Origin of the sequence: Alteribacillus iranensis, assembly GCF_900113025.1 — a bacterium.
Classification (GTDB): domain Bacteria; phylum Bacillota; class Bacilli; order Bacillales; family Marinococcaceae; genus Alteribacillus_A; species Alteribacillus_A iranensis.
The window spans coordinates 1-53,864 of record NZ_FONT01000011.1 but is presented as its reverse complement, the minus strand read 5'-3'; the positions used below and the strand labels follow the sequence as shown (position 1 = coordinate 53,864).

Genomic DNA, 53,864 nt, shown 5'->3' with positions numbered 1-53,864 from the left:
AACAAGTCCCCACTTTTACAAAAGAATCATGCGATTCTTTTGATTATCCGGTATTAGCCCCGGTTTCCCGGGGTTATCCCAGTCTCTAAGGCAGGTTGCCCACGTGTTACTCACCCGTCCGCCGCTCGTTCCACAGGCGTCACCCCGAAGGGATCTGCCTGTTTCCCGCGCTCGACTTGCATGTATTAGGCACGCCGCCAGCGTTCGTCCTGAGCCAGGATCAAACTCTCCATAAAATTGGATTATTTGATACAAGCTGTAAAGCGATTGCTCGCTTTGTTCTTTTATAAAGAAATTAACAGACGCTTGACTTTCATTCAATTTTCAAAGGACAATTTCCGTGTCGCTTAATGGCGACTTTTTAATAATAACACCGTCACCATTTGGTGTCAACACTTTTTTAAGTTGTTTTTTCAACTCAATTGTCGTCGTGTTTTTGACGACGGATAATAATATATCACCTGCCCAAGATTTATGCAACCCTTTTTCAAAAAAATATGGGCGAGTTTTTTCTAGATAGATGATATGAACCATGAACTAATATTTTCGACACACGACTTCTGCACACTTTCACCGACTATATGACTTGACTTTTATTTATTGCACAATAACCCAATAACACAATCGTCCTGACTTCCTCACACTGGAGGCGTTAACTTTGCCGTGCTATACATAATGTTATTACCTTGTAGACTTTTGTAGTGTCTAGTGTCTGAACGCTGCTGCTGCGAAACCCGAAAACATTCAAAGACTTTAAAATGGGACTCGATTTCCCGAGCCCCATTTCAGTCGCCATTTTTATGACTAGATGAGAAAGTGTATTATCCTAGTCATTTGTTTGCTTACGCATTTGTGGGAATAAGAGAACATCTCTAATTGAAGGAGAATTAGTTAATAGCATAACAAGACGGTCGATTCCAATGCCCAATCCACCTGTTGGCGGCAGTCCATACTCCATAGCCTCCAGGTAATCTGTATCCATCATGTGTGCTTCCTCGTCTCCTTGCTCTCTTTCAGCCACTTGAGCTTCAAACCGTTGCCGTTGGTCGATAGGATCATTCAGCTCCGTAAAGGCGTTAGCATGCTCTCTTCCTACAATGAACAACTCGAATCTATCCGTAAAACGAGGATCGTCTTCGTTTTTCTTTGCGAGTGGAGAAATAGCCGTTGGATGACCATATACGAATGTTGGCTGTATCAATTTTTCTTCAACAAAGTGCTCAAAAAATTCATTAATGATGTGACCGGCAGTCATGCTAGCCTTGACAGGCACATTATGCTTTTTCGCCAATTCATGCGCTTCTTCATCTGTCATCTCAACCCAAAAATCAACACCTGTTTCTTCCTTAATGGCATCTACCATGTGAACACGACGCCATGCCGGAGTTAAATCTATCTCATACTCGTCATACGTGATTTTAGCAGTCCCTAGTACTTCCTTTGCGATATGAGCGATTAAATTCTCCGTAAGGTCCATAATATCTTTGTAGTCAGCATATGCTTCGTATAGTTCCATCATCGTAAACTCAGGGTTATGACGTGTAGAAATACCTTCATTTCTAAATACCCGGCCAATTTCATACACTTTCTCCAGCCCGCCGACAATTAATCGCTTTAAATGAAGTTCAATGGCAATTCGCATATATAACTCCATATCTAGCGCATTGTGATGAGTAATGAAAGGTCGTGCTGCTGCTCCTCCCGGTATAGAATGAAGCATAGGTGTTTCTACTTCTAAGAACCCGTTATGATCAAGGTATCGTCTCATAGACTGTAATATTTTACTGCGTATGACAAACGTTTCACGTACTTCAGGATTGACCACTAAATCTAAGTAACGCTGACGGTACCGTTGTTCAATATCTTTTAATCCATGAAACTTATCCGGTAACGGACGAAGCGATTTAGAAAGAAGTTGAAACGTTGAAGCTTTCACCGACAGCTCTCCCACTTTTGTTTTAAATGCTGTCCCAACAACTCCAACAAAATCACCAATATCCGTATTTTGGAATAACTCATAAGCCTCTTCGCCCACTTGGTCTTTTCTTACGTAAATCTGCAACTGTCCAGTTAAATCTTGAATATGGGCAAACCCTGCTTTTCCTTTTCCACGCTTTGTCATTACCCGCCCAGCGAGAGATACAGTATTTTCTTGTTGTTCCAGTTCTTCTTTGCTGTATGAATCAAATTCTTCTGTCATCGAAGAGGCTGTGTGCGTTCGGTCAAAGCGTTGACCGAAAGGGTCTTTCCCTTCTTCTTGGAGCGACTGCATCTTCTCCCGGCGCACTTGCATTTGATCATTATATTCTTGTTCTTGACTCACAACGTCAACTCCTTCATTATCTGTAGTTTTATACATATTCCTTTCAGAATACTATGTAAAGGGACTGTCTCTTTCTGATAGAAAGAGGCAGCCCCGTTGCCTTCTGCCTAAACAGCCGATGCTTTTGCTGTTTCTTGTTGTTCTAGAGAATCTACAAAATCATATAACGCGGCAGCGACGTCGTCCCGTTTATGGAGCTGATTGATTTGATTACGAACTTTGCTGTTTCCACGCATGCCTTTTAAATACCAGGCTGCGTGTTTTCGCATTTCCCTCACAGCTACTTGTTCACCTTTTAAGTGTATTAACCGATCCATGTGAATCATGCATACGTCCATTTTTTCACGAGGAGAAGGTTCGTTAGTAAGTGTACCACTTTCAAGGTATTGAATGGTTCGATAAAGCATCCAAGGATTACCTAATGCAGCTCGGCCAATCATGACCCCGTCCACTCCTGTTTGATCAAGCATAGCTTTTGCATCTTGCGGGGTTTTTACATCTCCATTCCCAATCACAGGAATGTTTACAGACTCTTTTACTTCTTTCAGGATATCCCAATTTGCAGTTCCTTCATACATTTGAACCCGAGTACGTCCATGGACGGAAACCGCCTGGCCTCCAGCAGCTTCGATAGCTTGAGCATTCTCTACTGCCAGAATGTTATCTTCATCCCAGCCCATTCTCATTTTTACAGTAACTGGTTTGTCGACCGATTCTACCGCTACTTTTACCATCTCGTAAATTTTATCTGGGTTTAGCAGCCATTTTGCACCAGCATCACACTTTGTGATTTTGGGAACCGGACATCCCATATTAATATCTATAATATCAGCGTTTGTCTGTTGATCAACCACTCTTGCCGCTTCTGCCATTGTCTCCTTATCCCCACCAAAAATTTGTAAACTTAATGGCTTTTCACGCTCATCGACATACAGCATTTTTAAAGACTTCTCATTTTTATTCAGAATGGCTTTATCACTAACCATTTCTGCGCACACTAAACCAGTCCCAAACTCTTTTGCAATTAAGCGAAAAGCAGGGTTACATACTCCTGCCATCGGAGCAAGAACTACTTGGTTTTTCATCTCTATGTCGCCTATTTTAAGCATGTATTCCACCTCCTGCTTCATTTCTTCTATTTTTAAGGGTTCCTGATCCATAGTACCCCCACTGTATAATCCCGCTGCTGCTATTATTGAACTCTCCTGTGTGTCCTGCCAATTTCCGTATCTGCCGGCCAAGTGTATTTCTTCCATAACCGGACTCCATCCTTTTCACTTATGGGTAAGCTGGCGGCTAACTCACGGATCGTTTTATTATCCATTGGATAAGTGACATTAGAAGCAATCTCGCATAGTGGCACCATGACAAAAGCACGCTCACACATCCTTGGATGTGGAATAGATAAATCAGTCATTCTAATATTTTCATCATTGAAGAGTAAAATGTCAAGATCTATCGTGCGAGGTCCCCAGCGTCGGTCTCTTATTCGATTTAAATTTCTCTCAATACGTTGCGTGGTCTGTAATAAAATTTGCGGCGTTAAGGAAGTGGAAATCTCAATGACCATATTTAAAAATTCTGGTTGATCGGTCACTCCTACCGGCCTAGTTTCATAAATAGAGGAGACTTGACTGATTTTGATTGACTCTCTGGATGCTAAGTGCTCAATTGCCTGATGCAAATATCTTTCTCTGTCTCCTACGTTAGAACCTAGACTTAAAAATACTCTTTTCATGTTCGTTTCCTCGTCATTTCTATGGCTACGGCATCGTAATGGCCGTTAATAGGAGGGTTAGGCTTAGTTACTTTGACGGTCACTTCTTCCACAATGGAATGCTCTGCCAATATGGCCTGTGCGATTTTCTCTGTAATGGTTTCTACTAAATTGTAAGTGGTCCCTTCTACCATTTCTTTTACTAGTTCGTAGGCATCTCCATAGTTTACACTTTGCATTAAATCGTCTTTCAAAGCTGCCTCTTTTAAATCTGCCGTCATGGTAAGGTCAACAATAAAATGCTGTCCTAATTTATTCTCTTCTTCATAAACACCATGATACCCGTAAAAAGACATTCCGTTTAAATGTATTTTATCCAACGGTATTCACCGTCCCTTTCCCAAGCATCGCATCCATCATTTTGACAGTTCGGCTCATTTCCTTCACGTCATGCACTCTCACTATGTCACAGCCTCTTTCAATCCCTAAACTGACAGTGGCTCCTGTTCCCTCGACGCGATCGTGAGGCGGAAGTTGTAACGTTTCAGCGATTAGCGATTTACGCGACGTACCTAAGAGGACAGGATATCCAAGTGAAGTAAACTCTTCTAGTCGTCTCATCACTTCCAAATTCTGTTCATAAGTCTTTGCAAAACCAATTCCCGGATCCAAAATAATTCGATCATCTTTTACACCGGCACGGTGACATATCTCTATGCTCTCTTCCACATCTCTCAAGATGTCCGACATAATATCCGTATAATTCATATTATCCCGGTTGTGCATAAGAATAATGGGGGCTTCATATTCCGCCGCTACATAGGCCATATCAGGGTCAGCTTTCGCCCCCCAAATATCATTGATTATAGTGGCACCAGCTTCTAGCGCTTGACGAGCCGTCTCTGCTTTATACGTGTCAATGGAAAGGGGGACATCCACCTCTCTCGACACAGCTCTTATTGCCGGAGTCACTCTGTTTACCTCTTCTTCCGTATCCACTTTAACATAACCAGGCCGTGTTGATTCGCCGCCGATATCAATTATCTCTGCTCCTTCATGAATCATTTCGATAGCCCGCTCAACTGCTTTATCTTCCGTATTCCAACGCCCTCCATCTGAAAATGAATCAGGAGTGACGTTTAAAATCCCCATCACGTAAGTCTTTCGAGAAAAATCCAGCGTCCATGGCCCGACTTTCAATTCCTTTTTCATTACTCACTCTTCCCTTCTTCCGTATAGTTCCCCATTATATTTCATTCATTTTATTAAAGATATCCTCCGATTTCCATAGGTGATGGCAGTATTGTCGATATTTGTCTAAGAGAACGTCTGTAAGGGAGTCTTTCCCCTTCTCAAATTGTTTGTCATTGATCGCTGTTAAGCTGACGATCTCTTGTATTGAGTTTGTGACAAAAGCTTCGTCTGCTTCCATTAAATGTTGGAGGGGGAACTTGCCAACACGTACATGAAACGACAATTTTTTTGCTAATTGTATAATAAAAGACCGTGTGATACCGGGCAGAATGCCAGTCTGGAGCGAAGGGGTATAGATCGTATGATTCTTCACCCAAAAAACGTTTGACACAGTGCCTTCCGCAATATGACCGCACTCCGTCAAAAAAATCCCTTCTACACCTTCTTCTCCTCTCAATTCCCATTTTCCTAACATGCTATTTAAAAAATGGTGTGACTTTAACCGTTCCGATGTCTCGGGAGTATTTCTTCTCACCTCTAGTATGCGGCCTTGTTTTTGGTTCTTTCCTGTTTTACTAGCATAGTCAAGTGGTTTCATATAGATAATTTCAGTAGGTTCTTGATAAGGATCAACAGCCAAACCTAGTTCACCTTTTCCTGCGGCTATGTTATAACGGACATAGGCATTTTTCCACTGATTTGCCTCCAGCAACTTTTTAAGATTTTGAAATACTTCTTCTCGGTTGTATCTCCAAGAAATGTTCATCTCTTGAAGGCCCCGTTCCAGTCGTTCAAAATGATCATCAAGTAAAAATGGATGCCCATCGTAGATTCGAAACGTCTCAAAGAGCCCCAGACCATACATAAATCCATGCTCAAATACAGAAAGACGAGCATCGCTCGCCTTTTTTATTTCATCATTTATATATACGTACATGTTCTTATACCCCTTGCTTTACGCGGTAGGAATTTATAAAGTTTTGAAGGAGTTGTTTTCCATCCGCTGTCATAATCGACTCTGGGTGAAATTGCACACCCTCCACCTGTAATGTTCGGTGGCGAATTCCCATTATTTCTCCTTCTTCCGTCCAGGAAGAAATTTCAAAGCAATCTGGCAGAGATTCCTTTTCCACAATGAGGGAATGGTACCGAGTGGCTAGAAACGGATCTGACAGTTGATGGTACACGGTCAATCCATCGTGAAAGATTTCAGATGTTTTTCCGTGCATGAGTTCTTCCGCCCGGATCACTCTTCCGCCAAATACTTGAGCAATCGTTTGATGCCCAAGACATACCCCAAAGATAGGTATTTTTCCCGCAAAATAACGGACAGCCTCTAGACTTATCCCTGCGTCATCCGGCGTGCAAGGGCCTGGAGAAATCATCAGGTAATCCGGAGCTAATTCCTCTATCTCTTGAATCGTTATTTTATCATTCCTCTTCACTACCAGTTCTTCACCGAGTTCTCCCAAGTATTGAACGAGATTGTACGTAAACGAATCGTAATTATCAATCATTAAAATCATCAATAACTTCCTCCTCTTCTCAGCTCATCGTAGAGAGTCCAAAGCGCTTCTTTCTTTCACTCTCGCTTTCATCTCTCTTTCACTCAACTCTTTTGCTTTCCATAAGGCTTTTGCTTTTTTTAAAGACTCCTCAAATTCAGCTTCCGGACGAGAATCAATAACAATCCCTGCCCCTGCCTGGACGTAAGCATGACTCCCTTTCACAACCATCGTTCGTATAACGATATTTAATTCCGTATCCTGATTATAACCAATCCAACCGATGGATCCAGTGTAAATTCCTCTTCGGACGGTTTCCAATTCTTCGATAATTTCCATCGTTCGAATCTTAGGAGCCCCCGTTATGGTACCTCCAGGAAAAGCTGCTTTAATCATACCATAAACATCAGTTTTAGCGGAAAGTTTTCCTGTAATGTGAGACACAATATGCATGACATGAGAGTACCTCTCTACTGTCATAAAGTCATCTACCTTCACCGATCCATATTCACAAACTTTTCCCAAATCATTGCGTTCAAGGTCAACAAGCATGGCATGTTCCGCTCGTTCTTTCTCATTAAGAAGCATGTCTCGTTCATATTCTCTATCTTCGTCCTCTGATTCTCCGCGAGGGCGCGTACCAGCTATCGGACGTGTAGAGATGTCACAGCCCCTCTTTTTTATTAATAACTCCGGCGAACCATTCACAATTTGTAAATCTGGAGTATGAAAATATCCCATATACGGAGAGGGATTGATTTCTCTAAGCTTCTCATAAATATGAAGGGGAGGCGTTTTTACGGTCTGTTCTTCCCTTACAGAAATATTTACCTGGAATGTATCTCCTGCACGAATATAATCTTGAATGCGGAAAACAGCAGCTTTAAATGAATCCTTCGTAAAAGTCAGCTTTCTGTTAGAAGAAAGCTTAGGATGAGGGGGGTGCCAATTTTCGAAATGATTGTCCCACGATACCTTCCTAGCATGTTCCCACTGCGTTATGTAATGATTTATCTGCTTATCGGCCTCTTCCTCAGTGGTGTGGATGCCGATGACCCATAGCTTTTTCTCCTCGTGGTCATAAACAAATACATGTTGAAACGCCAGAAAGTATATATCGTCTGTCTCCAAGTCATCGTCTGTGGAAGGCACTATGGCCTCTATATGTTTGTGATAATCATAACTAATGTATCCTAATATGCCTCCCTGAAAATCAGGGAAGGATGGATTTCTCTCCACTTCGTATGGCGATAACCACTTCTTCATTTCCTCCAAAGGATCTCCTCTACGCGTTTCCGTTTGTTTTTGCGTTTGTATCGTAAGTACCTTCTCTTTACCGCGAATGACGGCGAAAGGATGAAAAGCCGCAATGCTGTATCTTCCACGGTTACCACTTTCGAGCAACACATGATAGGTCCTATCGCTACTTAATCCGCAATATGCCGAAAAAAATTGATTTTCGGGAAAAGGAACAGAACGACCAAACGTTTTATAAGAACCACCAGAACGATCCGGTATAGACGCTAAATCTTCTTTCATGATACGACCTCCGCGTTTAGTAATGCTTTCATCCTAGCATATTTCAACAGAAAGTATCAGCACTTTCAGTCATTTTAACGTTGGGAGGATGTTTATCTAGAAATATTCTCTGATCGGTTAATGGGTAAGACGATCAGAAAAAAAAGCATAGCATTCGATTGTCAGCTGCAATAGCTGTAGCTAGGCATCACTCCATGAATCTTATACTTTCTTCCTTATCTTAGAACATTAAAATAGCCCAAGCAGAAAAATCTATCTGCTCAGGCTGGATTCCTTTTTATTCATTGTCTTCTTCAAATTGATAAAGTGGAGTACTGAGGTAACGCTCCCCGTTACTTGGCAGCACCGCAACTACTTTTTTCCCTTTTCCAAGTTTCTTTGCTTCTTCCAATGCCACATATATAGCTGCTCCAGAAGAAATACCTCCAAGAATTCCTTCTTCTTTTGCCGCTCTTCTCGCATATTCAAACGACTGCTCTGTCGTTACTTTGGCGATTTCATCATAGCTGTCCGTATCTAGAATTTCTGGAACGAAGCCGGCTCCAATTCCTTGAATTTTATGCGGCCCTTTATTTCCACCGCTCAAAACTGGAGAATCCTCCGGTTCAATGGCAATCACTTTCAAGTCTGGATAATGCTCTTTCAGCAAATTGCCGGCCCCTGTAATGGTACCGCCCGTACCGATGCCTGAAATGAACGCATCGATTTGTCCGTCTACTTGCTCTAACAATTCACGTCCTGTTGTTTCGCGATGAATATCAGGGTTTGCTGGATTTTCAAATTGCTGCGGCATGAAATAGTCTTTTTCTTTGACTAGTTCATTAGCCTTTTTGATAGCCCCGCCCATCCCATCAGGACCTGGGGTAAGGATTAACTCGGCTCCATACGCACGAAGTAAATTACGACGTTCTAAACTCATCGTTTCAGGCATAACAAGAATCGCTTTATACCCTTTTGCTGCCGCTACCATTGCAAGACCAATACCTGTGTTACCGCTTGTCGGTTCAATGATCGTATCACCAGGCTTTAAGTTTCCGTCTCTTTCTGCTGCTTCTACCATTGCAAGCGCAATACGATCTTTCACACTGCTGCCTGGATTCATAAATTCTAGTTTCAAATAAACATCTGCATCATTTTCTCCAGTTAATCTGTTAAGTTTCACTAAAGGTGTATTTCCAATAAGTTCCGTAATATTATTTCCGACTTTCATGGTAACATTGCCTCCTTAAAAGACCAAGTAAGTTTATTGGTTTTTAATAATTTTATAGTAGCAAGCTTTTTTAATACTGTCAACTAAAAACTCTGACACTTCCTATCCATTCTCTATTTGTTGTGCCTTTTCTTTCAAACGCTCTAAATCTTCTGCGTTAAATTGGTATATTTCATTACAGAAATGACACTGGGTTTCTGCTCCTCCATCTTCTACGATCATATCCTGAAGCTCCTCGGAACCAAGTGAAATTAAAGCATTAGAAATTCTTTCTTCGGAACAATGACATGAAAAAGCAACAGGAAATTTATCAATAAATTTGATCTCTTCTCCAAATATAACTTGAAGCATTTCCTCTGGTGTCTTCCCTTTTTCAATCAGCTTAGAAACAGGAGGCATATTTTCAATTTGGTTTTCTAATTGATTCACTAGTTCATCATCCGCACCCGGGAGAAGTTGTATAATAAAACCTCCGGCTGCTTTTATCGTATTGTCCGGGTTCACCAACACTCCGAGACCGACAGAAGACGGAACCTGCTCAGAAGTCACGAAGTAATACGTAAAATCCTCGCCAAGTTCTCCGGAAATAATAGGCACACTTCCTGTGAAGTGCTCTTTCAATCCGAGGTCTTTTACGACAGAAAGTGCCCCGTTTGTTCCTACTGCCCGGGCTACATCTAATTTTCCATGCTGATTCAGATCAAAGTGAACTTGCATGTTGTGGGCGTACCCTCTCGTATTCCCACTGGAATTCGTATCCACAATAATGGGACCCATCGGGCCGCCTCCTTCAATTTTTATGGTTAACTTGTCATCTCCTTTTAGCATAGACCCCATCATCGAGCCCGCTGTCATAGCTCTTCCTAAAGCAGCAGCAGCAGTTGGCCATGCCTGATGGCGATGTACCGCTTCATCTATCATATTCGTTGTCTGAACAGCATACGCTCTAACTTTATCTTCATAAGCTAGCGCTTTTACTAAATAATCACTCATATACATTTCGTCCTTTCTTTTTTTAAGACATATTTTTTTGATAAATGTAATGAAGGCCTTTTAACGTTAAGTGAGGGTCCACCCGGTCCACAGAGTTTGCGGCTTCTGCCACTACATCAGAATATCTCCCTGTTGCCACGACTGTTGGGTTACTCTTCACTTCATGTTTTAAACGATATAAAACTCCTTCGACTTGACCAATGAATCCATAAAATAAACCGGACTGTAAGGCATCTACTGTATTTTTTCCAATCATGCGTTTCGGTTTGCTCATTTCCACAAGAGGTAGTTTTGATGCCTCTTTATACAAAGCGTCTGCAGAGACACCGGGACCTGGAGCAATAACCCCTCCCATATATAGACATTTTTCATCAATATAACAAAATGTCGTAGCGGTACCGACACTTACAATAATTAATGGGACACTATATTCCTCGATTGCTGCTACGGCATTTACGATTCGATCAGAACCGACTTCCTTTGGATTATCAGAACGAATGTTTAACCCTGTTTTCACCCCAGGTCCTACCGTTATCGGGGTAACATCAAAATATTTCTTTCCCATCTTTTCTAATACGGGCTGCAAAGGAGGGACAACACAGGAAATGATTATACCTGTCACCGATGTCGTGTCTATTTGTATGCTCCTTAGCAGCTCCCGCAGCTGCAAACCATATTCATCTTCCGTTTTTCTATTATTTGTTGACAAACACCAATGCACCTTTAGTTCATTATCAGAAAATAAGCCTATGTCCAGGTTTGTATTTCCCACATCTATCGCTATTAACATACGTTTCCCTCTTTTTTTGTTATACATGCTTCTTCCTTTTTTGCACAGGACAGAAAAGGGATGCCGACATAAACCGGCACCCCAAACATCCCACGTCCTCTAAGAAAAGGCAGCCACAAGGGGCTCTGACGTGGAGCAACGCCGACCCCCATTTGGCTGAGCGCTGGAGCTAGAATGCCCCGCTCACCATTTGAATGGTAACTTTTCCTACTTTTATGAGATACAAATTATTTACGATCGTCTTCGTCAGCTGAAGATGGTTTATTGTCACCTAGCTGCTCGATGTCTTTCTGATTCTGAGAAACATTCTCTCCACTGTTATCCGTCGATTGTGAAGGACTGTCGTTATCTTCGTCTTTCGGTTGTTCCTCGTCATCTGATGAGTCGGACTTCGACTGAATGGTTACCTTCAGATTTTCATTTTCCTCATCAGTAGAGATTCCAACCTCGTCATCACTCTTGTTCAAATGATGATCGTCCGGCAGTTTTCCTTCTTCCACGAGAGATTGAATTTGTTGCGCATCCAGTGTTTCTAATTCTAATAAATGCTGAGCCACAAGCTCAAGCTTATCTTTATGATCAGTAAGGATTTGCTTACAACGATCATAGCATTCCTTGATAATACGTTGAATTTCTTGGTCAATTTCATACGCGATGGTATCACTGTAGTTAGGTTCATTTTGAATGTCGCGTCCAAGGAAGACTTGGCCGCCTGATGATGATCCAAATTGCAGCGGTCCGAGTTTTTCACTCATTCCATATTCCATCACCATTTTTCTTGCAATGTCGGTTGCTCGTTGGAAGTCATTATGAGCGCCTGTACTAACCTCATTAAACATGACTTCTTCCGCTACCCGTCCACCAAGAAGACCAATTATTTTGTCCATCAACTCTGGTTTTGTCATGAAGTAACGATCTTCCTTCGGCAGCATTACTGCATAACCACCAGCCTGACCCCGAGGTACAATCGTCACTTTGTGTACCATATCAGCATTCTCTAACTTCACACCAACGACTGTATGTCCCGCCTCATGATGGGCAACAATATTTTTTTCCTTCTTAGAAATCACACGGCTTTTCTTAGCAGGTCCCGCAATCACCCTGTCAATCGCTTCCTCGACGTGGGACATTCTCAGCTTTTTCATTCCCTCTCTTGCGGCAACAAGGGCTGCTTCATTCAAGAGGTTTTCCAAGTCAGCCCCGGAAAACCCAGGAGTACGTTGTGCGATAGCTTCTAAATTAACGTCCTCTGCCAATGGCTTATTTCTTGCATGAACGTGCAAGATTTCTTCACGGCCTTTAACGTCTGGACGCCCAACCATAATTTGACGGTCAAAACGACCTGGACGTAATAAAGCTGGATCGAGAACATCGGAACGGTTCGTTGCAGCAATGATGATAATTCCTTCATTGGCATCAAACCCATCCATTTCCACTAATAGCTGGTTTAATGTTTGTTCTCTCTCATCGTGACCGCCGCCAAGACCCGCGCCACGCTGACGACCTACTGCATCGATTTCATCTATAAATATAATACATGGAGCATTTTTCTTAGCATTCTCGAACAAATCACGAACACGAGAAGCACCAACACCGACAAACATTTCTACGAAATCAGAACCACTGATCGTGAAGAATGGTACACCGGCTTCACCTGCGACTGCACGGGCAATCAATGTTTTACCTGTTCCTGGCGGACCAACAAGCAGCACACCTTTAGGAATACGTGCACCAATGCTTGCATATTTTCGAGGATCCTTTAAGAAGTCAACCACTTCAACAAGCTCTTGCTTTTCTTCTTCTGCACCCGCTACATCTTTAAAGCGAGCTTTTTTCTTATCTTCTTGATAAAGCTTGGCCTTACTTTTACCAAAGTTCATCACTCGGCCACCGCCGCCTTGAGCTTGGCTAAGTAAGAAGAAGAAAAGAATAAAGATAATTACAAAAGGAATGATGGAAGTAAAAAACGTGACCCAAGCACTTGGTTCTTCAGCCGGCTGTGTTTCCAGCGCCAAGTCTCCATCCGGTCCTCCTGCAGTCATTAACAATTGAGTATTCTCTTCTGAAATTGGTAAGTAGGTCTGGAAGGATGCATCCTCTTGTCCGACTTCCTGGCCTGTAACAAGATATACTTCACCCTCCGGTTGTAAAGTGACAGAAGAGACTTCTTGATTTTCTAGTTTCGTAAGAAATTCATCCGTTGTTATTACGTTTGTTTCCGTTTGATCGTTGCTTAGGAAACTAATAATCCCAATAATAACAAGGAAAAGCAATAAATAGAAAACAGTATTTCGAAAAATCCGATTCATTCCTGACCTCCTCCCAAGGGCATCGACAACTTAGATAATAGTACCATATTTATTTTATTTCCCACAATCAAGACCCCTTGTAAACTTCAGGCTTTAATATACCGATATATGGGAGGTTTCTATACTTTTCAGCAAAGTCAAGTCCATAACCGACAACAAACTCGTCTGGAACAGTAAAACCAGCTAGATCCGGGACGAGTTCCACCTTCCGGCCTTCTGGCTTATCAAGAAGGGTAATGATTTTTAACGAATTAGCACCTCGATGCTTAAGTAAATTAACTAAGTAATTTAAAGTTAACCCACTATCAATGATATCTTCTAAAATAATAACGTCCCGACCTTCTACCGTCGTGTCCAAGTCTTTAATTATCTTAACTTCACCGGAAGACACGGTACTTTTCCCATAGCTGGAAACATCCATAAAATCGATTTCCACGTGAGTTGAAATTTGTCTCGTCACGTCCGCCATAAATGGGAGAGCACCTTTCAGAACCCCAATCACTAAAGGAAACTTCCCTTCATACTTTTGTGTGACATGCTCTCCAATGTCTCTTATTTTTTCCTGCAACTTCTCTTCACTAATTAATATTTCTTGAATGTCGTCATGCATCGTGTATTTTCATACCCTCCCAATGTGATATGGACATTTACATACTTAGCAACAGATCTCACACCTATATCACGTTCTGTGACAACGATGGCTGGGATAATCATCTCGAGGTTCTCCAGCTCTTTACCCGAGTGATCTCTCCTGCTAATTCATAATTTTAAACGCTTCCGTTCCTAATCTTACCACGAAAAAGGTGTAGATTTCACCCTATAGCCCCTAATAGGACGCTTTTACTTAAAAGAAATCTTATTCTTTTTACAACGTATGATAATCAAGCGATCGTCTGTTTTGGGTGATGGAACGTGGAAAGATGATTTTCTTAATAAAGGAACCCACAATATCTTTCCGTTAGCGTCCGTAAGAACCGGCCAATGCCCTCGCTCTTCTCGTGGAATTTTCGAGTCAATGAATAGACGGCTCACTTTCTTTCTGCCCCGCATCCCTAAAGGATTAATTCGATCTCCTGGCTCTGTCGTTCGAATCGTTAAAGGGAGACAAATCTCATTTTCCTTTAAAACCAACGTGTTTTTATTATCTGCTGTCTCTTTATTTCTATCATACTTTTCTGTCTCGAAAGAAAAATGGTGAAAAGACACCTGCCCGGAAAGCGGGAGGTGAATGTTTTGAGGCTGTACCCATTTATTCTCTCCAGCTCCTAACGAAAATGTAAGTAAGCCATAGTTTCTAGACACCTTAACCCCTCCAGGCCAGTCTATGGAAAAGGAGGGGTTCTCTTGCTGTATGAGTGTTAAAAGCTGATCGATATGTAAAACAGACAGTTCTGGAACTTTATGTTGATAAAGATAATTTAATACTAGAGGAATCCCTCTTCTTTGTAAAGGGTAAGGAAGAGACCTGAAACCACTAATATGTATTGTCACAGAAATGTCATCTCTACTTTCAATAAACTGATCTATCGCAGACTTGGCCTCATTTATAATGTATTCCCTTTCTGCCGATAACCAATCCATATATTCTTGAAAATGTAAATGAACAGACGGATTTTCTTTCTTCAGAAAGGGAAGTACATATTGACGAAATCGATTTCTTGTATATTTTTCTGAATGGTTACTTTCATCGACACGATACTCTATGGAATGCTTCTTACAGTATGTGATAATTTCATTTTTTGTCACCCAAAGCAGCGGGCGGATTAATCGCCCTGAACCAAACATTCGAGTAAATGCCATCCCAAGTTCTCCTAAGACCGCTCTACCTTCGGCTTGTTTCATAAGCATAGTTTCCATCTGGTCATCCGCGTGATGTCCTGTTGCCAAAAATGCTATTCCGTGCCTCTCCATAAGTGCACGCAAATAATCATAACGCAAACGACGAGCCTCCTCTTGAACGTTGCCACTCTTCTCCTTCACAGCTTTACGGACATTTATTTTCGTGGTAAAACAAGGAATGTCTCGTAACTCACACCATCTTTTTACGAATTGTTCATCCGCGTCTGCTGTTTTATCTCGCAAGCCATGGTGAACATGAGCCGCCATTATTTGTAAGTTTTGTTTATCCCTTAATTGAAGAAAGAAATGCAACAGTGCCATCGAATCTGGGCCACCTGAAACAGCTACCAGTACCTTACAGTCTTTTGGGAGAATATTATGCGCAGACAACTGTTCTTCTATGGTACAAACCATCTTCCTCCCCCTTTCTCTTCTAAATCCATTGTCCCATTAAGTATAAGATAGAAGATACGAAGAGAAAAGAGAGGGTGAGAAAGAATTCAACCTTATAAGAAGGTTTTTTTTCTTTGTGTGAACCTTGCTGGGAAGAACGCTTTCGGTGAGTTCCGTGCCCCATATCTGTTGTTTTTTTCTTCGGGTATGATAAGTGAAAGGGACGTGTATCAATCGCATGCATCACATCCTTCTTCATTAACTGAGCTCCACTGTACTCCCCTTTTAAAGCTTGTGTGATGACTCTCTTGTACGATTTATCGATAGGAGCTTCCATCAATTTATTCATTAAAAATAATTTGCCATCTCCTTCTCCCTGGGTGAAGGAGGGCTTCTCAAACCGTTGATCATACACACCATGGAGAATGATCATTGCAGCGGCAAATAAATCATAGGAAGGGTGAGCGCGTCTATCTCCCATTCCCCAATACCCTCTGTCATAAAATTCGGTGTATTCTTTGATCGATCTCCCTATTTTCGTAGTACCTCCAACGTCAAACCATCTCACTCGTGCAGGCGGGCCTGTGACTATTATATTTTCTGGTTTTAAATCCCCAAAAACCCATCCTTGTCGGTGAAGTTGGTCGAGATCACCTAACAGTTGAACCATTAATATTGGAATCCATTCCATCCCTTTTTTTTGGATGAAAGAGAGAAAGTTATCTCCTTCTAAGTATTCCATACAAAAAAAAGGAAAAACACGCCCGTGTATCTGAATATCATCTACATCTATTAAAGAAGGTCCCAGAACATTACCTTGGACCTTGGAAAATTGTTTAAGCACATTTATTTCCGATGTTAGGGAGGCTTTATTCACCCCTATTTTTACAGCAGCTTTACCGGCGCGAGTTTCTACTAAATATACTGTTCCTGTGGCACCCTCGCCGAGTTTTTTTATGATTTTGTACGGGTTGCCGTTCCATTTTCCAATCCATTTTTCTCCCGAGGACAAGTCAAACCCCTGGTTCTTCAAGCGGGAAGTCCTTTGCATGTTCTCTCAAACTCCTTTTCCCCAGTCGTTTGTCAAAATGACGCAACGCTAATTTTAAAGCTGGACCAGTAGGAGTAACACCACCCGTTGTTAATCTTGAAAAAGTACTTGTCACCTTATCCATGTCTGTTGTCCAATCAGCTGCCTTTTCAGCATCCTTTCGTTTCCCGGGAAATAAAAATAAAGAAAAATGGTTATTCCCTGATCTTGACCGTAAACTAATAGATAAATCTGTTAATGCTTCTTGTACCATGGGAAGTTTTGGCTTCATGCTGGCACTTGTATCGACAAGGATTAACACCTCTAAGTGAACTGTCTCGCCAAGTTCATCAACAACCTCCATCACTTCTCCTCTTTTATCGGGTGGCAAGTCTTCCATTTCCTGTTCTTCTCCCAGGATATGGCGCAGTTCATTATGCACTACTCCATGTAACGTTTGAGTCATCGCCTGCCGCGTTACCATTTGAACAGTTTGAGATAATTGGCTTGCATATACAATTTGACTAACCCCCCCTCCTGATTTAGCGATCTCTTCTACTTCTCTTAAGCCATGGCTATGTTCTGCTCCTCCTTCGTTTAAAATCCCGATGACGTTTACCGTAACACCTTTTTCATAAGCAAAGGCAGCAATAGAAGCGGGGTCCTCCCCCTGGTTAGAACACCCATCCGTTAGTAACAAAATCTGTCTTAATTTTCCTCCACTCACACCAAGTCCCCCTCCATCATTTGTAGTACTCCCATTTTTGACAGACTTTCGGAAAGTTATACCAAAAGAAAAAACAGCTTTTCATGCTCTTTTTCTCTTTAACGGCACTGTTTTCCTGACAGGTATGGCCGCCCACTTCGGCATGTTACGGCTTATCTTAGCTGCCATGATTGTCATGTCGTCATGAATCTCCCCATGAGACATTCTCATCACACGTTCTAATAATAAGTCTGCCAGCTCCTGCGGGTCGTTTGTATCAATTTGAGCAATCATACGTTTCACCCACATCTCTGTATTTTCAATAGGTCCCGGAATCTCTAAAATTCCATCGCTAATCATCACCAGCATGTCCCCGTCTTGAAGCTGTTCCTCAATCATTTCAATTTCAGCATGCTCCATCATACCGATTGGTAAATTGCTAGCCTCGATTTGCTTCATCTTCCCTCCGCGTTTAATGAAACTTGGAACAGACCCAATTTTAATAAATTTACTGCTTGCGTCTTTTAAATCCACCATTGCCAAGTCAAGGGTGGAAAATGTTTCTTCCGAAGAACGGAGACTTAAAATAGAGTTGACGGAACGAATGGCTGTAGATTCATCCATTCCTGATGATAAAATAGTCTGTAATATTTGCAGTGCTGAGCTGCTTTCTCTATGTGCTTTTTCCCCGCTTCCCATACCGTCGCTAATAGCAATCGCAAATTTCCCTGTTCCTATGTCAATAGCAGCATGACTGTCTCCCGATATGAATCCTCCCCCTTTTGCTACAGAAGCCAAACCGGTGTCGACGACGAAATCTCGGGCCGAGACGAATTTAAAATTAGAATATTCCGATATATTATCATACCCTTCTTCCTTTTCTGTGATAATATGCTCTTTTAATATGTCTGACAGCATAGGAGCAATAATTTTCTCCGCGTGATCGGATCCTCCCTCTTTAGGTACACTCATCTCTATTTCTACATTCCCTTCATCCAGCCGGTAAATATCAACATGACCAATATCAAGCCCTGCATCATGAAGAGCTTCATAAATTTGTTCCTCCTGCCAATAGTGGGCCTCCTGTTCTCTTTGTATCTCTCGTGCAAAATCTTCCATAATAACAGATACTCCCTTCAATTGATCTGCAACCAATTGCCGGCTTTCGTCCATTTGTTCCCGTAATGTTCGCTGCGCTTGTTCGTTTTTCATTACCTCTTCCATGACATTCGCCATTCTTTTATGGTAGTGGCAATGTTTTTTCCATTGATTTTTCGTCCGGGAATGTATTTTCCCCTCGTGTTCCAGTTCATAAAGCATTGCATCCATTCCGTCATATGTTTTTCGAAATTCTTTTACCCAGCACGTTTCCTTCCGAAAACACGTCTGGCATGTTTTTTCTGTGATCTGACTCAACAATTCATCTTGGTTACTTACATACCCACCACCGGGCTCTCCGGATAACGGCTTTGCTACAAAACTTTTGGATAACGTGTGAAATAATTCAGAAAATTGACCTACTTTCGTGGCTGTCAGCTCCTTTACTTTTTGAGCATGCTTTTGCTGTTCTCTTGCATATTCCGGCGTTCCGGGAATATATTTCTCTATGAAAGACGTAATCGCACGCGGGGTTAATAAAAACAAACCGATCGCTACTGCCGATTCTGCAAGAGTCAGATTTATTCCACTCATACCATCACCATAAAGAGCAATAAGAGCAGTTCCGATGAGAAGACCAATGCTTACTCCCCACTTTTTACCTTCTTTTAGCAGCCCCCCTAACAGACCAGCAAAAGCAAGTAAACTCATTTGGTATAAATTAGCGACCGAAGCCAAGCTGAGAACCAGTCCGGCAATAACACCAACCGAGGCACCTAATGCCGCTCCGCCCGTATAGGCGAATAGCAAAACTAGATAACGAGCCAAGGTGTGTTCAGCAGCCATTCCGTATATGACCCAACCAATCGCTCCTGTCATAATAGAGGCCAATAGGATGATGAAGCATATAATTTCCTCATGCTTTAATGCCTTCCTCCGCTTTTTCGTGACCAACAATGGCATGCTTTGTAAAAATATCATTGTAAGGATAAAACTAAGACCCGCTTCTACCCCAACCATAATAAGGGTATATGATGTCATCGTCCCTTCTGCGAGCCAAACGGTGCTCGCTCGCGCTGTGATAGTTGCGATGAACACTGCCGCCGGCAAGGCCCAGCTCATCTTGTTTACATATCTTTTAAGCCATTCATACAGGACTAAAAAACCGGCGATGCCTGCAATTATAAAAGCACCGTGCCATACAGCTCCCGAAAATGTACCGACCGCTACACCTGCAGCAGCAATGACACTTTTTTCTTTTTTCCATGCATAGACAGCCGCGAAGAAAGGCAGCGCAAATGGAAAAAGTTCTGCCAACAAAACAGCTCGTCCTAACAGGACACCAATAATAAATAGAATGCCTCCCCATTTAATAAAAACCGTTTCTAATCCTTTTAATGATTGTTCTTTGCTTCTCTGTACAGCTTGTTTCATTTTCCCCCATACCATTTCCCATACTGGTACTGTCTCTTGAGCCTCTCTTGTCATCTCCTTTTGAAACATCATATCCACCACCTGTGATATCATTTTAGAGATTAGTATATCGGTTGTATTCTTAAATGTTTGTCAAAATAACCGAAGTGCCAAAAAAAATTCTTCGACGTTTTCCAAAAAGCTGACAATGCCTGTTACGATAACCTCGATGGTGAATGGGATAATGAAGAAAGGCAAAACAATACATTTATCAACAGCAAACGTAGGGGGAAATAAGGAAGAATTGTGGAAGACTCTATTGAAAAATGAAGCACATGCTCTAACGTTTGAGAAAGAATTTTTAGAAAAGAAGAAGTTTGCCATCAGTCTGTAAAAGATACGCTAACCATAAAAAGAATGGAAGTGTCTTAATAGAGAATGGAAAATCAATCCTACATTTAGTACAGAGCCAAAAAAACCTGGTCCGTTTCCGAACCAGGTCTCATTTCGTATGTAAGTGATTAATATATGGTAGCGGCGGAGGGGATCGAACCCCCGACCTCACGGGTATGAACCGTACGCTCTAGCCAGCTGAGCTACACCGCCATATATGGCAACAGTGATGATTATATACTGGGGAAGACAACTCGTCAACCCTTTTTAACTCTTAAATAAGAAAGCTGTCTTTGCAAATTATTCTGCTCAGACAGCTTCATGCATTTATTACATTGGACAGCAAGCCTATCTTCTAGAACCGCGTCCCCCTCTTTTAGAATCCGTTTGTTTGCGCAAGGAGGATAGTCTTTCCTCGCTGTCTTTCATAAAACGGTTCATTTTTTCTTCAAAAGACAAGGGACGTTGCTGAGTACGTGGCTTTTTACCTTGGCCACGTCGGTCACCACCACGTTGACGTTCTTCCTTCGGACGCTCCTGAGCCTTCCGGATAGAGAGACCGATTTTGCCATCGTCCTCTACTTTCATTACTTTTACGGTGACCTCATCGCCCACGCTAAGAAACTGATTAATATCTTCCACATACTTGTCTGCTACTTCACTAATATGGACGAGGCCTGTTTTACCATCCGGAAGCTCAACGAAAGCTCCGAAATTAGTAATGCCCGTGACCTTACCTTGCACCTTGCTGCCTACTTCAATTGACATTTACTAAAAGATCCTCCTTGTTTTCTAAACATTCAATAGCTGAATGTTACAGGTCATCAAATTAATATTATTATACTCGAACTGTAAAAAAAGTGTCAATCTGTTGGTTCTGGTAGTTTAAACAACGTTTCTCCCGGCTTTGTTAAATAATAATCCCGACGTGCAATTTCAGCTATGTAGTCTAAATCATTGTAGTTTTGCACTTCTTGTTTTAAACGACTTTCCTCCGCCTGAAGTTCTTCAAGCTGTGTTTCTAAGGCTGCTCTTTCTGTCTTTTTTGCTTCAAGCATAGACCATTGGGACACTAAAATAACAGTAAACACTACAGCAATGGCGACCCCGGTAATCCCAAGAGCGGTGAGACGGCGGATGAGGCCGCGTCGGTGTTTTTCCGCGATTGCCTGCAGCCTCTCTTGTTCTCTAGCTTGCTTCTTGACGTAGGGTTGATTAATTTCTGTAACTTTCTTTTTCTCAGATAACAATAGAAACCACCCCGTCTATATATAGATTCACTTTTTCCTCTTACCCCAATAGCGTAAAATATAAAAGTATTTTTTTATAGTGGTTACGACAATGGCCGGAACAAAACGTTTGAAAATTGGAAAAAGTAAACGTCCTGTAACCTTTAAAGGGAAAAGTAGAATATTTGATAAGAGCTTTAAGAGAGAAATGATAAGGGTTATTCCTATCATACCTAAGGTTGTGATTTGTTTCAATATGAATTTTATTGGAAGAACAATCAAAACACGAAGCACGCCACAAAACGTCCGCCACATCCAATGAAAAAAAGCAATAGCCCTTTCCATTATCTTTAAGAATGTTCGTCTCCCACTTTTCCGGTAGAGAAGAAACCCGAAAAGTAATCCGAGATAAACATAAATTCTAAGCTCCCCCTCATTCATATGGAGCAACACATAAAATACAAGAAGAGCCTGTGCTAACCAAAAGACAATGTCCCATACTGCTCTCATCCACAGCGTACGTATCGAAGTAAGGGTGAGCCGGTGATACACATCAATATTTATTCCGATCACCGTGCCCATAACGATCATCGCAAACATGGTTTGAAATTGAACAGTGAGACTCACTTAAACAGCTTCCCCATAAATCCCTTAGTTTTACTGCTTGTCTGATCCACATACACTAGATCATCCACTTTCCCTTCAATCGATACAACGCCCTCATTTACATCCAAATTCTTCATATGCAAGTTATGGCCGCGTACAGACAAATACCCTAAAACGGTTTCTAATAGAAACTCCTCATTATCAAAGCTTTCTACTTCTTTGACACCCGTGATCTCCAAACTTTTTCTGCCTTTTAAAATCACATCATGGGATACTTGAGAACGTTGGGAGGTATGCTCTTCTCCAAAAGCCATCATTCCACACTCCTTCTCACGCTTGTATCCCATTTATATGAGATCATATTCAAAGTTAGTAGTAGAAAATCTACTTTATTATCAGAGGGGGAAAAGAAACGCCCTCTCCATCTCTTACAATAGTTTAATCATTGGCAGCTATTTTTTCTTCCTTGATGACCGTATACATGGACTCCGCTTCGTCTTTTTTTGTTGTTTCTTTTATCTCGTTAATCTTCACGGTAATACGTTTCGTAGCAAATCGGATAGTTAGCTCATCTCCTGCAGCAACCTCTGTCCCGGCTTTCGCCTGGTGACCATTTACGGTAATTCTGCCTTGAGAAGCGACTTCCTTGGCTAATGTTCTGCGCTTGATCAATCGTGACACTTTTAAAAATTTATCTACTCTCATTGGTTTCTCCTTTCCTGTTGTTTTGCCTCTTCCCAAAAATGGTCCATATCAGCTAGACTCGTTTCTTCAGGAATCTTCCCTCGTTCTTGAAGGGCTTTTTCAATATAGCGAAATCTATCTTTGAATTTACGATTCGTCATATGGAGACATTCCTCTGGCTGCAATTTATAAAACCTTCCAAGGTTTACTATCACAAATAATAGATCTCCAAATTCCTTTTTTATGGATTTCTGATCACCATTTTTTAGTTCCGTCAACCATTCTGCCAGCTCTTCGTGGAACTTTTTCCACATAGGAGCATCGTCATTCCAATCGAACCCCACTTTTGCCGCTGTCTTCTGCAATTCGTAAGCCTGAATTAAAGCAGGTAAAGAAGGAGAGATGGGGTGTAGCAACGATTCACCTTGAGAACCTTTTTCTTTTTTCTTAATGGCTTCCCAATTATTCGTGACATCTTCTGCAGTATCTGCCTCTTGGTCTCCGAACACGTGAGGATGACGTCGTATCATTTTTGCGGTCAATGTTTCAATGACATCTTCCATCGTGAAATAACCTTCGTCTTCTCCAATTTGTGCATGCAGTAAGACTTGCAGCAGAACGTCCCCCAGTTCTTCTATTAAATGCTCATCATCTTTTTCATCGATTGCATCTATTACTTCATACGTTTCTTCAATCAAATACTTTTTTAAAGATTCATGTGTCTGTTTCTTGTCCCATGGACATCCGTCCGGACCGCGGAGAGTTGCAATGACATGTCGCAATGTGGCAAATTCACGATAAAGAGACGCAACCTCTGTAACAGGCGGAATATACAAAGCTGTTAGGTTGTTTACATACGCTTCCCGATCCAGTTCAAAGAGAGGCATTTTTTTTAATGTCTCCTCCTTGGTACCAGCGGCTGTGACCAGAGTTACTTCATAATCATCCGGATATTTTTCCATTAAGGTCAATTTTACGTCTGAGGCAATCATCGCATCGTACACCTGACTTACTATAACGTGTTGACGTAACATAAGGTCGTTTGGTTGCATCGAAGTAGCATCCAACAGTTGAAAGCCGTCATTGGGATCTATTCGCAATGCCGTGAACATGGGGTCCAGAAAACTTTGGCCTCCTTTGATCTCTAACCGCAAATCTCCTTTTTCCTCTGATTCTATTAACTGTTGGACGGTGATCTCTGCTGTGAGAGGATGCCCAGGGACGGCATAATAAATATGGGAAAGACGATTTGCCTCCGTTAACAATGTTCTTGTGATTTTCTCATATACCGCGGAAAAATCCTCCTCTTCCTCATATATTGCATCAAAAGTTGAAAATGTAATGCCTTCCCTTTCCAGTTCCTGTACTACAGGATGGGAAGCGGTTCGTAAGTACAGAGGATTTGCTTGCTGAAGAGTGCGATAAATACCTAATGGCATTTGATCTAAGTCACCGGCACCTAAGCCAATAACGGTGATGAAAGGTATTTCTCTATTCGTTTCACTCATACCTGGTCATCTCTCCTTTCTTTTTCGTAAACCTTCCAACTTCCTTGCTCCTGGCAGCAGCCTTCGTTCTTCGTCGCTGAACAATGAAAGATGCCATACTGCCAGTGTAAAAATCAAGGCACTGCCTATTACTATTCCAATTGACAAGATAGCACTGGTCGTTCGGGTCATATTTACAAATCCGGCAAGGGAAATGGATGATCCAGCTAGAGCCGCCATCAGAAAGAGGGCTGCCCCAGCTTTTGCCAGCCATTTCAATGACAGAGGAGTCATCCACCCCTTTCGATAAATAAACAACAGATGAAAGACTGCAGTAACAAACATACCCATTACTGTCGCCGCAGCCGCTCCTTTCACCCCGAATAAAGGAAGGAGAACTATATTTCCTAAAAGCTTAACGAGCCAGCCGACGCCTAAGTAAATAGCTGGCACTTTAAAATGATTATGGCCTTGCATGACAGCAGTAGTGATAAATACGGGACCACTAAATATTAATGTAAAAGCAAGAATACGGAGGATCCCCGTACCCTCGTCATTTTCAAACAAAAAAATATTAACCGGCTCAGCGATGATCACTAATCCAATCGCAGCAGCGCTTCCTAGCAATACACTGACACGAAATGCTAAGTTCGCATACTGGCACGCCAAACGTTTATCTCTGACTTGGCTAATTAACGGGACCATCGTCAGCGCTATCGAAGTGGCTGCGACTGTCCCGAATTGAATCAGAGGTTGACCCCTGTCAAACAGACCTTTAATTTTTCGAGCTTCTATTGCTGTCATCCCTGAGTTTTCCAGCTCGTTTGCCACGTAGAATGCGTCAACCAACTGATATAGAATAAAGATCATAGAACCAAGACAAATGAATAATCCTTGTGACAATAATGTCCCGCTTTCCGTCTTTATCCCATTTATAATGTTACTCCAATTCAATTGGCGGAACGAGGCTCTCTTCTTTTTCGTAGCAAAAAGTAATACACTGACGCCCGCTACACATCCCGCAATGGAACCAACAGCCGCCGCTGTCCCAGCCGAATATGCGCCCAGATTCGACCGGACAACTAGCCACACTAGCAATAAAATGGCTGTTACGCGAACGAATTGCTCTATAACATGAGACACTGCCGTAGGACTCATATTGCCTGTTCCTTGGAAGTATCCTCGCAGTGCAGAATAAAAAGGGATGAAAAAAAAGACACACCCTATGATTCGCAGAGGTAGTAATAATTGACTGTCCCCCATCCACCCTGCGATTATTCCTGCTCCTCCCATAAAAACCAAAGCGATGGGAAGATGTGCAATCAAAAGAATGAAAAAAGCAGACCAAGCAATTTCTTGAGCTGCCAATGAATGTTGCTTCTGTTCTTTCTCTAGTACCAGTTTAGATATGAGAACAGGAAATCCATACATAGATACAACCATAGCCGCCCCATAAAATGGATAAATTTGCTGGTATACGTAATAACCTAAATCTCCTGTTATGTTTTGGTAAGGGACACGATAAAAAGCGCTCAAAATCTTACCAATGAAAGCTGCTAGGGTTAAAAACACGGCACCTTTCCACCAGCCGCTTCGCCGCCCCTTCACTTCCTCCATAATCCATCTCCCTTTCACTTGAACCAGTATATCATAAAGAAAAGCGTAAGCGCCTTGGTTAGCTGCGACAGGTTCATCTGTCTTCGCCAAAGGCCATCCTGATGGCCGGAGGAGTAGACGATGAAACCCCGAGCAGCTAGGCGCTGAAGCTGGACATAAAGAAAAGCGTAAGGCGCCTGACTTGCACAGGACGTGCTGGCTTCTGCGTTGCAAACAGGACGTTTGCGTTTCTAGCAGAAGAACCGCTATGCGACAAGCGCTGGAGAAGGAAGTTCGACTAAAGACGTCACGTCCTGTGGGCCTCAGAGCAGCTAGGCGCTGAAAGCTGGACAACTCACAAAATGCTTTTATTTATCCATAAGAAAAAGCCACGGAAGTAAACAACCTACTCCGTGACTGTTGGGAATGATTATTGTTCCATTTGTCTTGCTAAAAATCCAGCGGCTGTTTCGAGCAGCTTTGCTGATATAGCCTCATCCACTTTATCTTCTTTTGCGATCATCACCACGGCACCAATAGGGTCACCATTTGCAATGATAGGTGCCACCGCATATCCTCTCATCGTTTCTTCATGGTCACTGACGATATTATAGTCCCCTTTTACTGAGGTTACCTTCGTCTGTCTATCGGTGATCGCTTCTTCCACAATGCGTCCAATGCTTTTATTTGCATAATCCTTCTTCATGCTTCCGGACACTGCAATATACGTGTCACGGTCAGCGATAAGGACAGGGTGTTGTAATGTATCATATAAAGCTTCTGCATATTCTTTCGCAAAGTCCCCTAGTTCAGAAATAGGCGAGTACTTCTTCAGTATGACTTCCCCATCTCGATCCACGAATATCTCCAGCGGATCCCCCTCCCTGATACGCAGCGTGCGCCGGATTTCTTTGGGAATAACTACTCTGCCAAGGTCATCAATACGACGCACGATGCCTGTCGCTTTCATCATACGAACTGCCTCCCTTTCTATCGGTGTGTTAATCCTGAGATGTGATCGAGACAAAACCGTCTCTCTCTTGTATTGCTTTTATTATCCACCAGAAAAAGAGATATATTCATAAAAAGTAGAAAAAGCTGGAGATACAGAAAGACAAAAGCATTCTATGCGGATTCTTCCGTCTCTTTTTTTGTCTCTGGGAGTTTGGTTACAATCTTATTCAATATGTCCAGGAATTTACGTTCCGATATTTTATTTTGATGAATAGCCAGTTTAATCTTATTATCACTCGTTCCTATTCCAACTTCTCGGCCCATTTCATTCACTAGGTTAAACAGCTTCGCCCCTTCAATTTGTTGAGTAGTTTCTTCGGTTAAAAGTAATGTTGTTTTTTGTTTTTCTTGAAGAATCGATTCGATTCCATGGTCCTTTGCCAGGATCTTGACCCTTGCGATCGTAAACAAATCTTCCGTTTCTCTCGGATACTCCCCAAACCGGTCGATCATCTCATCCTGTAAATCCTGTAAATCGTCTAATGTCTCTAATCCTTTAAACCGCTTATACATTTCAATTTTCTGTTTCGAATCCTCTATATATTCAACGGGAATATAAGCATCGACATTCACGTCTAGTTCAAACTCAGGCTCTTTTCGTTTTGGTTTTTCTCCTTTTTTCTCCTGAATCGCGTCCCTCAGCATTTGGGAGTACAAATCAAATCCTACGGAGTCTATAAAGCCATGCTGTTGGGCTCCCAACAAATTCCCGGCCCCTCGTATCGACAAGTCCCTCATCGCAATTTTGAATCCGGATCCAAGTTCGGTAAATTCTTTAATGGCTTGAAGTCGTTTTTCTGCCACTTCCGTGAGGACCTTGTCTCTTTGATAAGTAAAATAAGCGTATGCTATCCGGTTGGACCGTCCTACTCGGCCTCTTAACTGGTACAACTGGGAAAGACCCATTTTATCAGCATCATAAATGATTAACGTATTTACGTTCGGGATATCAACACCCGTTTCAATAATAGTCGTTGTCACAAGGACATCTTTGTTCCCCTCTAAGAAATCGAACATAACTGATTCCAGTTCTTGCTCATTCATTTGCCCGTGCGCGTAGGTTACGCTGGCATCTGGCACCAGTGCTGCAACTTGATCTGCCATACGGCTTATATCATCGACATGATTGTACAGAAAATATACTTGACCGCCCCTTGCAATTTCTCGCTCTACCGCTTCCTTTATAAGCGCGGCATTATACTCAAGGACGTATGTTTGCACAGGAAATCTATTCTCAGGAGGCGTTTCAATCACAGACAAATCCCGTACCCCGAGCATAGACATATGAAGCGTTCGCGGAATAGGAGTAGCTGTTAACGTCAATACATCGACATTGGCTTTCATTTGTTTAATCTTTTCTTTATGGGTTACACCGAACCGTTGTTCCTCATCCACAATTAAAAGCCCTAAATCTTTAAACTTCACATCTTTTGAAAGAACACGGTGTGTCCCAATAACAATGTCGATACCGCCTGTCTTTAAACTGTTAAGAGTCTCCGCCTGTTGTTTGCGTGACCGAAAACGACTAAGAAGACCTATGTTTATCGGATAATCAGCAAACCTTTCTGAAATAGTGTCAAAGTGCTGCTGTGCAAGAATCGTCGTAGGTACAAGCATCGCTACTTGTTTTCCATCCAGAATAGCTTTAAAGATAGCTCGAATAGCAACTTCTGTTTTGCCGTAGCCAACATCTCCGCATAATAATCGGTCCATTGGGCGTTCCTTCTCCATGTCTTCCTTGATTTCCTGTATCGCTCTTAACTGATCTTCCGTTTCTTGATATGGAAAAGAAGAGGCAAACGCATTTTCTTCTGTCTCGTGATTAGAAAAAGCATAACCTACAGATGCTTCACGCTCGGCGTACAATTTGATTAAATCGTCGGCAATGTCTTGAACCGAAGATTCTACTTTACGTTTTACTTTTTTCCATTCGCTTCCGCCAAGTTTGGAAATTTTCGGTTCCTTATCTTCAGACGTTGCATACTTCTGAACTTGATCAATTTGTTCCACTGGCACGTAAAGCTTATCATTGCCGGCATAAGAAATGTTCAAGTAATCTTTATGAATCCCATTCACTTCCAGGGTCTCTAGTCCTAAGTATTTGCCGATCCCGTGGTTGACATGGACTACCAAATCACCGACAGAAAGTTCTGAATAGCTTTTTATGCGTTCTGCATTAGAAATCTTTTGTCTTCTTCTCGGTCGCTGTGTTTTTTTCGAAAATGCCTCCTGTTCCGTAATAACAGCAATTTTTTCCATTGGCATTTCAAAACCGCTGTTTAACTGTCCCTGTACAATTGTTGCCCGATCAACAGAGAAAGGTCCTGACATGTCAGCGATGTCTGCTTCTATATCATAATCATTGAGTACGCTTTGAAGCTTTGTGACTCTTTCTTCACTGCCAGCTACGAATACAACGGTATAGTTCCCTTGTTTCCACCGATCCATTTCCTTTTGAAGGACAGGCATTTGTCCGTGAAACTGCTGCATGGCTCTGCATTGAATGTTAGCTACATTTTGCGGTTCGATCGATGAGATATTTCGTAAAAACAAAGAAAAATAAACACGGGGATTGTCTATCCCTTCGAGGAGGTCATCAGAAGACACAGATAACGTGACATTATTCGGTATCTCTCCCTGTTCCACCGTCGCTGTCAGCCATTCTGCTTCTTCTTTATCTAATCGCTCAAGCATTTCATGTACTCTGCTGACTTCATCAAAATAGAGAACGGTTTCCTCAGAAAAATAAGATAACAATGTGGCAGGCTGGTCATAAAAATAACGCATGTATTTATAAATACCTTGAAAGCGGGATTGTTCGTTTAACTGTTCCATGTCATAGGAGAGGTGCTCCTGCAGCTTTTCTTTTACAGCGTTTTGATTTACAGTTTTTAACGTTTGTCCCAGTGCTTGTTCAAGTTCCTCCGCTGCCTTCTCAAAATGTTCCTTCGCTAGTATGACTTCTTGTGCCGGACCAATGGTTAAAGAATGAATTTCTTCTAGCGAGCGCTGATCTTCCGCTTGAAAATAACGAAGCGAATCAATCTCTGTATCAAACAAATCAATACGGACGGGGTTCTCTTCTGTTAGAGAATAAATGTCAATAATGCCCCCTCTGATGCTAAATTCACCTGGCGCAGATACCATATCTGTTCGTTGGTAGCCAAGAGAAATCAGCTGGGTAACAAAAGCCTCTAAATCTAGTTCTTTTTCTCTCTCCAACGTGATTTGCCCATCTTTCCATAATGCGGGAGGCGGAAGAAGTCTTTTTATACCAGCTGCCGGAGCAATGACTATTCCCTCAAACTGACCAGATGTTAATTGATTCATCACTTCAATCCGCTGCGCTCTCATCTCTGGACTGGCGATTGCTATTTCAGAAGCAATCAACTCATTCACAGGGTATAAGTAGACATTTGTTCCTACCAATTCCAATAAATCTTCATACAGTTTCTGAGCCTGATAGAGAGTGTGAGTAATCACAAGAGTTGGTTTGTGTATTCTTGATTGAGCCAATGATATAAAAAAAGAGCGGGCCGATCCGCTTAACCCGGCGACTAGTTGTTCCTTCATTCCATGTTCAATTCCCTCTAAAACGGCTTGAACATGATCGTTATCGGCCAGGATGGATTGTAATCCTTTCATGATTTGCTTTTCCCCTTTCACCACAAATCGATCGTATGTCTTAAACATATGTTCGATTATATACCAGCAGAAAACAGGCTGCCTCTCCTATTCGGAGCCAGTCCTGTTCTCTGAATAAGTAATAATAAGATAAATTGCTTAGTGTATCCAACGTTCAAGTGTATACCACTCAGGATTATTTTCAAGAGCTTCTTCACAATGTTCACATGTTACTCTAACATGAACATGTCCATCAGAGCCATAATGAATAATTTGCTGCTGCTCTTCATCGGAAAGTTGATCCAAGCCTAATTGAGGGGATACGAGAAGCTCCTCATTTTCTAACGTTCCGATAGAATTTCCACAGTGCCGGCAATAGTATTGAATAGCCATAGTTCCGCTCCTTTTCACTCTGAATACTATTCAAGCTTAGTATGAGCGAGAATGAAGCACTATATACTATGCCTCTTCATGGAGACAGATGCTAATTAAATTGATTCATTACTTCATCGAAAGGTTTGTAAAGCCATTCTCCAGCTGCCTCTGCTGCCAAATCAATAGCTTTTTCCACCAACGATCTCTCTTTCGGAGGAAACGTCCCTAATACATGAGTTACCACGGATTTACCCTCTGAAGGCCGTCCCACTCCAATACGGATACGTTTGAATTCCTTTGTCCCAATCTGATCAATGATCGACCGAATCCCATTATGTCCACCGTGTCCGCCTTTAAGACGGAGACGGAGACGTCCTGGCTCTAGATCTAAGTCATCATACATGACAAGCAGATCCTCTGCATCCACGTTGTAATAAGATAAAAGAGGACGGATCGCTTCACCAGATAGGTTCATATAGGTAAGAGGCTTTATTAAAATCAGTTTCTCATTGTTAATTCGTGTTTCTATAATCATACTGTTATTATTCTGTTTCCATGATGCTTGCAGATGGGAAGCTAATTGATCCACTGCTTCAAACCCTACATTATGACGGGTTTTCTCATATTTCTTCCCAGGGTTGCCAAGGCCTGCGATTACCTTCACGTCATTCACTGCCTTCCTGAAACGCCAACTAATTGTTTGAAAATTATTAATACGATTCTTAGTGATAAAAAGGCATAACCGCGTGGACGGCTATACCTTCCTCGTTTACTTATTCTTCTTTTGAAGCATCCTCTTCTTCAGAGCCTGACTCATTCGATTCCTGACCGCTATCGTCTGTTTCCACGAGTTCTGGTTCTTCCGTTTCTGTATCGTCTTCCACAACCTCTTGGTCAGGAGGCAGGATTGTTACTACTGTTTCCTCCGGCTCGTTCGTTATCTTATATCCTTCTCCAGAAGAAAGATCTGCTACTTGAATGGAGTCCCCGATTTGAAGGTCCGATATATCTACGGTAATTTCTTCAGGTATATCAGCTGGCAGAGCACTTACTGTCACATTATACAACAGTGGTGATAATACTCCTCCGTCCTTCTCGCCAGGTGATTCTCCTACTAGATTGACAGCTACTTCTGCTTCCATTTCCGATTTTAAGTCTACTTCAAAAAAATCGATATGGACGAGATGATCCTTAATTGGATCCACTTGCATATCATGGACAATCACTTTATGTTTCTTGCCTGATACTTCCAATTCGATGATTCCGTTGCGTCCTACTTCACGCAAAGTTTTAATAAATTCAATGCTCGGCACGGCTACTGGCGTGCTTTTTGTCTCTTTCCCATAAAGGACAGCAGGGACATAACCTTGCAATCGTAAACTTCTTGTTTCGGATCTTTGTAAATTCTCGCGAGTATTTGCATCTAATACAGTAGACATCATTGATTCACCTCGTTATCAATTTGAGTGTCTTTATTAGCTTTACCCACTTACAACGGAATGTTAACATTTTTATTTAAATCAATATATCATGAGGATCCGTTCGATATCAAGAAACCATCCCTTCTTCTCACTTAGAGTTACTCGAATAACGTACTTACAGACGTCTGTTCATGAACTCTAATAATCGCTTCTGCAATTAATGGAGCCAAAGAAAGCTGTTTAATTTTGTCGATTTGTTTTTCCTCAGGTAGAACAATGGTATTCGTTACAGCTAATTCTTTAATATTGGAGTTCTCAATACGCTCAATAGCCGGGCCAGATAAGACGGGATGCGTACAGCAAGCATAGACTTCTTTTGCACCTTTCTCCAGCAAAGCATCTGCTGCTAATGTCATCGTCCCGGCTGTATCAATAATATCGTCTACGATGATCGCAGTCTTATCTTCTACGTCCCCGATGATGTTCATGACTTCAGATACATTAGGTTTCGGACGACGCTTATCAATAATAGCAATCGGTGCTTTCAACCGGTCTGCCATTTTTCTCGCTCGTATGACACCTCCGTGGTCAGGTGATACAACGACGACATCTTCCATCTCTTTGTCTAAGAAGTGCTTGGAAAGAATAGGCTCACCCAGAAGCTGATCGACCGGTATATCAAAGAAACCTTGAATTTGAGAAGCATGAAGATCAGTAGTGATCACCCGTGTTGCTCCGGCTGTTTCAAGCAAATTTGCTACTAGCTTTGAGGTGATCGGCTCCCGAGAGCGAGCTTTTCTGTCCTGACGGGCATAGCCATAGTAAGGGAGGACTACGTTTATATTTTTCGCTGAAGCTCGCTTTACAGCATCAATCATAATCAGAAGTTCCATTAAGTGCTCATTCGCAGGTTCAGAGGTGGACTGTACTAAAAAGACATCACATCCTCTAATGCTCTCCTCAATGTTCACTTGGATTTCTCCATCGCTAAACCGTTTTACTGAACTTTTCCCCATCTCCATGCCAATTTGATTCGTAATTTCATGGGCTAGTGCCGGATTTGAGTTTAGCGTAAAAACTTTCAAGTAAGGATCGTCATAAGTGGGCATGAATATTCCCTCCGTCATTATATTTGAATTGGTCAGTCGTTCTTTTTTACGTAACCTTCTTTGTTTGTCTGTCGGGCACGGGCAATAGAAAGTGCCTCACCCGGTACGTCGTCTGTGATGGTTGACCCTGCTGCTACATACGCACCTTCTCCCACGGTTACGGGAGCAATCAAATTCGCGTTACAACCGACAAACGCACCATCTTCAATTTTAGTCAGGAATTTATTCTTGCCATCGTAATTCACTGTAATGGAACCGCAGCCCAGGTTAACCTGCTCGCCAACCTCAGCATCCCCGATATAGCTAAGGTGAGAAGCCTTGCTTCCTTTGCCGAAAGATGTTTTTTTGATTTCAACAAAATTTCCGATCTTCACGTCATCGGCTATCGTTGATTGAGGACGAATGTGGGCATAAGGACCTATTTTAACCTCATCACCTATATCACTGTGGGAAATAACAGACTGCTTTATCCATGTATTGTTTCCAATTCTACTGTCTGTTATTTCAGTGTGCGGGCCGATAGTACAGCCTTCTCCTATTTTTACAGTGCCGTGTAAAAAGGTACCTGGATAGATCACTGAGTCTTTTCCAATCACACTATCTGCTGAAATATATGTATGGTCTGGATCTATAATAGTAACTCCTTCTCTCATCCAGTACTCATTAATTCTCTTTTTTAAAGCGGTCTCTGCACTTGCAAGAGCAACTCTGTCATTTACCCCAATCGTTTCAGAGAAATCAGGGGTCTGCCAAGCAGTTACCACTTTTCCTTGCTCCTTCAAAATTTCGATGACATCCGGCAAGTAATATTCACCTTGCGCATTATCATTACCTACTTGTCGAAGCGCTTCAAAAAGCTTTTTATTATCAAAACAGTACGTGCCGGTATTAATTTCTTGTACGTCACGTTCAGATTCATTTGCGTCTTTGTGCTCAACGATTCGCAGAACATGTCCGTCATTATTACGAATGACACGTCCATATCCAGATGGATCTTCAGCATGTGCTGTAAGTACAGAGGCACTCGCTCCAGTTCTTTCATGGTGCTCCATAAGCGACTGAATCGTTTCCGCCCGAATTAAAGGTGTATCACCGCAGAGTACGACGGTTACGCCTTGTTTCTCTCCAAGAATCTCCTCCGCCTGCATCACTGCATGGCCCGTTCCTAACTGGTCTTCTTGAAACACATAAGAAACACGGTCGCCTAATTGTTTTTTTACGTCATCTGCGCCATGACCAATGACCGTCACTGCTTCTTTTAATCCAGCTTTGTTTACCTGGTCAGCCACATGTTCCACCATCGGCTTTCCACCCACTGGGTGCAGTACTTTATATAAGTTCGATTTCATTCGTTTACCTTGCCCGGCGGCTAAAATAACCGCAAAACGATTGTTCATTATTCGTCCCCCAAAGTCTCCGGTTTTCCCTTACGAATATATCCTAAAAAACTACGCATTTCAAGGAAAGACAAATAATTGTTGAATGATGTGCACACCTTTATATAACTAAGAAATCATTGTTTTTTCCTCCTGGTTATTGGAGGACTGTCATCACTTTAACATAGGATGGCACTTCGACATCCAGCCGCCATCCTACTCTTAGTGTATTTATACAAAAAACCAGGCGGCCTGCTTGATGCAGAACCGCCCAGATGCCATAAGTATTAGTGCTTTTCCCCTTAGGAAGCCCCCGCTTCTTCAAACTCCGGTTTTTCCTGTTCTCCCTGACGATGATATTCACCTAACACGGCAGTTTGGATTTTCTCCCGCGTTTGAGATGAAATGGGGTGAGCGATGTCTCTAAATTCCCCATCAGGTGTACGCTTACTAGGCATAGCTACAAATAAACCATTGTTTCCATCAATCACTCGAATATCATGAACCACAAATTCACTGTCAATCGTAATTGAAGCAATGGCACGCATACGCCCGTCTGTGTTCACCCGACGAAGTCTCACGTCTGTTACTTCCATTTCTTTCACCACCTTTTATCAATTAAAAAATCGTTCAGGCATACATTTCAACGTTATGGAGTAAAACTCCTCCTAAAAAAGAAAAATATTTTAATTTTTATGTTAATTTATAAGAAAAGCGCAAGCGCCTTGTTTAGCTGCGACAGGCTCATCTGTCTTCGCCATAGGCCATCCTGATGGCCGGAGGGGAAGACGATGAAACCCCGAGCGGCTGGGCGCTGAAGCTAGACAAGAAGAAAAGCACAAGGCGCCCGTTTATCGGCGACAAGCGCTGGAGACCCGCCGGAGGAGGCTTTGCCGCCGCAGAGCGGGTTGAAGCGACCTCGAGCCGATGGCGCCTGAAGCTGGACCGCCTTCCAGAACGTTACCCTTTTTTATTCCAGTAAGCATATCTAAAAAAATACGAGACTATCCTCATGAACGGACAGTCTCCACATGAAAACACTTATTTAACTAACGCAATGACTTCTATCTCGATAGAAACATCTTTCGGAAGCCGCGCTACTTCTACACAAGACCTTGCAGGCTGATGCTCACTAAAATACTTGCCGTAAACTTCGTTAATTGCAGGAAAATCATTCATATCTTTAATAAAAACAGTTGCTTTAATGACCGAGTCTAAGCTGGATCCTGCTTCTTCAAGAACGGCTTGAAGATTTTGGAATACTTGATGGGTCTGTTCCTCTACTCCGCCTTCCACGAGCTGGCCATCTGCTTTTAATGGAATCTGGCCTGAACTGTAAAACATATTATTCACGATAATACCTTGAGAATATGGTCCAATTGCCTCTGGTGCCTTCGGTGTAAATACTTTTTTCATCATTTCTTCACCTCTTCAAGTTTGTTTAATATATTTCCTGGAACAGCGTTTACTTGCATATCTTTTTCGTTCACTTCTGACAGTCTCGCAATGGATACATAATCATCAACTAACCGTTCCTCTACATCTTCCGCTTCAACAAGGACACCAATACCTACTACATTCGCTTTGAACTCTTGCAGTAAGTTCATCATTCCCCGGGCTGTGCCTCCTGCTTTCATAAAATCATCTACAATTAACACATTAGCGCCTTCCTGCAGACTTCTTCTCGCAAGTGACATCGTCTGTATCCGCTTAGAAGACCCGGAAACATAATTGATACTTACCATTGATCCTTCTGTCACCCGGTGATCCCGACGGACGATGCTAACAGGGACGTCTAAATGCGATGCAATGGCGTATGCTAACGGAATGCCTTTCATTGCGACTGTCATAATGGCATCAATTTTTTGATGAGAAAAGACCGCTGCAAAAAGCCTCCCTATATCGTTCATAAATTTAGGGGTACCTAATATGTCCATCATATATAAATATCCCCCCGGAAGCAGTCTCTCCTTGTCTTCGAGTTTTTTACACAAATCCTCTGTCAGCCGTTTTCCTTCTTCAAACTGAACAAAAGGTATGTATTTCACTCCACCGCTTGCCCCTGGAACGGTAAGCAAAGAGCCAATACCTTGCTCCTCAAAAATCTCTTTTACAATCGTCAAATCTTCGCTAATGGAGGATTTTGCTGACTGATATCTATCCGAAAAATAACTTAAGGACACAAGTTGGTGAGGATGATTTATAAGATAGTAAGTCATATCAACCAAGCGTCCACTGCGTTTCAGTTTTTTCATGAGAACCTCCATAAAACCCGAATGTTATATATGCAATATACCATTTTCATACGGATTTTATCAAGTGCTCTTATCACTAATTAACCGAACCGCATATACTTGTTCACAAAAGCCTCGCAGTGCATTATAAACACGGTTGACTCTTGCTTCCTTTTGGATCAACCCAAAAACAGTAGGTCCGCTGCCACTCATTAAAGCAGCGTCCACCCCTGAATCCAACATCCTATCTTTTATTTTTTTCACTTCTGGATACATCGGCAAGGTTACCGTCTCTAGAACATTGTATAAATTCTCGCATATCGCCTCATAATCTTGTGTTTGAATGGCGTGAACCATACGCTCGGCCTGCGCTCCATTTGCTGTGTGCTCACTTGCTTCAAGCCGCCTATACACCTCTTTCGTAGAAACACCGATTGGCGGTTTAGCGAGGATCACCCAAGATGGAGGAGGCGACTCGATCGTTTCGATCACCTCTCCCCTTCCTGTAGCAAGCGCCGTCCCGCCATGCACACAAAAAGCTACGTCTGATCCAATCTCAGAACCAATAGCAGCCAAATCCTCGATCGAAAGACCTAGTTCCCACACTTCATTCAAGCCTTTCAGAGCGGCTGCTGCATCACTACTACCGCCAGCAAGTCCAGCAGCTACCGGGATATGTTTATGAATATAAAGATGTGCTCCCTTTTTCACCTCATAACGTTTTTTCAAAAGAGAGGCAGCTTGATGAGCTAAATTACGATGATCTACTGGCAAAAAGCCTTCCGACATTTCCACCTTAATTTGGCCGTCTTCCCTGTTTTCTATCTCAATACGGTCCGCTAAGTCAACTTGAGTCATTACCATCTTGACTTCATGGTAACCATCATCTCTTTTATGTAAGACATCTAAAGCTAAATTAATTTTTGCGGGCGCTTTTATCGATCGTTTCACCATGGACTACTCCTTACCTCACGAATAAGTCATACACGCTCAACCCAACGTATATTATCTCTGTTTATTTTAGTCGAAATCACACCTTCTGTACAGAAAGAATAGAGAGCTCCGGGATGATAAATCCCAGTCCCGGAGCAAATTGTATCAGCGGTATATCTGTTAACTATTGGTTCTTATTATTTGCTGCCAGGCTTTCTTCAGCTATTTGAACAGCTCGCTTCACCATATTACCGGCATCACGAGACTTAATACCTCCCCAGCCTTCCTTTTGAACCGTGTCATAAAAACCTAGTTCTTTTGCGATTTCCTCTTTCAATTGATCTGACATGATACCGCCTCTACGGCCCATGGCACCCATCTCCTTCAGAAGAATAATCACAAACCTTCATACCGCTGTACATTCTTATGTTATACAAAAAAAGCATAAATATAGCTCTCTGTTACCTGAAACAGAAAGCTAATTTATGCCGGCCATGCCTTGTTATGCTGTTATGCTTCTAATTCTTCTTCACACATCGTCAACTGAACAGTGTTTGTGAGAACATCAGTATAACTATAGGAAATCCGTTCAACTGGATGCTTGTCCTTATCCAGCTTCACAATAAAAACAGAAGGATATGTTTCCTCGATTAAGCCAGAACGCTCAATCGTCTTTTTACGACCACCGTTCGCAACAATGGTCACCTTTTTGCCAATATTAGCATCCAACGTCTCTTTAATCTCAACCAATGTTTTTCCCATATTATCAGCTCCACCTCACTCGATTTCTAATTGTATCACAGGTTAATTTTTATGTCAACAAAATTTATCATTATACCAGTGATCTGATTTCTTTGTCAATAAAAGAGTATAATTTTCTGAAAAATCTTAACAGAAATAGGTATTCACGGGTAGTATTTGCCTATATTCATAACTTATACCTATAGATTGGTAAATGAAAAAATTCCTTGCAGCTCCCGAACGGGGAGCGGCAAGGAATTCAAGCATTATCTTCTTTCCATGGCAGGCCGCGGCGGAGAACACCTTTCGTTTCTACACCGCCCAAGCCTTCTTTTCCTGTTAATGTATGACGAATTAATTGCAATACGCTGACCCGATCCATAAATGGTGTAAGGCTTATTTTTGCAGCGACATAAACGGGATCCAGCGCATGAATATTCACTCGCTCCGGAGAACTAGCAAAATTAGCTCCAGCTTTAAGTAACCACTCAAAATAAGACTGACAAGCTCCTGCAAAGATAATAAGCTGATCAAGTTGTGGAACTACTTTACGGGCTTCTCTCACTGTTTGACCAAAAGCTTTTGAATTACGATAAGACTTTACCTCGTTTTCCGGTCCTCTCGAGGACAAGAAGGCATCATGACCAGTAATAACCAGAATGTCCGGACGTACCATTTCAAGAAGAGAGCCTACTTGCGTAGGCATTTCCTTCTCAGGCAGGTGAACGCCGTACACTGGGATACCTAACCTCTCATACAAAGCCGTGCATTTTGATAAATAAAAAGCATCTCCATCCAAATGAAGGACTCTTCCCCTCATTTCGAAGTAAGATGTATCTTCTTTATACCCATCAGAGGTTTCATAATCACTTCGTTCCTTCATTAATCTCGCTTCTTGTCGAAATAATTTATAGAAATGCTCTTCTTTATCTCGGACCGTTTCTTCGAGTTTTCGCCTATCGTCATCCTCTATTTTTTTTAAATCACTCAATGGGGCGTCCGCGGCAAGGCGCAGCTCTTCGCCTAACAATTCAGCTTCATCCCCGTTGACCGCCGTTACTCGGAAAACAATATCACAATTATACGAATAGCGTTCGACCAGATCTCCTACTTTTACATTCACGTCCTTCTCCCCCTTCTCACGACAGCCTATTCGAAAAAAGGGAAAGAAGTGCATAAGAGTCTATTTTACCCCAGCATAAATTAATTCATTACTCAATGTGGCAAACTCCTCCATGGATAGGGTCTCTCCCCGCCTTTGCGGATCGATTCCTGTATTTTCAAGAACACGAGCTAGCGTTTCCTTCTGGTCCTTCTCTATCAAATTATGTTGTAGGTTATTCCACAGAGTTTTTCTCCTTTGGACGAAGGAGGCACGCACCACTTGAAAAAAGAACGTTTCATTTTTTACATAGCAGGGAGGCTCTTCTCTCCATTCAAGCCGGAGTACGGCGGAATCCACTTTCGGTCGTGGCACAAATACTGTTTTAGGGATGATCGCTACTTTTGAGGGAACTGCATAATATTGAGCGGCGATCGATAAAGAACCATACGTTTTTGAGCCAGGTGACGCTGATATTCGATCGGCTACCTCTTTTTGTATCATCACAACCATTCGTTTAACAGGCAGACGTTTCTCCAAAAGAGACATAATAATAGGGGTTGTCACGTAGTAGGGAAGATTTCCCGCTATAGCGATGTCATTCGTATCTTTTAACTTTTCTTGGATCAATTGTTCTATATTCGCCTCTAAAATATCTTGATGATGAACGGTGACATTCGGGTATGGTGCGAGCGTTTCCTCAAGTATTGGTATCAAGCGTCTGTCAATTTCAAACGTTTCTACTCGTTTCGCACGTTTTGCTAACTGCTCTGTTAACGCTCCTATTCCCGCCCCTACTTCGATGACGCCATCTTCCGGGCCAACAGCAGTTGCCTCCGCAATTTGATGGAGAACATTTACATCTACTAAAAAATTTTGTCCTAAGCTTTTTTTAAAGGAAAAACCGTGCTTAGTTAGTATTTCCTTCGTCCGGCTCGGAACCGCTATGTCTCTGTACATGGCTGTTTTCCTCCTCGATTACCTGTTGGAAGGCACGAGCGAATTCACTGTGCTTGATCTGAAACATCTCCAGCTTTTTTAAAAACTGTTTTCCGTTAGCATATCCAATGTTTAGCAATTCACCCATTCTCTCACGTCTCTGCCTAGACCCTGGTCCAAGTATCATTCCTGCATCAATGAGATCTTGTTTTGTAATTTCCTCTCGAGGGTCTGACTCTTCAGGGGATACATCTCTTACTCTCCATAGCGCTTCACGAATGATTTCAGGTTCAGCATTTTCGATACCAATGTTGCCTCCGTTTTTGGCGAGAGCTTCTTCTTTATTTAGAAAAGCATGCTTACAGCCTGGAACCTCTCGACTAACAATTCTTCGGATACGTTCACCAGGTCCATCGGGATCCGTAAAGATGATGACCCCCCGTCGTTCCTGGGCTAGCTTTACTTGTTTTAATACATCAGAGCCGATAGCAGATCCGTTTGTTTCAATGGTGTCTGCATCTAGAGCACGCTTGATCGCTATGGAATCATCTTTTCCCTCTACTACAATACATTCCTTTATTTTCATCTTACGGGCTTCCTCCCCGCTTCTTTCAATCAATTTTAAAAAGGTTTTTAGCGTTCTTTGTCGTTTGTTCTGCCAACTGTTCTAAAGGTATCTCCTTTAATTCCGCTATTTTCTCGGCTACCAGTCTAACATATGCCGGCTCATTCCTTTTTCCTCGGTAAGGATGAGGAGCCAGAAATGGGGAGTCTGTCTCAACGAGCAAGCGGTCTAACGGTATTTCTTTGGCAACTTCTTTCGGCAGTTTGGCATTCTTAAACGTAACAGGACCACCAAACGAGATATAAAAATTCATATCCAGGCATTGTTTCGCTATTTCCAAGTCCCCTCCAAAACAGTGCATAATACCGCCCGTTTCTTCCGCTTTTTCTTCTTTTAAGATTTCCACGATGTCTTCATGGGCTTCTCTATCATGAATGATGATAGGAAGATCCACTTCTTTTGCCAAGTGGATTTGCTTACGAAATACTTCTTTTTGCACATCTTTTGGAGACTTGTCCCAATGATAATCCAACCCCATTTCTCCAAGCGCGACTACCTTAGGATGGGAGGATAACTCTTTTAGCCAGTCCAGCTCCTTTGGAGTCATGTCAATGGCGTCCACGGGGTGCCAGCCGACAGAGGCATAGATAAATTCGTATTCCTCCGCCAGTTGAATTGCTTTTTTTATCGTCGCGTGGTCGAAACCCACTACGTTCATCAAGGTTACTCCATTTTCTTGAGCTCTCGTTATTGTTTCGAGTAAATCCTCCTCAAATTGCTCTATATTTAAATGAACATGGGTATCAAAAAGCATGTACACTCACCCTTTTCTCTAAATTAGTTCACTTGAGAACCGTTCGGAAGGCTCTGGTCTATCGTGGCTAATGTTAGTTCTTTGCCTTGAGAGGCTGCCAGTATCATTCCTTGCGACAATTCTCCCCGTAATTTCACTGGTTTTAAGTTTGTAACACAAATAACTTTTTTTCCTTTTAGTTGCTCTGGGGTATAATGCTCTGCAATTCCAGAGACAACCTGTCGTTGCTCATATCCTAAATCCAGTTGAATTTTTAATAGCTTATCTGCTTTTTTCACTGGTTCTGCTTCGAGGACTTCTGCTACCTTTAACTCTACTTTGGAAAAATCATCTATTGTAATTTCGTTGTTTTTCTCCTCTTTCTTGTCGTCCTCTACCGCTTCGTCGGCCTCTGTCTTTACTGTACCGCCCATGTCCTTAATAATATTGGCCACTTCATCTTCTACTTCTAATCGCGGGAAGATAGGCTTTCCTTTTTTAATCACTTTCGTCCCTTCTCGCAACTGACCGAAGGCTTCCATTGTATCCCATCGTGTGAGATCTTCCGGAATACCCAGTTGTTCCCAGATCTTCTGAGGAGTTTCTGTCATAAACGGTTGAATCATAATGGAAATATAGCGCAGAGACTCAGCAAGATGATACATAATAGCACCGAGCTGTTCCTCTTGTCCTTTCTCTTTTGCTAAAATCCACGGCTGTGTCTCGTCTATATATTTATTTGCCCGGCTGACTAATTGCCAAATGGCTGTAAGAGCTACTGAAAACTCCATGTCCTCCATCGCTTGTTCCACTTTATCTACTGTTGCGTATACTAACTCGACTAAAGAATTGTCATAAGAGGTACCGTCTTTCAAGTAAGCTGGAAGCTCCCCATCTAAGTACTTATTCACCATCGCTACCGTACGATTTAGCAAGTTTCCTAAATCATTTGCTAAATCATAATTCAAGCGATCGACAAAACCTTCCGGCGTAAAGACGCCATCGGAACCAAATGGCACTTCACGAAGCAAATAATAACGAAGGGCATCTAATCCGTATCGATCAATAAGTGGAATTGGATCCACAACGTTTCCTTTTGATTTTGACATCTTGCCGTCTTTCATTAAGAGCCATCCGTGTCCAAAAACTTTTTTTGGTAAAGGCAAATCCAAAGCCATCAACATGATAGGCCAATAAATCGTATGGAAACGAACAATTTCCTTACCTACCAGGTGAACATCAGCAGGCCAAAATTTATTGTAGTTCTCATTGTCTTCCGTTCCATACCCTAAGGCTGTGATATAGTTTGTGAGGGCATCGATCCATACATACACGACATGTTCCGGGTCACTTTTAACAGGAATCCCCCAACTGAAGGCAGTTCTCGATACGGCCAGATCCTCTAATCCAGGTTTTATAAAATTATTAATCATTTCCTTTTTCCGGGATTCTGGTTGTATAAATTCTGGATTTTCCTCGTAGAACTGAAGCAAGCGGTCAGCATATTTACTCATTCGGAAGAAATAAGACTTTTCTCGAACCCATTCTACCGGATGTCCGCTATCAGGACTTTTTCCGCCGACTATTTTTCCATCTTCGTATACAGGATCTTCAAGCTGCAACTCGGTATAGAAAGTCTCGTCCGGTACAGAATACCATCCTTCATATTCATCGAGATAAATATCTCCTTTTTCTTTTAATTTCTCAAAAATTTGCTGTACCACTTTTTTGTGACGATCTTCGGTGGTGCGAATAAAATCATCGTAGGAAATATCCAATTTATCCCAAAGTTTCCTGATGTCCGCTACAATGTCATCGACGAAATTTTGAGGGGAGGTCCCTTTTTCTTTTGCTTTTCGTTCAATTTTTTGACCATGTTCATCTGTCCCTGTTAAATAGCGTACGTCATAACCACGCAGGCGTTTATACCTTGCCATTGCATCACCTGCAACTGTTGTATATGCATGACCAATGTGTAGTTTCGCACTTGGATAATAGATTGGCGTTGTAATGTAGAATGTCTTGTTTTTTTCAGGCATGGAAACATCCTCCTTAAGTAACTTTTAAAATTAATAATTTCATTCATAGAAGCAGGAAATGGAGCAAGTATCGAGAAAGTATTCCATAAGTCTTCCCGACCTCTTAAGAAAAGCGAAAGCTCCTTGTTTAGTCACTCCGGATCTTGAAAGCACCAACATGAAATGTTCTTGACTTACAAAAAAACCCCCGTCCAACAGAGGGACGAGAGTTTTACTCACGCGGTACCACCCAAATTTCCTTAGTCTTTTCAAGAAAGACAAAAGCTCTTCTACCTGTCAGGATACATATATATCCTCTTCAGGTGCTGTCTTTAACGCAGACATACGTCTCTTCCTTACTGTTCGTAAGCTCGGAATGGACATCCTCCCAGGACCATGTTCAAAAGTGCTGGCTGCACCGGTTCTCAGCATACCCGGTTCTCTGGAGCAGCTTTCCTTTTTACTCATCCCTTCATCGGCATAGTCATATTTAATTATCTCACGTCACGTCTCTCTAAGACTATAACGAAGCCGATTGCTCTGTCAAGATGCGGGCGATTTCGCATACAGCAGCCTACATTTGCCCTGTCCCTCATATTATGTCCAAAATTTGAAAAGTTAGAAATCAAATAGTATTTTTTTGGAAAATCAATTGACGGCGTCAGGTAACACTGTTATTCTTATTTTACTAGAGAAAGTGTCGAATTATGACGATGATAGCTAACGCTTATTTTATATACATTTAGAGGAGGAACCTAATGAAATCAACAGGTATTGTACGTAAAGTCGATGAACTGGGAAGAGTTGTTATTCCGATTGAGCTTCGCCGGACATTGGAGATTGAGGAAAAAGATGCCCTCGAAATCTATGTGGATGATGACCGGATTGTGCTAAAGAAACACAACTCTAACATGACATGTCAAGTTACAGGGGAAGTTTCGGAAGACAACATTTCACTCGCAAACGGAAAAATAACTCTATCTCCAGAAGGCGCTAAAGCGGTGATTAGAGAGTTAGAACACTATTTAACTGATGAACAAACAAAAGCTTAAATGACAGGTAAGAGACGATTTTCTTTTAGTGTAAAGAAGTCGTCTTTTTATATGGAGGCAGATAGCCGATTACAACTCATGATAAGCAGCATATACTTCACGTTTAGGAACCCCACGCTCTTTCGCCACTGTTTTTATCGCATCTTTCGCAGATACCCCATGATTGACATAGTGTTCAACATGTTCTAGTAAGTCCAATGCTTCCCACCAGGAAGTTCGGTCTGTCGTCGTTTCATTGCTTCCCTCTACAATTAAACAACACTCTCCTTTTATAGGCTCTGCCAATTCCTGCAGGTAAGAAAGCATCTCCTCTCCTGTCCCCCTTAATACTTCTTCAAATTTCTTTGTCAGTTCACGTGCGAGCACAAATTTTCGCTGGCCCCATTTTTCTGACAGATGACGGACGGTTTCCTTGACGCGATAAGGCGATTCATAAAAGATAATAGGCGATTGTATTGGCTCTAACTGAGATAAGATGTTCTCTTTTTCCTTCTTTTTACGCGGTAAAAAACCGTAAAAGTAAAAAGCCCCTCCCCCAAGCCCGGAAGCGGTTAACGCTGTAAGAGCGGCGTTTGCGCCAGGCAGGGCGATGACGGAAATATGTTCTTCAATACATCGCTCTACTATTTCTTTCCCCGGATCAGAAACGAGCGGCATGCCAGCATCGCTTACTAAGGCGACCGTTTTCTGGTCCTTGAGCAGTGAAATAATCTTCTGCTCTTTCTGTTCTTTATTGTGCTCATGGTAGCTATCAAGGGGAGTAGAAATCTCAAAGTGAGAACAGAGTTTACGTGTTTGTCTTGTATCCTCTGCGAATATCATATCCGCTTCTTTCATGATGCGCAGGGCCCGGAAAGTAATGTCTTCCAAATTACCTATTGGTGTCGGTACTAAATAAAGGGGCGCCGCGTTTTCAGAAACCTGGTAACTTTGTTGTCGATTCATGGGAACCTCCTTTAACGACAGAATAAATAAGATTTTCTTTTTGCCGGCGTGTCATTTGCTTAATATTCCATTCCTCTTGCATCGCTTTTCGTTTCGTTGAAAACTCTTTTTCAAACACCAATTGAAAAGGACCTCGTCCTCTTGTATATTTTGCCCCTTGTCCACTCTCGTGCAGTTCTATTCTTTTTCTAACGTTCGTGGTGTAACCAGTATAGTACGTGCCGTCCCCACATTGAATGATATAAACAAAGTGTTTATTTTCCGTCATAATACTTCTGAAACTCCTCTGTATAGTTTCCATTTGAGTCATATACCGTCAATGGCGGCAAGCATCTTAGTCTTGGTTTCCCATTCTTTGTCCCTTCAAGAAGCAAGATATTTGCATCCTTACCTTCTTTAGGATAAATGAGTTTCATTTGCTTTGGTTCTATTCTATATCTCCGAAAGAGTTCCAACAGCTCCATCATCCGTTCCGGCCGCAAAACCATAGCCACCTTTCCTCTCGGTTTAACGAGATGAGAGGCAGCTTCTACAATTTCCTCTAACGTTCCATTCCTCTCATGCCGAGCAGCTGCCAAGTACGGATTTTCATTCCACTCTTTCTCTCCCGGTGTAGCGAAATAAGGCGGATTACACGTTACTAAGTCTGCTTGTCCCGTCATATTTTTCAGCGATTTTTCCCTTACGTCCGCTTGAATGATACGTATCTGATGTTCCAACTGATTGAGATGTACACTTCTATTTGCCATATCAACGAGCGTGGGCTGAATTTCAATACCAGTAATGGGTACGCTGCTTCTTGTTGATAGTACAAGCGGGATGACACCGTTTCCTGAGCATAGATCAATAATACTCCCTCTTGTTATGGGAACGTAAGTAAATCGAGCTAGCAAGACAGCATCTATCGAAAAGGAAAAGACTTGCTTGCTTTGAATAATGTGTAATTGTTGAGTAATGTAGTCGATTCTTTCCTCTCTATGTAGTTGATCCATCGACAAATTCCCCCGTTTCGATACGAAATATCTTGGAAAAACGCAAGTTGCCCGCCTATCGCCGACAAATGCTGGAGAACTGTCGGGAGCTTGCTTCCCAATCAAAGGATGAAACGACCTTGAGCTGATTGCAATGGATGCCGGATCTCTATCAAATGATAACTTTCGACTTCCATGGAAAAATGCTGTCCCTCCAAGGGACAGCATTTTACTTTTGATGAAGGAAAGAAAGGCAGAATAAGCAATCTCCATCTGATCGAAGACTTCCATAGTGTAAATTACACACATGAAATCCTTCTTGGTACAAACGGGCAAGATTGTCATACCCTTCTCCCACGTTCGGCAGAACCCGTGTCGATGAGTCTGTAGTGGAAGGTTCTACCGAACTGTCTTTTTCATCTATCACTTTTCGTAATTGCTGATTTTCCATTTGAAGTGCATGATTCTCTTCAATCAGCATAGCAAGTTGTTCTTTTAGTTCCCTAAGCTCATCATGCAGCGTCCCTATTCGTTCTTCCATATGAATAACTTGAGAGAATATCTCCCTCTTTTCCACGAACACCCACCTCAATCACCCTATGCTTCAGCCTACAATATAACCTTCTTCCATTAATTCTTCGAGGCTGTATTCCAGAACATTCTGAGGTTCTGATACGTTTACTTGAACGAGTCGTTCCAATATGTTAATCCCCACTACTTTCCCTTTTCCTTGGGGCGTTGTAATTGTTTCTCCCACATCAGGAAGCTCTTTCTTTGCTTCTTCATAATGGTCGTTTTCGTATTTAAGACAGCACATCAGCCGGCCGCACAAACCTGAAATCTTTGCTGGATTAAGAGACAAATTCTGATCTTTCGCCATTTTGATAGACACAGGTTCAAAATCCCCCAGAAAAGAGGAGCAGCACAAGACTCTTCCACACGGTCCGATGCCGCCCAGCATTTTCGCTTCATCCCGAACACCAATTTGACGTAACTCAATTCGGGTACGAAACACCGATGCAAGGTCTTTGACCAGTTCACGAAAGTCAATCCGACCATCTGCCGTGAAGTAAAATAAAACTTTATTTCTATCAAAGGTGTATTCTACATCGACTAATTTCATATCTAGTTGATGTTCAGCAATCTTCTCATTACAGACGTCGTATGCTCTCTGAGCCAAGTCCTTATTTTCCTTGATAATTAACTTGTCATTGTCGTTTGCAACCCGAACTACTTTCTTCAAAGGAAGAACGACATCATCGCCGCTCACTTGCTTTTTATCGAGAACAACTTTTCCAAACTCAATACCTCGAGCAGTTTCCACTACGACCCACTGCCCATTTTCTATCTGAAGATCTCCCGGGGAGAAATAGTAAATTTTCCCCGCTTTCTTAAATCGAACTCCAATCACTTCGTACAACGTTACGATCCCTCCTGTAAGCGGAGCAGTAAATGCTCCATCAGAAGCTGGGCATTTACATTGGCGCGAAGCCGTCGTTTCGCTTGAAGGATCCACTGCAACCGTTGGGCTAACACGGTCTCTGACATATGAAGCGCCTCTTGTTCTAACTTTTCTTTCTGATCGGGAAAAGCCAAGTCATTTTCCCTATGTTTTAGAGCCAGAACGTCGCGATGCCAGAAAAGCAGCAAATCCAAGCCGATGTCCAGCTCTTCTCTATCTTTAAAATGGGGAAGCCACTTTTCTTGCAACGTCAATAGCATTTGCTGAGGCCGATGATAAACCTCTTCTGTTAATTGTATCACTAGACCTCTAGCATGTACAATCCACTCTACGTTTTCTAAAACGTTTCCTCCTCCCCACTCATCAGGCAATCTTGCCAAGAGAGCAGCTATGTTAGGATTGATATCCTGCTCTAGAAAAATAGCTGCCCGTCGTTCAAGTGAAGGAGGAGCAAAAGTGATTTTCTGTGCGCGCGAGCGAATGGTGTCGAGCATAAAATGAACATTTTCAGTAAGTAAAAGAGCCAGTGTCGGGCTTTCTGGCTCTTCCAAAAACTTGAGCAAACTGTTTGCAGCACTTGCTGTCATCTTATCCGCATCATTCACAATATATACTTTTAAACCGGGCTCCATGCCTCGATATGTAAATTCTTTTTGTAAGCTTTCCACTTGGGCTTTACGGATAGTAGTTCCGTCCGGCTCTAAGGTCATCACATCCGGGTGATTGCCATGCTTAATCCTTTTACACTCCCTGCATTCCCCACAAGGCTTTTCATGATCCTGTGCTGTACACATTAAACGTTGAGTGAGAAGAAGAGCAGTTTGTTTTTTCCCCGCTCCTCTTCTTCCCTCAAAAATATAAGCATGGGCCAGTCTGTTTTTTTCTACGCTTTTTTCAAGCATCGTCATTACTGTCGGCTGTATCTGACGCATTTCCTCCCAATTCATAATAAATCCCTCGATTTCAAAATTGCTCAAACTGCTCTACTTCCAAAATAAAAACAGTCGCTCCCCCAACTTGAACTTCCACTGGGTACGGAACATATGAGTCTGCATTGCCCCCCATTGGAGAAACAGGAGCGACGAGCTGTTCCCTCGATTTACAATTATCCTGAATGATTTCTAGTACACCATCAACGTGCTCGTCCTCCACACCAATAAGGAACGTTGTATTGCCAGCTCTCAAAAAACCGCCCGTACTTGCCAGCTTAGTAGCCCGGTAATCTTTATCAACTAGCGCGTTTGATAACCGGTTACTATCTTTATCCTGCACGACGGCGATAATTAATTTCATGGAGAATCCCCGCTTTCTATTTATGGATCCAACACATACGGACTTTTCTGTTATTTATATTTTACTGTATTTACTAGTAAAATGAAATTAGTAATCAAAGACGTAACTCTTTCAGTAGGATATTGGAGACATGTTGTTTCGTTTCTTCTATTACTTGTTCCAATGTGTTCTCTGCATTTATTTTATGAATACGCTCAGGGTATTGTTCTAGTAATTCGTGATAGGCGTTATATACTTTCTCATGAAACTCCATTTTTTCCTGGTCCAACCGATTGATTTCTCGGTTATCATTTTGACGAATACGTTGTAATCCAATCTCCGGTTTAATATCTAAATAAATGGTTCCAGTCGGCATATAAGGACCTATTGCAAATTTGTTAATTTCCAGCACTTGATCCATGCCAATCCCACGTGCAGCTCCTTGGTAAGCTAAACTGCTATCGATAAAACGATCACAGAGGACAATATGCCCTTCCTCTAAAGCCGGCATTATTTTTTCAATAAGATGCTGTCTTCTCGCAGCCGCATATAATAAAGCTTCTGTCCGACTATCCATGTTTACGTGACCTGGATCTAAAATAACGGAACGAATTTGTTCTGCAATTTCAATACCACCAGGTTCACGCGTTTTCATTACTTTGTATCCTTTAGACACCAACCACTCAAACACACGTTCTATTACGGTGGTTTTTCCAGCGCCTTCACAGCCTTCAAATGTTATTAATTTTCCATTGGTTCCTGTATTCATTCTCACTCATCCTCGTCCATTATACTGACATACCACTGCCCTTTACGATCAACCGTTCCTCCTTGTATTCTACCACCTTGCTGTACCCATTCTAAGAGATAGGAAAATCGTTCTCCTGTAATTTTTTCTCCTTTAAAAAATAATGGAATGCCCGGTGGGTAAGGAATTATATCAACACCTGCAATCTTTCCACTTGCCCTTTCTACTTCGATATTTTTTTGTTTCACGTGAAACATTTCCAACCACTCTCTTTCTGTTTCTTGAACAGAAAACGTTGGTAAATGCGAGACTCGTGTCCTGTTTTCTGGAGGAACTTGAGCCATCATAGTAGAAACAGCTTGCTGAAACTTTGGAAAGACAGTTAGGTAATTTCCTTCCAGGCGGAGAGGAAGGACAAGTAAGACATGGTCCTGATCAGCCAACTCAGAATATATATACTCCTGTTCCAAGTAGTGTTGCAATGTCCACCCACTATATCCCTCAGGAGCTTTCACTATACACTTTAATGGATCTTGCTCTATCTTTTCTGTGGCCTTCACCAAGGAGAGTCCCGTGTTTTTTTCCAAATCAGCTTGAAACGATTCATAACTACGTGTAAGCTGATTGGGTTCACACTCTCTTAATGTATGTACATAATAACGCGCCATATCTAACGATGATAAAACAAGATAAGAAGGACTGCTTGTTTGCACAACCGCAGCAGCCTCCTTTACTGCTTGTGAAGAAATATAACTTTCTTTTCCTATATGTAAATAAGCCCCCATTGTTAAAGCTGGAAGAGTTTTATGGGCGGACTGTACAACAACATCAGCCCCCTGCTCAAGTGCCGAAGCTGGAAATGCATCGTTTGATTGGAAATGAGCCCCATGTGCCTCATCGACAAGCACGACCATTTTTTTCTCATGAGCTTTTTGAATAATGGGCGCTAGCGGAGGTACCCAGCCGTAGTAGGATGGGGATGTTAAAATAATTCCTTTGGCATGAGGATATTTAGCGAAAGCAAGATTTACAGATTCGACAGAGAGTCCTTTCGATAAATATGTCTTTTGATCATATTCTGGGAAGAGGAAGACAGGGCGTATCCCCGCAAGTCGAAGCCCATTAATGATAGATTTATGTACATCTCGTTGTACGAACACCGTGTCTTCTCGTTGGAAAGATGCTAGTATCATAGCATGGTTACCAGCCGTGGATCCTCCGACTAAAAAAAGTGTAGACTCGGCTCCATATAAGTCCGCTGCTAATTGTTGAGCCTCCGCAATAATTCCTTCCGCATCGTGCAAATCATCTAACCCCGTTAACTCCGTCTGATCCATTTGCAGCATTTCCTTTGAAAAGAATGCCTGTCCAGCTCTCCCTATCACCTCACCATTTTTATGACCTGGAACGTGAAAAGAAATGGGTTGTTTGTTCTTATGCTTCCTCAGGGCATCCACAATTGGCATCTGTTCTTGATTCATTTTACACTACCTTCACAAAGATATTCATCATCAGTATGACGCATTACACGTCACCATGCAATTTAAGAATAGAGTGTTGATGCCTTTAGTTTTCTTAATTTCACAATATACGTTTTATATTTCGGATGCTCGGGGTCTAGCTGAACTAAGTGCCTCTCACATTCTTTACAGAGAAACGATTGCATTATATGAATGCCTTTCTGTTTCTCTTCTTCACATAGTATACAAGTTTCACTCCAGTTCTCCGTCTCCTTACGCATAGAGAACACCTCCTATGAAACTTAGTTTCTCCGAAAATATATTATTTATTCAAGAAAAAGAAGATACATCTTCCATATAAATGTATGTTTTTAAACCAAAGGTGTGCAAAAAAAGCTTCTTTTTTACATCTTATGTTTCTTGACGAGCAATTAGGAGAATAATTTGCCCTTCCTTATCACTCCCATTTATGCATTGATAAATAAATAGTTTTTGCTAGAGAGGTGCCGGGGAGTGTTCAAGGCAAACTTTCAAGATAGTTGTAGTGTCATCTTTCTTTTAGAATGCGGATACGAAGAAAGGGCTAAAGGTAAGAGGGGGTGATGAAATTCAATGGAAACCGGTATGAGCAGGAGCCAGGACGAGTCGACAGTACAGGAGACGGCGGGTCTAGAAATATCAAATAATGCACCAAATTCTGGTGGACCGGCATAGGGAAAGGTGCTCTTCCCTTTCCATGGACGGGCCGAAGAAACCTCGAGCAAGTAAACGCTGGAGTTAGACAATAGAAATTTAAGGATATTCGACTATGTTGGTGAGGTACTTCTACTAAAACCGCACCACCGCCTCCTGCGGATGTGACAACATCGAACTGACTCACGTCGTGTGGGCCTCAGAACAGCTGGGTGCTGAAGCTTGGATGTAGATAACTTTTCACGAAAGTTATCCACAAATGAACAGCTCTTATATTATTTCCTGAACTACAAAAAAACCGCCAGATCATAATCTGACGGCTTTCTCTCTTGCCTGGCAACGTCCTACTTTCACAAAGGGTCACCCCTTCATTATCATCGGCGCTGAAGAGCTTAACTTCCGTGTTCGGCATGGGAACGGGTGGAACCTCTTCGCTATCGTCACCAGACTTGCACAGGATGTGCTGGCTTCTGCGTTGGCTTACGCAGGATGCGTTGACTTTTGCGTTACAAACAGGACGTTTGTGTTCTTAGCAAAAGATCCACATTAGACGTTTGCGCGTTTAGCAGAAGATCCTTCCTCCTGCTATGTATAGAAAGGAACTCGTCGTTCCCTCAAAACTGGATAACGAACATAAAGAGCGTGTATCGAGGCGCCTCATCCTTTGCGTTGGATAAGCCCTCGACCGATTAGTATCTGTCAGCTGCACGTGTTGCCACGCTTCCACCTCAGACCTATCAACCTTGTCATCTACAAGGGGTCTTACTCGCTTGCGCGATGGGAAATCTCATCTTGAGGGGGGCTTCATGCTTAGATGCTTTCAGCACTTATCCCGTCCACACGTAGCTACCCAGCCATGCTCCTGGCGGAACAACTGGTACACCAGCGGTGTGTCCATCCCGGTCCTCTCGTACTAAGGACAGCTCCTCTCAAATTTCCTGCGCCCGCGACGGATAGGGACCG

General features: G+C 42.2%; 55 protein-coding genes, 1 tRNA gene and 3 rRNA genes. 2 read left to right on the top strand and 57 right to left on the bottom strand.

Translation table 11 applies throughout. The features are described 5' to 3' along the window. The 19 genes from BM095_RS15735 to spoIIE form a co-directional block, all read right to left on the bottom strand. Window positions 1-236: ribosomal RNA gene (locus BM095_RS15735) — 16S ribosomal RNA — on the bottom strand; the annotation flags it as partial. A gap of 88 nt (window positions 237-324) precedes the next feature. Further along, entirely contained in the window at window positions 325-534 is a 210-nt protein-coding gene (locus BM095_RS15730) for a hypothetical protein (protein WP_091664094.1), read from the bottom strand. A 292-nt stretch (window positions 535-826) separates the two neighbouring features. Further along, complete coding sequence (lysS, locus tag BM095_RS15725) at window positions 827-2,359, bottom strand: lysine--tRNA ligase (RefSeq protein WP_091664091.1); 1,533 nt, start codon at window positions 2,357-2,359, stop codon at window positions 827-829. 71 nt (window positions 2,360-2,430) lie between these two features. Beyond that, window positions 2,431-3,432 (bottom strand): tRNA dihydrouridine synthase DusB, encoded by a 1,002-nt coding sequence (gene dusB / locus BM095_RS15720; RefSeq protein ID WP_091664109.1) that lies wholly within the window; start codon window positions 3,430-3,432, stop codon window positions 2,431-2,433. Window positions 3,433-3,515: 83 nt separating this feature from the next. Continuing rightward, on the bottom strand, window positions 3,516-4,061 hold the full coding sequence (folK, locus tag BM095_RS15715) for a 2-amino-4-hydroxy-6-hydroxymethyldihydropteridine diphosphokinase (protein WP_091664089.1): 546 nt from the start codon (window positions 4,059-4,061) through the stop codon (window positions 3,516-3,518). Beyond that, window positions 4,058-4,420: a dihydroneopterin aldolase gene (gene folB / locus BM095_RS15710; RefSeq protein ID WP_091664086.1), complete on the bottom strand. Its 363-nt coding sequence runs from the start codon at window positions 4,418-4,420 to the stop codon at window positions 4,058-4,060. Before folB ends, folK begins: the two co-directional genes overlap by 4 nt. Further along, window positions 4,413-5,252: a dihydropteroate synthase gene (folP, locus tag BM095_RS15705; protein ID WP_091664083.1), complete on the bottom strand. Its 840-nt coding sequence runs from the start codon at window positions 5,250-5,252 to the stop codon at window positions 4,413-4,415. Before folP ends, folB begins: the two co-directional genes overlap by 8 nt. Before the next feature lie 34 nt (window positions 5,253-5,286). Beyond that, entirely contained in the window at window positions 5,287-6,171 is an 885-nt protein-coding gene (gene pabC / locus BM095_RS15700) for an aminodeoxychorismate lyase (RefSeq protein ID WP_091664081.1), read from the bottom strand. A gap of 4 nt (window positions 6,172-6,175) precedes the next feature. Continuing rightward, window positions 6,176-6,760, bottom strand: coding sequence for an aminodeoxychorismate/anthranilate synthase component II (pabA, locus tag BM095_RS15695; protein WP_091664078.1), 585 nt, complete (start codon window positions 6,758-6,760; stop codon window positions 6,176-6,178). A 24-nt stretch (window positions 6,761-6,784) separates the two neighbouring features. Beyond that, on the bottom strand, window positions 6,785-8,278 hold the full coding sequence (locus BM095_RS15690; RefSeq protein WP_091664075.1) for an anthranilate synthase component I family protein: 1,494 nt from the start codon (window positions 8,276-8,278) through the stop codon (window positions 6,785-6,787). Between the two features lie 277 nt (window positions 8,279-8,555). Further along, window positions 8,556-9,488, bottom strand: coding sequence for a cysteine synthase A (cysK, locus tag BM095_RS15685; RefSeq protein ID WP_091664072.1), 933 nt, complete (start codon window positions 9,486-9,488; stop codon window positions 8,556-8,558). A gap of 102 nt (window positions 9,489-9,590) precedes the next feature. Further along, window positions 9,591-10,481: an Hsp33 family molecular chaperone HslO gene (hslO, locus tag BM095_RS15680; protein ID WP_091664070.1), complete on the bottom strand. Its 891-nt coding sequence runs from the start codon at window positions 10,479-10,481 to the stop codon at window positions 9,591-9,593. Between the two features lie 22 nt (window positions 10,482-10,503). Next, window positions 10,504-11,271 (bottom strand): type III pantothenate kinase, encoded by a 768-nt coding sequence (locus tag BM095_RS15675; RefSeq protein ID WP_091664067.1) that lies wholly within the window; start codon window positions 11,269-11,271, stop codon window positions 10,504-10,506. A 227-nt stretch (window positions 11,272-11,498) separates the two neighbouring features. After that, window positions 11,499-13,580, bottom strand: coding sequence for an ATP-dependent zinc metalloprotease FtsH (gene ftsH / locus BM095_RS15670; protein WP_091664064.1), 2,082 nt, complete (start codon window positions 13,578-13,580; stop codon window positions 11,499-11,501). A gap of 67 nt (window positions 13,581-13,647) precedes the next feature. Further along, window positions 13,648-14,190: a hypoxanthine phosphoribosyltransferase gene (hpt, locus tag BM095_RS15665; protein WP_091664062.1), complete on the bottom strand. Its 543-nt coding sequence runs from the start codon at window positions 14,188-14,190 to the stop codon at window positions 13,648-13,650. Between the two features lie 230 nt (window positions 14,191-14,420). Next, window positions 14,421-15,833 (bottom strand): tRNA lysidine(34) synthetase TilS, encoded by a 1,413-nt coding sequence (gene tilS, locus BM095_RS15660; RefSeq protein WP_091664059.1) that lies wholly within the window; start codon window positions 15,831-15,833, stop codon window positions 14,421-14,423. Between the two features lie 19 nt (window positions 15,834-15,852). After that, on the bottom strand, window positions 15,853-16,863 hold the full coding sequence (locus tag BM095_RS15655) for a protein kinase domain-containing protein (protein ID WP_091664056.1): 1,011 nt from the start codon (window positions 16,861-16,863) through the stop codon (window positions 15,853-15,855). Continuing rightward, on the bottom strand, window positions 16,826-17,569 hold the full coding sequence (locus BM095_RS15650; RefSeq protein WP_091664053.1) for a VWA domain-containing protein: 744 nt from the start codon (window positions 17,567-17,569) through the stop codon (window positions 16,826-16,828). The genes BM095_RS15655 and BM095_RS15650 overlap by 38 nt, the downstream gene beginning before the upstream one ends. Window positions 17,570-17,650: 81 nt before the next feature. After that, window positions 17,651-20,149, bottom strand: coding sequence for a stage II sporulation protein E (gene spoIIE, locus BM095_RS15645; protein WP_245757935.1), 2,499 nt, complete (start codon window positions 20,147-20,149; stop codon window positions 17,651-17,653). Window positions 20,150-20,303: 154 nt separating this feature from the next. On the opposite strand from spoIIE, the gene BM095_RS16670 reads away from it, so the two are divergent. Continuing rightward, window positions 20,304-20,453, top strand: coding sequence for a hypothetical protein (locus BM095_RS16670; RefSeq protein WP_177194847.1), 150 nt, complete (start codon window positions 20,304-20,306; stop codon window positions 20,451-20,453). Window positions 20,454-20,588: 135 nt separating this feature from the next. Here BM095_RS16670 and BM095_RS15640 read toward each other — a convergent pair. The 26 genes from BM095_RS15640 to metG form a co-directional block, all read right to left on the bottom strand. Then, window positions 20,589-20,665: transfer RNA gene (locus tag BM095_RS15640), tRNA-Met, on the bottom strand. A 135-nt stretch (window positions 20,666-20,800) separates the two neighbouring features. Beyond that, window positions 20,801-21,220, bottom strand: a complete 420-nt coding sequence (locus BM095_RS15635) for a S1 domain-containing RNA-binding protein (protein ID WP_091664051.1) — start codon at window positions 21,218-21,220, stop codon at window positions 20,801-20,803. Window positions 21,221-21,315: 95 nt separating this feature from the next. Beyond that, window positions 21,316-21,702, bottom strand: a complete 387-nt coding sequence (locus tag BM095_RS15630; protein WP_091664048.1) for an FtsB family cell division protein — start codon at window positions 21,700-21,702, stop codon at window positions 21,316-21,318. 27 nt (window positions 21,703-21,729) lie between these two features. After that, entirely contained in the window at window positions 21,730-22,308 is a 579-nt protein-coding gene (yabQ, locus tag BM095_RS15625) for a spore cortex biosynthesis protein YabQ (protein WP_091664046.1), read from the bottom strand. After that, window positions 22,305-22,601 (bottom strand): sporulation protein YabP, encoded by a 297-nt coding sequence (yabP, locus tag BM095_RS15620; RefSeq protein WP_091664042.1) that lies wholly within the window; start codon window positions 22,599-22,601, stop codon window positions 22,305-22,307. The genes yabQ and yabP overlap by 4 nt, the downstream gene beginning before the upstream one ends. Window positions 22,602-22,725: 124 nt before the next feature. Then, window positions 22,726-22,992 (bottom strand): RNA-binding S4 domain-containing protein, encoded by a 267-nt coding sequence (locus BM095_RS15615; protein ID WP_091664039.1) that lies wholly within the window; start codon window positions 22,990-22,992, stop codon window positions 22,726-22,728. Continuing rightward, entirely contained in the window at window positions 22,989-24,479 is a 1,491-nt protein-coding gene (gene yabN / locus BM095_RS15610) for a bifunctional methyltransferase/pyrophosphohydrolase YabN (RefSeq protein ID WP_091664036.1), read from the bottom strand. Before yabN ends, BM095_RS15615 begins: the two co-directional genes overlap by 4 nt. 6 nt (window positions 24,480-24,485) lie before the next feature. Next, complete coding sequence (locus tag BM095_RS15605) at window positions 24,486-26,165, bottom strand: putative polysaccharide biosynthesis protein (RefSeq protein WP_091664034.1); 1,680 nt, start codon at window positions 26,163-26,165, stop codon at window positions 24,486-24,488. A 319-nt stretch (window positions 26,166-26,484) separates the two neighbouring features. Continuing rightward, window positions 26,485-27,024, bottom strand: coding sequence for a stage V sporulation protein T (gene spoVT, locus BM095_RS15600; protein ID WP_091664104.1), 540 nt, complete (start codon window positions 27,022-27,024; stop codon window positions 26,485-26,487). A 155-nt stretch (window positions 27,025-27,179) separates the two neighbouring features. Further along, a complete protein-coding gene (mfd, locus tag BM095_RS15595) occupies window positions 27,180-30,713 on the bottom strand; it encodes a transcription-repair coupling factor (RefSeq protein ID WP_091664031.1) in 3,534 nt (1,177 codons plus the stop codon). A 138-nt stretch (window positions 30,714-30,851) separates the two neighbouring features. Next, window positions 30,852-31,085 (bottom strand): anti-sigma-F factor Fin family protein, encoded by a 234-nt coding sequence (locus tag BM095_RS15590; protein WP_091664029.1) that lies wholly within the window; start codon window positions 31,083-31,085, stop codon window positions 30,852-30,854. 91 nt (window positions 31,086-31,176) lie between these two features. Beyond that, window positions 31,177-31,731, bottom strand: coding sequence for an aminoacyl-tRNA hydrolase (gene pth, locus BM095_RS15585; RefSeq protein ID WP_091664026.1), 555 nt, complete (start codon window positions 31,729-31,731; stop codon window positions 31,177-31,179). A 109-nt stretch (window positions 31,732-31,840) separates the two neighbouring features. Then, window positions 31,841-32,506, bottom strand: coding sequence for a 50S ribosomal protein L25/general stress protein Ctc (locus tag BM095_RS15580; RefSeq protein ID WP_091664024.1), 666 nt, complete (start codon window positions 32,504-32,506; stop codon window positions 31,841-31,843). Window positions 32,507-32,646: 140 nt separating this feature from the next. After that, on the bottom strand, window positions 32,647-33,597 hold the full coding sequence (locus tag BM095_RS15575) for a ribose-phosphate diphosphokinase (protein ID WP_091664021.1): 951 nt from the start codon (window positions 33,595-33,597) through the stop codon (window positions 32,647-32,649). Between the two features lie 32 nt (window positions 33,598-33,629). Then, window positions 33,630-34,994 (bottom strand): bifunctional UDP-N-acetylglucosamine diphosphorylase/glucosamine-1-phosphate N-acetyltransferase GlmU, encoded by a 1,365-nt coding sequence (glmU, locus tag BM095_RS15570; protein ID WP_091664019.1) that lies wholly within the window; start codon window positions 34,992-34,994, stop codon window positions 33,630-33,632. 281 nt (window positions 34,995-35,275) lie between these two features. Beyond that, window positions 35,276-35,569, bottom strand: coding sequence for a septation regulator SpoVG (gene spoVG / locus BM095_RS15565; RefSeq protein ID WP_091664016.1), 294 nt, complete (start codon window positions 35,567-35,569; stop codon window positions 35,276-35,278). A 445-nt stretch (window positions 35,570-36,014) separates the two neighbouring features. Beyond that, window positions 36,015-36,389 carry a RidA family protein gene (locus BM095_RS15560; protein ID WP_091664101.1) on the bottom strand — a complete coding sequence of 125 codons (375 nt, stop codon included), beginning with the start codon at window positions 36,387-36,389 and terminating at the stop codon, window positions 36,015-36,017. After that, window positions 36,389-37,228 carry a pur operon repressor gene (purR, locus tag BM095_RS15555; protein ID WP_091664013.1) on the bottom strand — a complete coding sequence of 280 codons (840 nt, stop codon included), beginning with the start codon at window positions 37,226-37,228 and terminating at the stop codon, window positions 36,389-36,391. Before purR ends, BM095_RS15560 begins: the two co-directional genes overlap by 1 nt. A 60-nt stretch (window positions 37,229-37,288) precedes the next feature. Continuing rightward, on the bottom strand, window positions 37,289-38,158 hold the full coding sequence (ispE, locus tag BM095_RS15550; RefSeq protein ID WP_091664099.1) for a 4-(cytidine 5'-diphospho)-2-C-methyl-D-erythritol kinase: 870 nt from the start codon (window positions 38,156-38,158) through the stop codon (window positions 37,289-37,291). A gap of 166 nt (window positions 38,159-38,324) precedes the next feature. Next, window positions 38,325-38,510: a small, acid-soluble spore protein, alpha/beta type gene (locus tag BM095_RS15545; protein WP_091664011.1), complete on the bottom strand. Its 186-nt coding sequence runs from the start codon at window positions 38,508-38,510 to the stop codon at window positions 38,325-38,327. Between the two features lie 140 nt (window positions 38,511-38,650). Beyond that, entirely contained in the window at window positions 38,651-38,902 is a 252-nt protein-coding gene (locus tag BM095_RS15540; RefSeq protein ID WP_091664008.1) for a Veg family protein, read from the bottom strand. A gap of 238 nt (window positions 38,903-39,140) precedes the next feature. Beyond that, window positions 39,141-40,004, bottom strand: a complete 864-nt coding sequence (gene yabG, locus BM095_RS15535) for a sporulation peptidase YabG (RefSeq protein WP_091664005.1) — start codon at window positions 40,002-40,004, stop codon at window positions 39,141-39,143. A 60-nt stretch (window positions 40,005-40,064) separates the two neighbouring features. Continuing rightward, a complete protein-coding gene (gene rsmA / locus BM095_RS15530) occupies window positions 40,065-40,943 on the bottom strand; it encodes a 16S rRNA (adenine(1518)-N(6)/adenine(1519)-N(6))-dimethyltransferase RsmA (RefSeq protein ID WP_091664004.1) in 879 nt (292 codons plus the stop codon). Continuing rightward, complete coding sequence (gene rnmV / locus BM095_RS15525) at window positions 40,894-41,508, bottom strand: ribonuclease M5 (RefSeq protein ID WP_091664001.1); 615 nt, start codon at window positions 41,506-41,508, stop codon at window positions 40,894-40,896. The genes rsmA and rnmV overlap by 50 nt, the downstream gene beginning before the upstream one ends. A 25-nt stretch (window positions 41,509-41,533) precedes the next feature. Continuing rightward, window positions 41,534-42,301 (bottom strand): TatD family hydrolase, encoded by a 768-nt coding sequence (locus tag BM095_RS15520; protein WP_091663999.1) that lies wholly within the window; start codon window positions 42,299-42,301, stop codon window positions 41,534-41,536. A 23-nt stretch (window positions 42,302-42,324) separates the two neighbouring features. Next, window positions 42,325-44,319: a methionine--tRNA ligase gene (gene metG, locus BM095_RS15515; RefSeq protein ID WP_091663997.1), complete on the bottom strand. Its 1,995-nt coding sequence runs from the start codon at window positions 44,317-44,319 to the stop codon at window positions 42,325-42,327. A 737-nt stretch (window positions 44,320-45,056) separates the two neighbouring features. On the opposite strand from metG, the gene BM095_RS15510 reads away from it, so the two are divergent. Next, on the top strand, window positions 45,057-45,350 hold the full coding sequence (locus BM095_RS15510; RefSeq protein WP_091663995.1) for an AbrB/MazE/SpoVT family DNA-binding domain-containing protein: 294 nt from the start codon (window positions 45,057-45,059) through the stop codon (window positions 45,348-45,350). A 69-nt stretch (window positions 45,351-45,419) separates the two neighbouring features. On the opposite strand, the gene rsmI is transcribed toward BM095_RS15510, so the two are convergent. From rsmI to BM095_RS15450, 12 genes are all read right to left on the bottom strand, one after another. Next, complete coding sequence (gene rsmI, locus BM095_RS15505; protein ID WP_091663992.1) at window positions 45,420-46,295, bottom strand: 16S rRNA (cytidine(1402)-2'-O)-methyltransferase; 876 nt, start codon at window positions 46,293-46,295, stop codon at window positions 45,420-45,422. Next, complete coding sequence (locus BM095_RS15500; RefSeq protein ID WP_091663989.1) at window positions 46,264-46,563, bottom strand: GIY-YIG nuclease family protein; 300 nt, start codon at window positions 46,561-46,563, stop codon at window positions 46,264-46,266. Before BM095_RS15500 ends, rsmI begins: the two co-directional genes overlap by 32 nt. Then, window positions 46,550-47,287: a tRNA1(Val) (adenine(37)-N6)-methyltransferase gene (locus BM095_RS15495; RefSeq protein WP_091663986.1), complete on the bottom strand. Its 738-nt coding sequence runs from the start codon at window positions 47,285-47,287 to the stop codon at window positions 46,550-46,552. The genes BM095_RS15500 and BM095_RS15495 overlap by 14 nt, the downstream gene beginning before the upstream one ends. 208 nt (window positions 47,288-47,495) lie before the next feature. Next, the gene (gene yabA / locus BM095_RS15490) at window positions 47,496-47,843 is read right to left on the bottom strand and encodes a DNA replication initiation control protein YabA (RefSeq protein ID WP_091663984.1); all 348 of its coding nucleotides are present in this window, start codon (window positions 47,841-47,843) and stop codon (window positions 47,496-47,498) included. Window positions 47,844-47,870: 27 nt separating this feature from the next. After that, the gene (locus BM095_RS15485; protein WP_091663981.1) at window positions 47,871-48,686 is read right to left on the bottom strand and encodes a PSP1 domain-containing protein; all 816 of its coding nucleotides are present in this window, start codon (window positions 48,684-48,686) and stop codon (window positions 47,871-47,873) included. A gap of 2 nt (window positions 48,687-48,688) precedes the next feature. Continuing rightward, window positions 48,689-49,705 carry a DNA polymerase III subunit delta' gene (gene holB / locus BM095_RS15480; protein ID WP_245757934.1) on the bottom strand — a complete coding sequence of 339 codons (1,017 nt, stop codon included), beginning with the start codon at window positions 49,703-49,705 and terminating at the stop codon, window positions 48,689-48,691. After that, window positions 49,692-50,021 carry a cyclic-di-AMP receptor gene (locus BM095_RS15475; RefSeq protein WP_091663979.1) on the bottom strand — a complete coding sequence of 110 codons (330 nt, stop codon included), beginning with the start codon at window positions 50,019-50,021 and terminating at the stop codon, window positions 49,692-49,694. Before BM095_RS15475 ends, holB begins: the two co-directional genes overlap by 14 nt. 94 nt (window positions 50,022-50,115) lie before the next feature. After that, entirely contained in the window at window positions 50,116-50,769 is a 654-nt protein-coding gene (gene tmk, locus BM095_RS15470) for a dTMP kinase (RefSeq protein WP_091663976.1), read from the bottom strand. Between the two features lie 2 nt (window positions 50,770-50,771). After that, window positions 50,772-52,229, bottom strand: a complete 1,458-nt coding sequence (locus BM095_RS15465) for an aminotransferase class I/II-fold pyridoxal phosphate-dependent enzyme (RefSeq protein ID WP_091663973.1) — start codon at window positions 52,227-52,229, stop codon at window positions 50,772-50,774. 62 nt (window positions 52,230-52,291) lie between these two features. Continuing rightward, on the bottom strand, window positions 52,292-52,489 hold the full coding sequence (locus BM095_RS16865; protein WP_091663971.1) for a sigma factor G inhibitor Gin: 198 nt from the start codon (window positions 52,487-52,489) through the stop codon (window positions 52,292-52,294). Between the two features lie 743 nt (window positions 52,490-53,232). Then, window positions 53,233-53,349 (bottom strand): 5S ribosomal RNA (gene rrf / locus BM095_RS15455). Window positions 53,350-53,570: 221 nt separating this feature from the next. Next, a 23S ribosomal RNA gene (locus tag BM095_RS15450) occupies window positions 53,571-53,864 on the bottom strand; the annotation flags it as partial.

What these genes read in the sequence shown, in the direction of transcription:
- BM095_RS15545 (WP_091664011.1), bottom strand. Translation starts at nt 38,510, where the DNA reads ATGGGCCGTAGAGGCGGTATCATGTCAGATCAATTGAAAGAGGAAATC.
- BM095_RS15575 (WP_091664021.1), bottom strand. Translation starts at nt 33,597, where the DNA reads ATGCCCACTTATGACGATCCTTACTTGAAAGTTTTTACGCTAAACTCA.
- pabC (WP_091664081.1), bottom strand. Translation starts at nt 6,171, where the DNA reads ATGTACGTATATATAAATGATGAAATAAAAAAGGCGAGCGATGCTCGT.
- BM095_RS16865 (WP_091663971.1), bottom strand. Translation starts at nt 52,489, where the DNA reads ATGCGTAAGGAGACGGAGAACTGGAGTGAAACTTGTATACTATGTGAA.
- purR (WP_091664013.1), bottom strand. Translation starts at nt 37,228, where the DNA reads ATGAAAAAACTGAAACGCAGTGGACGCTTGGTTGATATGACTTACTAT.
- spoVG (WP_091664016.1), bottom strand. Translation starts at nt 35,569, where the DNA reads ATGGAAGTAACAGACGTGAGACTTCGTCGGGTGAACACAGACGGGCGT.
- BM095_RS15730 (WP_091664094.1), bottom strand. Translation starts at nt 534, where the DNA reads ATGGTTCATATCATCTATCTAGAAAAAACTCGCCCATATTTTTTTGAA.
- rnmV (WP_091664001.1), bottom strand. Translation starts at nt 41,508, where the DNA reads ATGAAAATAAAGGAATGTATTGTAGTAGAGGGAAAAGATGATTCCATA.
- yabP (WP_091664042.1), bottom strand. Translation starts at nt 22,601, where the DNA reads ATGGCTTTTGGAGAAGAGCATACCTCCCAACGTTCTCAAGTATCCCAT.
- folK (WP_091664089.1), bottom strand. Translation starts at nt 4,061, where the DNA reads ATGAAAAGAGTATTTTTAAGTCTAGGTTCTAACGTAGGAGACAGAGAA.
- BM095_RS15510 (WP_091663995.1), top strand. Translation starts at nt 45,057, where the DNA reads ATGAAATCAACAGGTATTGTACGTAAAGTCGATGAACTGGGAAGAGTT.
- BM095_RS16670 (WP_177194847.1), top strand. Translation starts at nt 20,304, where the DNA reads ATGAAGAAAGGCAAAACAATACATTTATCAACAGCAAACGTAGGGGGA.
- dusB (WP_091664109.1), bottom strand. Translation starts at nt 3,432, where the DNA reads ATGCTTAAAATAGGCGACATAGAGATGAAAAACCAAGTAGTTCTTGCT.
- BM095_RS15615 (WP_091664039.1), bottom strand. Translation starts at nt 22,992, where the DNA reads ATGAGAGTAGATAAATTTTTAAAAGTGTCACGATTGATCAAGCGCAGA.
- BM095_RS15590 (WP_091664029.1), bottom strand. Translation starts at nt 31,085, where the DNA reads ATGGCTATTCAATACTATTGCCGGCACTGTGGAAATTCTATCGGAACG.
- BM095_RS15540 (WP_091664008.1), bottom strand. Translation starts at nt 38,902, where the DNA reads ATGGGAAAAACATTGGTTGAGATTAAAGAGACGTTGGATGCTAATATT.
- folP (WP_091664083.1), bottom strand. Translation starts at nt 5,252, where the DNA reads ATGAAAAAGGAATTGAAAGTCGGGCCATGGACGCTGGATTTTTCTCGA.
- rsmA (WP_091664004.1), bottom strand. Translation starts at nt 40,943, where the DNA reads ATGTACAGAGACATAGCGGTTCCGAGCCGGACGAAGGAAATACTAACT.
- glmU (WP_091664019.1), bottom strand. Translation starts at nt 34,994, where the DNA reads ATGAACAATCGTTTTGCGGTTATTTTAGCCGCCGGGCAAGGTAAACGA.
- ftsH (WP_091664064.1), bottom strand. Translation starts at nt 13,580, where the DNA reads ATGAATCGGATTTTTCGAAATACTGTTTTCTATTTATTGCTTTTCCTT.
- BM095_RS15675 (WP_091664067.1), bottom strand. Translation starts at nt 11,271, where the DNA reads ATGTTAATAGCGATAGATGTGGGAAATACAAACCTGGACATAGGCTTA.
- hpt (WP_091664062.1), bottom strand. Translation starts at nt 14,190, where the DNA reads ATGCATGACGACATTCAAGAAATATTAATTAGTGAAGAGAAGTTGCAG.
- BM095_RS15690 (WP_091664075.1), bottom strand. Translation starts at nt 8,278, where the DNA reads ATGAAAGAAGATTTAGCGTCTATACCGGATCGTTCTGGTGGTTCTTAT.
- mfd (WP_091664031.1), bottom strand. Translation starts at nt 30,713, where the DNA reads ATGAAAGGATTACAATCCATCCTGGCCGATAACGATCATGTTCAAGCC.
- metG (WP_091663997.1), bottom strand. Translation starts at nt 44,319, where the DNA reads ATGCCTGAAAAAAACAAGACATTCTACATTACAACGCCAATCTATTAT.
- BM095_RS15475 (WP_091663979.1), bottom strand. Translation starts at nt 50,021, where the DNA reads ATGAAATTAATTATCGCCGTCGTGCAGGATAAAGATAGTAACCGGTTA.
- BM095_RS15465 (WP_091663973.1), bottom strand. Translation starts at nt 52,229, where the DNA reads ATGAATCAAGAACAGATGCCAATTGTGGATGCCCTGAGGAAGCATAAG.
- pabA (WP_091664078.1), bottom strand. Translation starts at nt 6,760, where the DNA reads ATGATTTTAATGATTGATAATTACGATTCGTTTACGTACAATCTCGTT.
- BM095_RS15635 (WP_091664051.1), bottom strand. Translation starts at nt 21,220, where the DNA reads ATGTCAATTGAAGTAGGCAGCAAGGTGCAAGGTAAGGTCACGGGCATT.
- spoIIE (WP_245757935.1), bottom strand. Translation starts at nt 20,149, where the DNA reads ATGTTTCAAAAGGAGATGACAAGAGAGGCTCAAGAGACAGTACCAGTA.
- hslO (WP_091664070.1), bottom strand. Translation starts at nt 10,481, where the DNA reads ATGAGTGATTATTTAGTAAAAGCGCTAGCTTATGAAGATAAAGTTAGA.
- spoVT (WP_091664104.1), bottom strand. Translation starts at nt 27,024, where the DNA reads ATGAAAGCGACAGGCATCGTGCGTCGTATTGATGACCTTGGCAGAGTA.
- BM095_RS15500 (WP_091663989.1), bottom strand. Translation starts at nt 46,563, where the DNA reads ATGACGGAAAATAAACACTTTGTTTATATCATTCAATGTGGGGACGGC.
- yabN (WP_091664036.1), bottom strand. Translation starts at nt 24,479, where the DNA reads ATGAGTGAAACGAATAGAGAAATACCTTTCATCACCGTTATTGGCTTA.
- BM095_RS15495 (WP_091663986.1), bottom strand. Translation starts at nt 47,287, where the DNA reads ATGGATCAACTACATAGAGAGGAAAGAATCGACTACATTACTCAACAA.
- tmk (WP_091663976.1), bottom strand. Translation starts at nt 50,769, where the DNA reads ATGAATACAGGAACCAATGGAAAATTAATAACATTTGAAGGCTGTGAA.
- BM095_RS15560 (WP_091664101.1), bottom strand. Translation starts at nt 36,389, where the DNA reads ATGAAAAAAGTATTTACACCGAAGGCACCAGAGGCAATTGGACCATAT.
- BM095_RS15655 (WP_091664056.1), bottom strand. Translation starts at nt 16,863, where the DNA reads ATGCAAAGGACTTCCCGCTTGAAGAACCAGGGGTTTGACTTGTCCTCG.
- BM095_RS15580 (WP_091664024.1), bottom strand. Translation starts at nt 32,506, where the DNA reads ATGTCTACTGTATTAGATGCAAATACTCGCGAGAATTTACAAAGATCC.
- lysS (WP_091664091.1), bottom strand. Translation starts at nt 2,359, where the DNA reads ATGTATAAAACTACAGATAATGAAGGAGTTGACGTTGTGAGTCAAGAA.
- cysK (WP_091664072.1), bottom strand. Translation starts at nt 9,488, where the DNA reads ATGAAAGTCGGAAATAATATTACGGAACTTATTGGAAATACACCTTTA.
- rsmI (WP_091663992.1), bottom strand. Translation starts at nt 46,295, where the DNA reads ATGAATCGACAACAAAGTTACCAGGTTTCTGAAAACGCGGCGCCCCTT.
- tilS (WP_091664059.1), bottom strand. Translation starts at nt 15,833, where the DNA reads ATGGTTTGTACCATAGAAGAACAGTTGTCTGCGCATAATATTCTCCCA.
- BM095_RS15520 (WP_091663999.1), bottom strand. Translation starts at nt 42,301, where the DNA reads ATGCTTTTTGATACCCATGTTCATTTAAATATAGAGCAATTTGAGGAG.